Origin of the sequence: Streptomyces sp. PA03-6a, assembly GCF_033792765.1 — a bacterium.
Lineage (GTDB): Bacteria > Actinomycetota > Actinomycetes > Streptomycetales > Streptomycetaceae > Actinacidiphila.
Genome location: NZ_JARAVK010000023.1, coordinates 1 through 57,671 on the forward strand (window position 1 = coordinate 1; position 57,671 = coordinate 57,671).

Below are 57,671 nucleotides of genomic sequence, written 5' to 3' on the forward strand. Positions count from 1 at the left end.
GCCCGGCCCCACGTGAATGGAGTGGTCCGCCGTCAGAATGGACGGCCCGTGGGCGTCGATCAGATCCTGGGCCGCCCTCGAACGGGCGGTCAGGTGGAAGTCGCTCCCATTGATCGTGACCGACGACCCGCCCGCCACCCGCGTCTCATGACTCGAAGTCAGAACCACGTTCAGGTGGACGGCCACCTCCGCCCGCGTCCCACCATCGTGAACGGTGATGACGATCGGCCGCGAGATGAGGTTGTTACCCCCGTTGTTACGGGTCTTCACGCCGAACTCGAAGCCACCAAGCGTGCGACGCTCGTCCCCCAGCCTCCCGCCGCCCCTGCCGACGATGGCGTCCAGGACGCCGTCCCCCGTCAGCCGCGCGGAGCCGGAGGCAGCCGGCGCCGCCGCCGAGACGGCCTGCGGCAGGTTCTTGTTGATGCCGTCGACCACGGCGTTACGGGTGTCGACGGCCATGTCGATCAGCTGCTTGAACGTGACCTTGTCGTCCCCGGTGGCCTTGATCAGCGCCTTCCACTCCGCCTTCCGGGCAGTACCGAGTTCCTTGACCTCCAGCTTCGCGAGGGTGGTGGTGCCGTCCGCCTGGATCTCGTGGAAGGCGATGGCCGCCAGGCTCTTCCCGGCGTTCGCGTCCTTCACGAGCACGTCCGGGTGGTGCAGCTTGAGGTAGTGCTCGATCTGCTCGGTCCAGGTCTTGGAGTTCGCGTGGCTCTGGGTCAGCCCGTTGAGGATCGACCGCGGGTCGTTCCCCACTTCCTTGGCGATCCGGTCCCCGTCCGTGATGAGGGCGAGACCCGAGTCGAACACGACGGCCTGGTTCTCCCGCCCCTGCCACAGGTGGCGGCGGTTCTTGACGAGGCTGTCGAGGAGACGTTCCCCCTCCCTGGCCTCGTAACTGATGGTGTCCCCGGAGATCTCGCCGAACCTGATGTCCTTCTCGAGACCGAGGGAGTTGTCCGGGTCGACACGGATGAAGGTGTTGGGCTCGGGGAAGTAGATCGTCCGCGCATCGGTCTTCGCCATCGCGTCGCGCACGGCCAGGTCGAGGTCCGCGGCGTTCTTCGCGGCACCCTCGGGGAGGGTGTAACCGCCGCTCACCATCTCGGGAGCGAGCCCGTTCTCGGCACTCAGGGATTCGATCTTCGCGGCGGCACGCTCGAAGAGCGGCTTCCCTCCGACGACCAGGCTCTTCACGTCGGCGTCACCGACGTGCAGGTACACCTCTCCCCCGGCGTTGAGCCTGACCTTGTCGAGCATGCCACGGGTGAGGTCGTCCCGGATCACCGCCTCACGCAACGCGCCATAGGGGATCTCCTTCTGGGCGCCGGCCGCGACGAGCTTGGGATCGGGCTGGTGCCAGGTGTAACCGGTGACGGAAACCGCGAAGTCGCCCTCCTTCTCCCATGCCTGGGCGAACTTGCGCACCGAGTCGGCGATCGCGGTCTCCGTGCCGGCGCGGCCGTTGACACCGATGACCAGGCCCAGCCGCTCGCCGAGGGACTCCTTGCCGAACGCCTTGCCGTACGTCTTCGCCAGCTGCAGCAGATCGGTGTCCGCGGTCGCGATGACCGTGGCGACGAAGCGGGTGCCGTCACCGGCCTGGAGCGAGCCCTTGGCCATGCCGTCGTACTGGGCGAGGGGCTTCAACTCGTAGTGACCGGCGATCTTCTGGTAGCCCTCGGTGAATCGCGTGGCGTCCGTCTGCCGCGTGAAGGTGGGCGGGACGGCCGCCGGCTGCGAGGGATTCGGCTTGGCCTTCTTCGGTGCGTGGGGGGCGATGCCGTCGACCGCGTCGACAGCCACGTGCGGCACGTGCACGTGGTCGTGGCCGGCGACCTGGGCATGGATGAGGTCGAGGTACCGGGGGCGCAGCCCGCCCTGGGACAGACCCTCCGGGGCGGCGTTGTGGTAGTTGCCCATCAGGCTGCCGTCGACCTCCGGGCGGTGCCCGGCCGTGGTGTCCCGGTACTCGTCCCGCAGACCCAACTGGTGGCCCAGCTCGTGCGCGAGATCCTGCTCCGTGGCGTCGATCCGCCACTGATGCTGGTTCATCGCACCCCGCGCGCCACCCACGTTCACGTTCAGGTGGGCGTCAGAGGCGTTGCCCGTGACCCGCTCCAACGTGACGTGCAGAACGCTGCGGTCGCGCAACACCTCACCGGGACGGTTGAACACCCGCTCCACACCCGACACCGCACGGTCCCACAGCGCGTCCACCTGGTTCGGTGAAAGCCCGTCACCGGCCAGACGCACCTTCACCGTCAGATCCGTGACCGGACGCCCGCCGAGCTCGAACCTGCGCACGTCATAGCCCGCACGCACCTCATACCGAGGAGCATGCGCACCACCACCCCGCGGCGTCGACACCGGATCGACCCACGAGTGCTTCACCGTATTCGGCGCCGCCGCACCACGCGCCGCATCCCAGCCCGCGACCAGCCTCAGATCCACCCGGCCGGCGCCAGAACCCGCACCGTGCAGGACGTCACCCGCCCCGCCCGACAGGCCGGTAACGGCAGGCGCCGACACACCCCCGGAGTCACCCCGGACGGGGAACGACTTGTCGCCCTGGAAGTGAACCCGCACGTCCTCCGCGCCGGAGCCGTGGACGACGGCGCGCTCCACGTCGTCCTGGAACCGGTGGACCGTCTCGACGAGTCCGCTCGGCGGGAACCGGTTGTCGAGTGCCTCGATGAGCTTCTGTTCCGAGACGCCGAGAGCCTGCGCGAGGTTCCTGGTGTTGCCCGGCCTGCTGTTCCAGCCGGACGAGAGGGCGTTGCTCGGCCCCACGTGGATGGACTTCGACGCGGTGTCGCTGGAGGCTCCGTGCAGGTCGATCACGCCCTGGTCGGTGTGCGGCCGCGCGGTGAGGTGGAACTTGCTCCCCGTGATCGTGACTTCCGTCGTGTTCGCGACCTTCTTCCCCGCCAGCGTCACGTCGGCCTCGTTGCCCGAGCTGAGCATCACGTTCAGGTGGACGGCCACCTGCGCTTCCGTTTCTCCGTCCTTGACCGTGACCACGATCGGCCGTGAAACGAGATTCTTGCCGTTGTTGTTGCGGGTGCCCGCGCCGAACTCGAAACCGCCGAGCGTGCGGCGTTCCTCGCCGCCGTTGCGCCCACCCGTGCCGATGACGACGTCCAGAATCCCGTCCTCGGTCAGCTTCGTGGTGCCCCCCGAGGCGGACGGTGCCGCCGGGGAGACGAACGAGGCGTCGCCGGAGCCCTCGACGCGCGCGGCCGTACCCGTGAAGAGGCCGTCCCGGGGCACACCGTCGCGGTCGAGGAGCGAGGCGGTGAAGACGAGGTCGTCGTAGCTCGCGTGCACGCCGTCGACGGCCCCTCCGGCCGCGCCCTCGCCGGGTGCGGAAGCCGGTGCCGGTGCGTGTGACGGCGACGGGCCCGGACCCGGGAGGTGACCCCCGCCGGCACCGGAGGACGACGGGCCGGGGCCACCCGAGTGGGCTCCGCCGGTCCCGGGCGGCGCCGGGTGCACGCCGGGGGCGCGGCCCGCGCCCGGTCGCGCGTTGTGGATCTCGACAGTGAAAGAGAGCCCCTTGTCCTGGGCGAACTGCTCGAGTTGCAGCTTCTGTGCCTGCAGCGCCGGGTCGAACCCGTCGTCCACGAGCACGACGCGGTTGAGGTCGTCCCACTTCACGCCGCCGTGGATCTGGGCCTCGAAGTACCTGCCGAGGTTGCGCTCCAGCGTTCCGGCGTCCCGGAATCCGCGGAACGCGCTGTCGTACTGGAAGCCGGTCGCCTCGGCGAAGGCCAGCCGGACCAGGGGTTCGGGACCGTGGTTGAGCAGCGGCAGCATGTTGCCGCGGCCGGTGACGCTCCGGGCGCCCTCCAGTCCCTCGATGAAGCTGTCCGCCGGTGTGAACGTGGCGCGCTGCATCACGTCGGGATTCAGGTGGAAGACCGCCCGCCCGTACATCTTCACGCCGCCCGGCCGGTACTTGGACGTGAGGGCCGCGTAGTTGGGCAGGTCCACGAGGTCGTCGGCGGTCGGGGCGAACGGCCGTCCCTGCGCGCCCGGGTAGATCCCGGACGCCTCGGTCGTCCGCTTCACGGACGCCGGCAGGCCGAGAGCCTCCTCCGTCTTGCCGCGGGTGACGTAGTACCCCGCGTTGGCGTTGTTGGCCTCCCACGCGTTGCGGAGCAGCTGGGTGTCCGAGGTCAGTGCGTCCAGGAGCGTCCCTCCGGCCGGCGTGATGTCGCCGAGCTTGAGGTTGACCGTGAGCGAGAGGTCCTCCTGGAGGTGCCGGTGGACCTTGGCGATGAGCTCGTGGGCCTGCGCCCCGTCGAGCGGGTAGCCCTCCGCCCACTTCCAGTCGCCGCTGTTCAACTTCTGCGTCAGCAGGTCCGTGTCCGCCGTCAGCGTGCGCAGAGCCCGCCGCTCGGCCATGACGATCGCGGAGAGCTGCGGCATCCGCAGGTTCGCCAGCTCCGGGCGGCCTTCGAGGGCGTGGAACAGCTGCACGTTCTCCTCGAACGACTTCTGCTGCTGCACCAGCACCGACTTCAGCGCGTCGTCGTGCTCCGCGCCCGCCAGCCCCTTGGCCAGGATGTCCTGGTGCGCCGTGAGGTCGCCCTCGTACGCCTCCCTGCCGTTGCCCCCGGTCCATCCCTTGGCGGACTCCGGCTCGCTGATCCAGCGGGCCACCGTCAGGTCCTGGCCGCTGGGCACCAGTGCGTGGCTGGTCTTCCCGCCTTCCAGCGGGGTGACGACGTGCGTCGCGGAAGGGACGTGGTCCACGGACTGCACGACGCCTTCGGGGGCGGGCGGAACGACATCGGCCCGGCCCCTGCCGCGGAACAGCGACCGCAGCCCCTCGGGCAGGTGTGGAGCCGCGCCGCCGAGCCCGTACCCGCGGTACGCCTGCACCTCGGGGAACGGCGCGCCGCCGGTCACGTCGGACCAGTGGGCCTCCGCCTTGGCCAGCGCGGCGTCGGCCTGCCTGACTTGCTGCCACGACTCGAGGTAGCGGAAGCCGTCGGCCTCGGCCGAGGTGCCGAAGCCTTCGACGTAGCGTGTCTGCAGGTCGTCGCGGATCATCCGGGCGTTGATCAGCTCCCGGCGGGCGTCGGTGATGGCCGCCGACGCGTCGATGTCCGACAGGTCGTCCCCGAGGTCCCCGCGCAGGCCGTCGTGGTGCGACCCGGTGCCGGTGGAGTCCAGGGTGCCGGTGCCGGTGGGCGACTTGCCCTTCCCCTTGTCCCCCACCGCGGGGGGCGTGTCCGGGACGTCGTGGACCGCCGCGCCCACCGAACCCTCGGGCGCCGCGGGCCGCGCGTCGAGCACGGCGTCCATGAAACCGTCGGTGAACCGGCCCGCGTCGGTGTGCCACAGCGGCAGGTTCCGCGCCGCGTACAGGTAGGCGTTCTCCAGCTGCGCCGCCGTGATCCGGTGTTCCTCCAGGACGTGCGTCCCACCCCCCGGGGCCCCGTCGACGGTGCCGCGGACGGCACCGAACTCGCCCGGCGCACCCGGGCCCAGGGGCACCGGCGCGTCCCGCCCCGGCAGCCAGACCGTCAGCGAACGGGCGCCCGTCGAGCCGTCGGTCCCCAGGACCAGCCGGATGTCGGCGGCGGGGTCGGCGATCGCGTGCTCCAGGTGCTGCCGCACCGGCCGCGTGTCGTCCATGAACCGTACGACGTCGTCCCCGCCGGCCCCGTGGACGACCGGCGGCGAACCGGCCGGCAGGTCGTCCACCGAGTGGCGGAACACGCCCATGTCGTCGAGCATGTCGTCGATCTCGTCGAACATGTGCTGCACGTCGGACGGGTACTGCACGGAGGACGGCGGCAGGTGTCCGGTGGAGTCCCCCGCGGCCGACGTGCCGGGACTCGGGGCCGGTTCCGGGACGCTGTCCACGGAGCCCCTCCCGATCCCCGAGAGCGAGTCGCCGGCGGCGGGCGCCGTCACCGACGGTCCCGGCAGATCGGACAGCCCCGGACGGAGCGTGCCGTAGGTCTCGCCGAGCTGACGCGACAGCTGGCGTCCGGCGTCGTCACCCGAGGTGAGGATGGTGTGGGTGATCATCTTCTCGAACTGGTCGAGGATCAGGAGACGTTCCTTCTGCGGAGCCGTCGCGAGATTGCCGTCGATCAGGGGGCGCTGGTGGTCGAAGAGCACGAAGGTCTTCGCCTGGTCGGTGGCGGCCTGGAACCGGCCCTGGTCGTGGAGCCGCCAGTCCTCCACCTCGCCGAAGGCGTCCTGGTACCGGATCGTGTCGTCGGCGGTCAGCTTGGCCACGGGCGACGTGCCGTCCGCCCAGTGCCAGGCGCCGTCGCGGCGCAGCATCGTGTCGACGAGCCGGTACGGGGCCGCCACCCACAGGTCCGCCACGGACTTCCCGAGCGCGGCGGAGACGAAGCCCTCGGCGAACCTCACGCAGTTGTAGCGGAAAAGGTCGTACACGGCGCCGGAGTTGGCCATCGCGTACCGGTACCCGTCGAACAGCTGCGCCGCCGTGATCCGGTAGGTGCCCAGTACACGGACGTGCCCGGAGACGAGGTATTCGGCGTCGTTGACGATGGCACCCGGGTTGCCGAAGAGGTTTCCGTCCTCGGGGTAGAAGCCGATCGTGAGCGGCTTGCGCTCGCCCGGCAGCATCACGGCCACCATGGCGTGGCCCACGTCGTCGGAGAACTCGCGCCAGGTCCGGCCTCCGGGGCTCGCCACGAGGGCCACCTCGATGTCCGCCGCGGGGTTGTCGAAGGCCCGTTCCACGTGCTGCCGCAGCGGGCGGATCAGGTCCACGAACTCCGAGAAGCCGTCCAGGTCCTCGGTGCCGTGCTCGCCGACCGGGGAACCGGGCAGCGAGTCGTCGTCCATGTCGAAGTGCGAGCGCATCGGTGCGCCGGTGTCGTCCAGGACCAGGTCGTCGAGCCCGTCGAGCAGGCCGCTCTCCGGCCTCGGCGGGACGGGGGGTGCGTGGTGCCCGCCCGGCCCCGGGGTGACGGGCGCGTCGTCGGCGAAGTCCGTGTCCCTGACGCCGCCGGGGAGTTTCCCGCGTTCCGGGCCCGCGAGGTGCACGGCCAACTGGTCCGCCTGCGCCCGGACGTCGACCTTGGTGAAGGCGGCGCCGCGCAGGTCCTCCAGCACCTGGCGGGCGGCGGTCACGGTCTCCACCGTCACCGCGTCCGCGCCCATCTTGCCCAGCTTCAGGTTGACCTCGTGGAACAGTTCCGCCTGGTGCGAGTGCACGCGCCCGCCGCCCGACGTCGCGGGCGGCACCGGGGCGGGGTCCTGACGCAGCGGCACCGCCACGTGCCCGTCGCCGGTGACGGCCACCTTGTCGTGCGGGGCCGGGGTGACGACCGCGTCGTCGGTGTTCCGCGCGGGTGCGCCGGCGAACGCGTGGCCCGCGTCGACGTCCACGGTCTTCCCGGCCCCGGTCCCGGGCGCGCCGGCGAAGGCCGGGCCGTCGACGGGACGGACGCCCCGGCCGTCGTCGAGGAGGTCGAGCGCGGAGCGGGCCGCGTCCTTGGGCGGTGTGCCGTGCACGCCGCCCTTGGGCACGCCGGAGGCGGGTGCGCCGTGGGCGGCGGAACCGGGCGTGGTGTCGGTGACCACGGAGCCGGGGCGTCCGCTGCCGGCGGGCCGCACGATCTCGTCCAGGCTCAGATGGGCCTGGTTGGCGCGGGCGGCACCGGCGACGTTGTCCCCGAGGTCGGACCCGATGTGGGTGGGCACCGGGTTGTTCGGCGTCCCCTTGGCGCCGCCCGACAGCAGGTCGAACGCCGAGCCTCCGGCGGCACCGGTGCCGCTCTGGTGCCCGGGGACCCCGGTGAGCGGGCCGTGGGCCCCGGGCGTTCCACCCGGAGCCCCCAGGAGGTCGTGGACCCCGGCACCGCTCGGCGGCGCCTGGACGCCGGTCAGCGCGGTGTGCGCGGCACCGGTTCCCGCACCCGGGGCGCCGGGGGCGGCGAGCAGGTCGTGCAGGGCCGTGCCGCCCGGAGCGGGCGCGGGCACACCGGTGAAAGCGGTGTGCACCGCGCCGGTCCCGCCGGGCGGTGCGGTCAGGACGCCGGCCGGACCCTGCGCGAGCAGGTTCCCTCCGTTGCCCTTGGCGACGAGGGCGGCGACGTCCACGCCTTCGTGCACGGCCGGGGCGCCGGCGGAGCCGGGCACATACAGACCGGAGGAGTGCGTCACATGGCCACCCGGGGCCATCGAGCTCACCCCGAGTCCCCCGCTCATCTGGCCGGGCGCCCCGTCGAGGGCGTCGATCCTCATCCGGCTCATCTGCGTACCGGCGATGTCGACCACGTCGTCCATGTGCCGCACTGCCCGGAATCCCGCGGTCGAGTTGTCGAACACGGCGTTCGCCCCGTGCACTGAGACGGGGTTGACCGTGCCGACCCGCAGCCCTGTCAGGTCGACGGTGCCGACGGGCGCCACGGAGAAGGAGGACGGGCGGACGGAGGTGTGGGTGTCGGCGAAGTTGCCGAAGCGCACGTCCGCCAGGTCCATGCGGGCCATGTTGATGTTGGCGTGCCCCAGGTCCAGGTGCGGGGTCGCACCGTGCGGACCCATCGGCACGGCACTCACGGAGTGCGCGACCGTGCCGCCGACTGGCAGGTCCCACACGCCGCGGCCCATGACGCCGCGGTCCCAGAAGCCCATGCGCAGGGCGCCCTTCAGCCCGTACTCCGCGATGTCGGTGTGCGTCACCGGGAGGATCAGGCGCGTCCACTTGGCGCCGCCCATCTGGCTGCTCCAGGTCTCCTGTGCGAAGAGCCGGAAGTTCTGCCACGCCCCGGGGGCGCCGGCCCGTATGGCCGACCCCCAGCCGCGCACCACCACGGGGATGGAGCGGACGCCCTGCACGACGACGAGTCCGCCCTTGACGAACACCGAGCCGCCGAGCGCAGGCACGTTGTGGAAGTTCTGCATGACCCACAGTCCGCCCTGGCGCACCCAGGTCAGGCTGATCCGCGCGACGTCCCTCAGACCGGTGAAGACGGTGGCGAACCGGAACCCGCTGACCATGTCCTTTATGGACATGAAGCCGTTGCGTCCCCACTGGAGGGCGGCCTTGAAGCCGGACTTGAGGAGACCGCCGATGGCGAAGATCGGCAGCGCCTTCGTGGTGGGGGCGATGATGCCGAGCCCGGCGAGGAACAGGTCGAGGAAACCGATGTCGCCGCGGGCGAAGTCGATGGCCGCCTTCACGAACAACGTCATGTTGACGCCGAGCGCGAGCAGGGCGACCGGCCCGCCGAAGATCAGCGCCGGGACGATGAGGATGATCGCCAGGATCTGGAACATCTCCCAGAAGACCTGGCAGTCCGAGATCGGCAGCCGGATGTCGGAGGCGTTGTTGACCGCGTTCGCGATGGTGTTGCCCACCTCGTCGAGCTCCGTGCCCGCGCTCTGGGCGGTCTGCCGAAGGGCCTCCAGTTGCGGGTCGTCCTCCGGCAGGCCGCGTGCGGCCGACAGGGCGCCGTCCGCCCTCCGCTGGGCGTCCTCGATGTGGTTCGCCCAGGCGCCGAGGTTCTGGGAGACCTCCCAGAAGGAGTCGGCCACGTCGTTGATGTGGTTGCGCAGCCTGTCGTCGACCTTGCCCCGCAGCGCGTCGGCGGTCTTCCCAGCGAACACACTGCTGTCCGCCGTGTTCATCACCTGGTCGATGGCCTGCGCGATGGACCTCGCCTGCGTACCGATCTTGACCAGGTCGTCGACCAGCAGACGGATCTGGACCGGGTCTCCGGGGGTCGGGTCCCCGTGGAGGCCGAGAACGTTCCAGTCGCTCGGGCGAGGCATGTCAGGGATTCCTCCCGGTTCGGCGCAGAGGAGCACGGCGGAGCTCTCCACGTGGACCACGCGCGGGGCACGCGCGTGGTTCATGTGACGTGGGTCAAACCCGTGCGCGGCGGTGAACCGGCGGGGGGCGTGGTGCGTGGTCGTGGTGACCGGATTCTCCAAGGACCGTCCGGAGGTCCCCTGTGCCCGAGATCAAAATCGACTACGACGTCCTCAACGCGGCGAAGCGCGACCTGGAAGCCCTGGCGGGCGAGATCGACCCGCTCATCAACAAGGGCGTCTTCGGCCGCCTCGGCTCGGGCAGCGGTGAGGCGGAGGCGATCCTCGGGCACGAGGGCGTCGCCAGTGCGATGTCGCTCTTCCACACCAACGCCAGCAGCACCATGAAACGCGCGGACAAGGGCCTGAAGGAGCTGGCCTCCGCGTTCGGCGGCGTGGGCGAGGCGTTCCGCGAGTTCGACTCCGAGCTGGGCGCCGAGATCGGTGTGATGAGCGCCAATCTGCACGTTCAGAACTGGCGGCAGAAGAAGGACCTGTGGGACTACAAGCAGAACCACCTCAAGGAGTGCGAGGGGCCCGGCGAACTGCCGGACTTCTGCTCCGCCACGAACCCCGGTGACACGCCCCCCGACTTCCACGTCGACACACCCAACGGTGGTTCGATCGACTCGCACGTGGAGGTCGACAAGGACGGCAACGTCACCAAGGAAGTGACCACCGTCAAGTACGACGGCAACACGTACACATCCACCACCACCTACAACGGCCCGAGCTACACGACGGAGACCACCTATCCCGACGGCAGCACCGCGCACACGGTGGCCAACATCAACGGCGACGGCAGCGGCTCCATGACCGTCACCGGCAGCGACGGCAGCCACACCGAGTACACCCGCGGCCCGAAGGGCTCCGACGGCAAGACGCCGGAGTGGACGTGGTCCGGCGGCAACAAGCCGGGCGAGGATCCGCACGACCCGAAGAACCCCAACAACCCGGACACCCATCCGCAGAACCCGGGTACCCATGGCGGCACCAACCCGAAGATCGCCTGATCGGGGACACCACCCCCCAGGCAGTCATCAGAAGAGAAAGGCGATGCAATGCCCGCGATTCACATCGTTCCCGAGGACGTCCGCCAGCGGGCGGCGACTCACGCGGCCACTTGCCAGGAGTGGATGACCCGGCTCGGGAGCCTGAAGGGCCAGGTCGAGAGCATGCTCAACGACGAGCTGGTGCTGCCCCAGGCCAGCCCCGCCATCCGTGACGCCTACGAGCAGTTCACCGGCAGTCTCACCCAGGCCATCCACGGCCTGGAGAACTTCGGTGAGGCGTTCACCTCGATCGCCAAGGGCGCCGAGGACTTCGACACCCAGGTCGCGAACAACTTCAACAAGAAGTAGGGGACGCGCGCGAAGGGCCGGGCGGGAGTCGTCTCCCGCCCGGCCCTTCGCGGTCTCCGGGGCCCGTGCCGTGACCCGCACTCCGGTGCGGGCCACGGCACGGGGGTCACTCCGTGCGGAGCGAGGTCAGCGGCACCTGGAGCGCCATCACCTCGTTGCCCGGTCCCGCGGTCCAGCCGCGGCCCGCATGGGGTGCCACCCGGGTGACGGCGTGCGGCAGCCGTACGCCGATCAGGTCTCCCTCGGTGGTGCTCTTCGGCCCCAGCAGCAGGCCGCGGCGGGCCTTGCGGGCGCTGGACATCCAGCCGCTCATGCCGCCCTGGACACCGTCGGCGGTCGCGGCGTAGACGAGGCCGAGGCCCTGGTCGCGGCCGGACACCGTGATCTCCTTGAGGAGTTTGTCCGCGCCGGACATCGCCAGCAGGTCGGCGTCGTCGACCATCACCACCCGCGGGCCGGGCAGCGCGGCGAGCGCGGAGCGCACCGCCTCCTCGGTCGGTTCGGTGTCGGTGATGACGCGGACCGTGGTGTGCCGGCTGAGTCCGCGCAGCGGGGACTCGCGCGGGGTGAGGACGACCAGTGAGGTACCGCCGGCGAGCAGCGAGACCGCCAACGAGGCCAGCGTGTTGCTGCGCCCGGACCCCGTGGGGCCGATGACGCCGAACACCGCGGACGCGCCCGCGAGGTCGACGCCGACCGGCTCTCCCCCGTCGCCGCCGATGCCAAGCAGGCCCCACAGAGGCCGCCGCTGCCCCGCGGGCACCTTGTCGTAGACGTCGGCGAACTCCGCCGACCGCGGCAGCGAGGCCACCGTGAAGGGGCGCCGCTCCTGCGGCAACCGCGCGTCGCGCTTGAGCGCTGCGGCCCCGATCTTGCGCAGCGCCTCGACCTGCTCGGTGCCGCCGCCAGGGGCGAGCAGCGCGACCTGGGTCTCGGTACCGGTCAGGACGTGCCAGCCGCGGCCCGGCGGGATCTCCGCCGGCAGTTTGCCGGGCTTCATGCCGACGGCCTGAACGTCGGAGCGGTCGCCGGGCCGCAGGAGCAACCGGTGGTCGTTGTGCGCCGCCATGCGGCCGCTGAGCAGGGAGCGTTCGGAGGTGCCGATGAAGTGGATGCCCGCACCTGCGCCCTCGCGGACCAGGCGGACCATGTCCTGGTACATGTGGCTGTACTCGTGCTCGTCGAGCATGGCCGACAGGGCGTCCCAGCCGTCGACCAGCAGCAGGATGTGCGCCGGGCGTTCGGCCTTCGGAAGCACCTTCCGGAGCTCGTCGATACCCGTGGCGCTGTGCCGCTGCGCCAGCTCCTGGCGGCTGACGAGTTCCTGGTTGAGGCGGCGCAGCAGCCGTTCCAGCCGCTCGGTGTCGTGGCGGGGGACGACGGCGCCGCAGTGCGGGAGCGTGGTGAGTGCGGCCAGGCCGCCGCCGGCCGCGTCGATGCCGTAGAAGTGCACGTCGGCGGTGCTCTGGTGGCGGGCGGCGGAACCGGCCAGGGTGCGCAGCACCTGGGTGCGGCCGGAGCGGGGCGCACCGATGACGTACAGGTGGCCGAAGCTGCTGAGGTCGGCGGCGGCCACGTGGCGCCGCTGCAGCTGCGGCACGTCCTCCAGGGCGTAGGGGATCAGCAGGCGTCCCTCGCGGACGGGATTCATCGCGTCGAGGTCGTCGAGCAGGACCCGGCGCTCCAGCGCGGGCAGCCAGGGGCTGGGCTGCGGGGTGTAGTCCTCCAGCTGGTCCACGGCCGTGCGGATCTCCTCCACCAGGACCTGGAGGTCGGTGGGGGCGGGCGCCTGGGCGCTCTGGGTGAGGACGACCTCGGACGCCGGCGGGGCCGCGGCCCGCCCGAGTGCGTCCCAGGACAGCTCCGACGCCACGACGGGCTTGCGCGCGCCGCTCTCGGCCTCGGTCTCCGCCTCGCTCTTTGGCCGCGGCCGCTCGGCGCCAACCCAGGCCGTCTGGAACGGCTCGGCGGACTTCGGCCCGCGCCGCACCAGGGCACGGCCGGGGGTGGTGGCGGAGATGTCGACGGCGTCGTTGACGTCGATGACGTCCTGGCTCTCGGACTGGTCGGTGACGCGCAGCGCGATCCGGAGGTTGGTGTTGGCGCGGATGTCCGCGGTCACCACACCGGCGGGACGCTGGGTGGCCAGGACCAGGTGGATGCCGAGCGACCGTCCGCGCTGGGCGATGCTGATGAGTCCGGGCACGAAGTCGGGGACCTCGCGCACCAGTGTGGCGAACTCGTCGATCACCAGCAGGAGCCGCGGAAGCGGCGCGAGCGTGGGGTCGGCGGCGCGCTTGGCCTGGTACTCGGGGAGGTCCTTGGCGTTGGCGGCAGCGAGGACGTGCTCTCGCCGCATCAGCTCGGCGCCCAGCGACTCCAGGGCGCGTTCGACGAGGTGCGCGTCGAGGTCGGTGACCATGCCGAGGGTGTGCGGCAACTGCGCGCACTCCTTGAAGGCGCTGCCGCCCTTGTAGTCGACGAGGACGAAGGTCAGCTCGTCGGGCCGGTTGGCGGCGGCGAGGGAGGCGACGAAGGTCTGCAGCAGCTCGGACTTTCCGGAGCCGGTGGTGCCGGCGACCAGTCCGTGCGGGCCGTCCTGCACGAGGTCGAGGGAGAACGGGCCCTCGAAGCCGCTGCCGAGCACGAAGGAGGTGGCGGAGGGCCGGGAGCGCCAGCCCGCCAGGATCTTCTCGGCGCTGGGCGGTTCCTGGTTCAGCAGGTCCAGCAGCTTCACCCGCTGTGGGAGCCCCGCGTCGTGCTCGGGGCTGACGTCGCGGACCGGCGCCACGGCGCGGGCGACCTGCTCGCACCACTCGGGCGTGACGTGGTCGGCGCGGACCCCCGGGACGTCGGGCGTGCCGGGGCGCTTGACGGTGAGCCGGCCGGCCTCGGCGAGCACCACACCGGTGCTCTCCTCGGGCAGCAGCCGCTCCTGGTCGTCGAGGCACAGGCTGAATACGCGTACGGCCGGGCCCTCGGTGAGGACCTGGACCATGCCGGGCACGTCGCGCAGCCGCCGGGCACCGTCGGCGATCACCAGGACGTCGGGGCCGACGGGGGCGGCGTTGCGGTCGGAGCGCGTGGCCCGCTTGCGCACCTGGATCTGCGCGACCAGTTCCGACACGCGGGCCGCGGTCGACTCGGGGTCGTTGCCGATCAGGACGAGCGGGCCGCCTGGCGCGGCGGGCCGCACGTGCGGGAGCCAGCGCACCCAGGCCCAGTCGCCGGCGCGGCTGGAATCGGTGAGCAGCACGATCCGCAGGTCGCGGGGAGTGTGCAGCACCGCCGCCTGCACGGCCATCCAGCGGGCGAGCGGCTGCACCTCGGCGGCGGGGCCGGCCACGCCCACCACGCCGTGGCCACTGAGGTCCATGCCGATAGGGGCGTCGGGGATGTTCCAGCGGATGGTGCGGTGGTTCTCGTCCCGGGCGGGGTCCTCGAGTTCGCGCAGCGAGGGCTGGTCGGCGGTGCCCAGCCGCAGCACGAGGTGGTCGGGGTCGTGGCGGCGCCGCTCCCAGAGCCGACTGCCCGGCCCGGTGGCCATCAGGGCGACGGCGGCGGGGTCGGGGCCGGTGACATGGCGTACCCGGCGCTCGCGGGCGACGGCCTCGCGGACGCCGTCCTCGACCACGATCCGGCGCCGGTTGTACTGCCGGTCCGCCTCCTCGTACTCCTTGCGGGCGGTGCGCCGGCCGGTGACCCAGTTGGAGACCATCATCATCGGGCCGAGCAGGATGAAGGCGAGGAAGTAGTACGACTTGAAGATGGCGACCATGAAGAAGCCCATGATCACCGGGGCGATCATCATGGCCGCGGGGAAGGGCCGCTTGGCGGGGGCCGAGGGCGGCGAGGGCAGCCGCACCCGCTCGCCGTCCAGGTGCGGGGCGATGCGCGGCGGGCGGTTGTAGTCGATGCCGAAGCCGTCCGCGGACTCGGTGACGGCGGCGTCCGCCTCGACCGGCGCGCTCATCCTCAGCAGGACGGAGCCGACGGTCAGGTCCTCGCCGGGCGGCCACGGCACCGGCTGACCCTGGGCGGCGGTGCGCTCGGTGGTGACCTTGTGCGGACGGGTGCGGCGCAGGGCGGTGACCGCGTCGTCCGGCGGGGGCGCGGCAACCCGGCCGCGCACCTCGTCACCGGGCGCGGTGCTGGTGCGGTGCCAGTGGGCGGAGCCCTCGGCGCCGACCGTCACCCACAGGCCGCCCTCGGGGACGCCGTCGCCCTCGAGACGGATCGCGCAGAGCGGTCCGGAGCCGACCTCGTGGCTGCCGAACCCGAGCCGCCAGGTGCGCCCGGCCTGCGGTCCGGAGACCACGTGGACCTCGGCGAGCACCGGTCCGGCGTCGGTCCCGGCGCCGACGCGTACCCGGTCGGGGTCCTTGCCGGGGGCACCCAGGCCCAGGACGCCGCCTTCGCGCAGTCCCGCCGCATCGACGGGCGCGTCGGGGTCGAGCCGGCGGCCGTCGAGGTAGAGGTCGCGGCTTCGCGCCCCGTCCACGGCCTCCGAGAGGTCCGCGACGGTGGTGCGCGGTGGCAGCCCTACGAGGTGGTCGCGGCGCGCACCGTCCGCGCCGTCGACGGTGGTGATGGTGAGGTTCACGGTCTTCCCAGTTCGGGCGTCACGAGGACGAGGAGCGTGCGGTGGCGGCGGAGACGCCCGCCGGTCCGAATGCGGTCGGCTCGGCGAGGTCGCCGTCCTCGTCGCCGTGTTCGGTGGCGGCGGGGGCGGTCTGGGGGCGGGGGGCGGCCGGGGCGGGCTCGGGGCGAGGGGCGGTCGCGGAGACGGCCATGGCGGTGGGCGGGAGTCCGGTCTCGACGAGGTCGTCGTCGGCTGACACGGTGCCGAGCACCTTCGGCGGGTTCGGACCGGAGCCACCGTCGTCCCCGGGGACGGGCGGCAGGGTGCGTACCAGCCGGGCGACGGCGCGGGCCAGGGGCAGCGCGTCGACGGTGAGGGCGGGCGGGCCGCCGTGCAGGCGCAGGTGGCCGTCCCGGTCCGCTTCCAGGATCAGGGTGCTGTGGTGGGCCACGCCCAGGGTGAGCAGGCGCACGCGGGCCGGCCGGTTGCGCTCCGGTGCCTCGGCGCTCACGGCGTAGCCGGCGTCGAGCCGCTCGAAGACGTCGGTGGGGCCGTCGTGCCGGGGGTGCACCCCGGCGCCGACCACGACGCGACCGGCCGGGAGGCGGGCGTCGAGCTGGGCCGCGAGGGCCTGCAGGACCGCGCGGGCGGTGCGCCGCTCGCCGGTGACGGAGACCGCCGGGGGAACGGCCGTCAGGTCGAGGAGCACCGCGTCCGTACCGGCCCTGCCGAGGCAGACGAGCACGGGGGCCTCGCCGCCGTGCCCGGTCTCCGGCGCGGTGCCGAGGTCGGCGCGGCCGATCCACCACAGGCGCGGCTCGGCCGCGTCACGGGCCCAGGGTTCGGGCAGCGCGCCCTCACCGTGGCCGTGGGCGACGTACACGCCGACGACGTCGGTGCCCAGCAGCGTCGCGTACGGCCGGGCGCCGGGCCGTTCGGCGGCGGCGCGGCGCAGCGCGGTCGCGGCGTCCGTCCACCCGGCGTCGTCACGCAGCAGACGCGCGAGCACACGCAGGCCGCTGCGGTGCCGCAGCTGCGTGCGGACGGGCGTGGCGAAGGCGCGTGCGGCCGTCGTCAGTTCGCGCACGACGCGGCGGCGCAGTGCGCCCCAGCCCCCCTTGCGGCGGACGAGCCAGTGCGCCACCACGACGAGGAGGATCAGCAGACCGATGAGCGCGATGAGCCGGGTCCAGCCGGCGGGGACGTTCACGCGGCCACTCCGTCCACGCCGCGGCGGGCGAGTTCGGCCCTCAGGGCCCGCACTCCGTGGTGGGTCCGGGACTTGACCGTGCCCCGCGGTACGCCCATCTCGGCGGCGGCGTCGGCCCCGGTCTGGTCCATCACGTGCACCCGGACCACGGCCTCGCGGTGCGCGGGCGGCAGGGCGCTCAGCGCGGCCAGGAGCACGGAACGGTCCTCGACGAGACCGGCGTGGTCGCCGGCGTGGTCGAGCGCGGTGCCCGCGAAGTCCGCGGCGGTGATGCCGACGGGCACGGAGCGGTCGCGACGGCGGTGGTCGACGACGAGGTTGCGGGCGACCCGGAAGAGCCACATGCGGACCGGACGCTCGTGCACGTCCAACCGCCCGGCGCGCTGCAGGGCACGCAGCAGGGTCTCCTGCAGCACGTCCTCCGCGGCATGCACGTCGCGGCCCATAAGGCCGGTGACGAACCTCCGGAGACTGTCCCGCTCGGCGATGATCAGGCTGGCGACAGCACTGTGTTCGTCGGCGCCGCCGGTGTCGTGGTCCGCGAGGATGTCCGCCTCGCCCTCACGACAGTCGGACTCGTTCACACACATGGCGTAAAGATTAAGCTGCTGAACGAGATGCTCTGACCACAGTGTTGGCGCATATTCGATCATTCACTGTCACACTTGGTGAAATCTTAAACTATTGTTCACCTTGCCGAAATCGAAGGGCGGACGCGCGCCCTACGCTTCCGCGCAGATTCCCGAGCCGACAGGAGACCACGTGCCTCCCCATCCCGATCCACGGGACCCCGAGGTTCTCGACGGGGCCACGCCCCGTTTCGCGGACACCTTCGCCCGACGCCCCTCGCTGCCGCACCGGCGGCTGCTGCCGGACAGGCGGGCGTGGAGCGTACTGGCGACCACGTCGGCCGTCATCGGCTGCGCGGTACTGGTCGTGCCCTTGATGGCGCGAATTGACGTGCTGCCCGACGGGGGCGGCAAGGGCGACCCGGTGGCGGCCGTCGAGCCCAGCGCTTCGCAGAGCGGCATCCTGCCGGCGTCGCCCGGCACGAACGGAACCAAGGGCTCCCCCGCCGGGGGCGGCAACGTCCCGCCGGCCTCCGGGTCCCAGGGAGGCACGAACGGCGGCGGCGCGGCGGGCGGGACCGGCAGCACCGGCGGCGGCCTTCCGGCAGTGGGCGGTGAACCCGGCAGCACCGGAGGCGGCGGAAGCACCGGAAGCGGAAGCAGCGGCGGTTCGGCCACCGGCGGCGGTTCGGCCTCCAGCGGTTCCGGCGGTTCGTCGGGCTCCACATCGGGTTCGTCGGCCGGCCAGCCCACGCCCAGCAAGGCGCAGCAGCCCGCCACCGTGCCCGGCGTGCGGATCCGCAGTTCGCAGAGCGGCCGCTGCATCGCGGTCAGCGGCGCGAAGAACAGCACCGGCCGCGACGGCGCCCGGCTGCAGATCCAGGACTGCGACGGCGGCGCCTGGCAGAAGTGGGACTTCCGCTCCGACGGGACCATACGCGCCTTCGGCATGTGCATGGACCTGGCCGCCGCCTCGTTCACGGACGGTGCGGTCATCCAACTGGCCCGCTGCAACGGCGGCTGGGCCCAGCAGTTCAGGCTCAACACGTCGAACGACCTGACGAACAAGAACAAGTGCGTCGACGTGGTCGACAAGGGCACGGCCGCCGGCACCCCGCTCCAACTGTGGACGTGCTACGGGACGAAGAACCAGAAGTGGTACAAGTCCTGACAAACCGCACATGAAAAACCACACACGAATGCCGTCCCCGCCCCTCCTCGGGGCGGGGACGGCATTCGTGTCACGCCGGACGGCGGCGGGGGTCGTCGGTCGGCCCGGCCGTCAGCCCCGGCCGTCCGCCAGCACCACCGAGCGCGTCAGGTGGCGGGGCGCGTCCGGGTCGAGGCCGCGTGCCGCACCGAGCGCGGCGGCCAGCCGCTGGACGACGACCAGATCGGCCAGCGGGTCGCGCCCCGGGGCCACCAGGCGTCCGCCGGTGCGGGCGATCTCCCCCGCCAGCCCCGCCGGGAGGTCCGCGGGGTCGCCGAACCACCAGGCCACCCGGCCGGGCCCGGTGACGCTGATCGGGCCGTGCCGGTACTCCATGACCGGGTACGCCTCCGTCCAGGCGCCGGCCGCCTCCCGCATCTTGAGCGCCGCCTCCTGCGCGATGCCGTAGGCCCAGCCGCGGCCGAGGAAGGTGAACTGCTCGGTCTCCAGCAGCCCGTCGGGCAGCGGCGCGGCGAGCGCCGCCTCCGCCTGGGCGGGCAGTCCGGTCAGGTCCTCCCCCAGCAGGGCGCGCAGCAGGACGAGTTCGGTGGTGGCGAAGCGCGTCTGGACGACCGAGGTCTCGTCGGCGAAGTCCAGCACCACCGCCGCGTCGGCCAGTTCCATGACCGGGGTGGCGGGATCGGCGGTGACCGCCACCGTGGGGGTGGTGCCGCGCAGCCGGGTCAGCACCTCCAGCACCTCGGTCGTCGTGCCGGACCGGGTGAGGGCGACGACCCGGTCGTACGCCCGGCCGGCCGGCATCTCCGAAGCGGCGAAAGCGTCCGTCTCACCCTGCCCCGCGGTCTCGCGGAGCACGGCATAGGCGTGCGCCACGAACCACGAGGTGCCGCAGCCCACCACCGCCACCCGTTCACCGGCCCGGGGCATCGCAGCGCGCCACGCCGCCGTCTCCGCGTCGTCCGCGAGCGCGACGGCGCGGCGCCAGCACTCCGGCTGGGTCCGTATCTCGGTCTCGGTCCTGCTCTCGCTCATCGATGGACTCCGTCCCTGTCCGGCGGCCCTTGACACCGAGCACGCCCGGTCGAGCATCATGTGTGAAGTTGCTCGACTCTAGCAATTTTCCTGCAGAAAATTGCATGCTGCTTCATGCGGTGGCAGGACGGCGGAAGGGGGAGACGGCCGGTGCGACGGCAGGCCAGGTCAGGCGCGGACGACCTCCACGCCGGCCGCCGCGAAGGGCTCGGTGAGCGCGGGCGGAGCGGTCCCGTCCGTCACCAGGACGTCGACCTCCTCCACCGGGCAGATCCGCGCGAAGGCACGCTTGCCCAGCTTGGAGGCGTCGGCGACGACCACGACCCGCTCGGCGCGCCGGGCGAGCGCACGGTTGATGCTCGCCTCGCCCTCGTGCCGGGCCGCCGCGCCATGGGTGACGTCGATGGCGTCCACGCCGAGGAAGACCAGGTCGAGGGTGAGCTGCGCAAGGAGTTCCGCGGCCAGCGGCCCGATCAGCTCGTACGAGGCCGGCCGGGCGACACCGCCGGTCACCACCAGCTTCACGTGCCGCCGGACGGCCAGTTCACCGGCGATGTTCAGCGCGTTGGTGACGACGGTCAGAGCGGTCTCGGTGCCGCTGTCGGCGAGGTCGGCGCGCGCGGCGAGGGCGCGGGCGACCTCGGTGGTCGTGGTGCCGCCGTTGAGCCCGACCACCGTGCCCGGCTTCACCAGGGCCGCCGCCGCCCGGGCGATGCGCTCCTTCTCCGGGGCGTTGCGGGCGGCCTTGTAACGCAGCGGCAGGTCATAGGCGATCGCGTTGATCACCGCGCCGCCGTGGGTGCGGGTGACCATGTTCTGCCGGGCCAGTTCGTCCAGGTCGCGCCGGATCGTCGCGGCGGACACCGCCAGTTCGGCCGCTGCGGCCTCGACCTCGACGCTCCCGTCGCGGGTCAGCATCTCCAGCAGCGCGCTCCATCGGGCCTGTGGTCCCGCCATCTCCTCGCCCCCTGTCGGTGGGTGTGCCGGCCCGGTGCCGCGCCCACGCGCGGCAGCGCACATTTCTGCGCTTTTTCCGGACCGAACCATCATGTTCACTCAACATCATTCCATCGAGAGGTCGCCGCGTCATGCCGCTGGTCCCCACCGCCGAACTCGTCCGCGCGGCGCACGCCGACCGACGCGGGATCGGCGCCTTCAACGTCATCACCCTGGAGCACGCCGAGGCGGTCGTCGCCGGCGCGGAGGCCGCCGGACGCCCCGCGGTGTGCCAGATCAGCGAGAACGCGGTCCGTTTCCACGGTGGTTCCCTCGCCCCGATCGCCCGCGCGACCGCCTCGGTGGCCGAGTCGGCCGCGGTCCCCGTGGGCCTCCACCTCGACCACGTCACCGACGAGGCCCTGCTGCGCCGTGCCGCGGACTGCGGCTTCGGCTCCGTGATGTACGACGCGTCCGCCCTCCCCCACGACCGCAACGTCGCCGCCACGCGCGCCGCGGCGGACTGGGCGCACGACCACGGTCTGTGGCTGGAGGCCGAACTCGGCGAGATAGGCGGCAAGGACGGCGTGCACGCCCCGGGGGCCCGCACCGACCCCGACGAGGCCGCCGCCTTCGTGGCCGCCACCGGGATCGACGCCCTCGCGGTCGCCGTCGGCAGCTCGCACGCCATGACGACCCGCACGGCACGGCTCGACCACGACCTGATCTCCCGTCTCCGGGGTGCGGTGCCCGTCCCGCTGGTCCTGCACGGCTCCACCGGCGTCCCCGACGACGAACTGCGCCGTGCCGTCGCCGCGGGCATGGTCAAGATCAACATCGGTACGGCACTCAACATCGCCTTCACCGGCGCGGTGCGCGGCTTCCTTTCGGCCGACTCCGCCACCGTCGACCCGCGCCGCTACCTCTCCTCCGCGCGCACGCAGATGGCCGCGGCCGTCGAGAGCGCCCTGCGGGTCCTCGGCTGACGCCGGAGGCCGGACGCCGGACGGCGGACGGGTCAGCGCCGGCCCGCCGCCTGGAGTTGCCGGAGCGTCCAGCCGCGCCCCCGCACGTCCAGCGGGCGCGTGGCGGCGGTGAACAACTCCGCGGCGCGCCGGTAGGAGAGCCGCCCGCGGCCGGTGCGGAACAGCGGCCCGTCGACCCGCCCGAGGGCGAGCAGCGGCAGCAGCCGGGCCGATCCGTCCCCCCAGCGCAGCGGCATCCCGGTGCGCTCGCGGGTGCGGCGGCCCGGCAGGTCGAGGTCGTCGACGTCCAGCGCGAGCAGCCGTTCGATGGTGGCCCCGGTCTCGTGGAGCAGATGCCAGAACGCCTGCTCCCGCAGCGGTGCGGACAGCCCGAGCACCTCGCGCACCTGGTCGGCGCCGAGTCCGGCCCCGGCTCGGCGTGCCTTCGGCACGGGCAGCGCCCGCAGGTCCTCCGTGGGGTCGCCCGACAGCCAGCCCTGCGCACTCCACCACGTCACGGCGCTGCAGAGGACCGACAGTTCACGGTTGGCGGTGCGGGCACCGACGGCCGCGGACCGTGCTGCGAAGGCCTCGCGTAGCCGCCCCGCGGTGCCCGGTGCGTCGAGCAGGGCCAGCGGGACCGCCGGGGGCTCTGCGTTGCGGCGTCCTCCGCCGACGGGCAGGGGGCGGTCGACGAGCCCCCAGGCCCAGGTGGCCAGCGCGATCCGGTAGACCCGCCGCGAGCCTGCGCCCAGCCCGGAAGCGGCGAGGAAGCGGTCGACAGCAACGGCGTACTCCACCGGCTGGGTCATGCGACGCCCCTCCCCTGTCGATCCCGAGATCGACCGCAGTAAATCACTCTGTGGTGCGAACCGGAGCCATCCTAAGTTGATTCGACCCGACTCAATAATTTCTTTCACGGGCCTGGCGTGTCGTCGCGCGCCCCCTGCACGCTGCGCCCATGGCATTCGATCTCCGCCCCGCGGTCCTGCGCGAACGCGACTTCCGGCGCTTCTTCATCGGCTACACCACCTCGCTGTTCGGATCGTCGATGGCGTCGGTCGCGCTGGCCTTCGCGGTCCTGGAGACCGGCGGCGGGGGCACCGAGCTCGGCCTGGTCCTCGCGGCGCGGATCCTGCCGCTGGTGCTGGTCCTGCTCGCCGGCGGCGTCCTCACCGACCGGTGGGGCAGCCGGCAGGTGATGCTCGCCGCGGACGTCACCCGCTGCCTCACCCAGACCGGCCTCGCCCTGGCCCTCCTCGGCGGTGATCCGCACATGGCCACGCTGATCGCGCTGGTCGTCGTCTGGGGCGCGGCCGAGGCCCTGTTCACCCCGGCCCTCGACGCGCTCGTCCCCCGCATCGTGCCGGGTGACGCGCTCTCCGACGGCAACGCGCTGCTCGGCGTGGCCCGATCGGCGGCCTCGATCGCGGGCCCGGCGATCGCGGGCGTCCTGACGGCGGCCGCGGGCTCCTCCGCGGTCCTCGCCGTGGACGCCGTGAGCTACGGGGCGAGCGTCGTCGCCCTGCTCCTGCTGCCGCGGACCGTCCGGGCCGCGGGGCCGGCCTCGTCCTTCGTCGCGGAGCTGCGCGAGGGCTGGACGGAGTTCCGCTCCCGGACCTGGCTGTGGGTCACCTCGGTCCACGTCTGCCTGTTCAACCTCTTCGTGTGGGCGCCGTTCCTCGTCCTCGGGCCGCTGGTCGCCCAGCGGGACCTCGGCGGGCCGAGCTCCTGGGGCCTGGTCATGGCCCTTTACGGGGCGGGAGCGGTGGCGGGCGGCGTGGCGATGCTGGGGCGCCGGCCCCGCCGCCCGCTGTCCGTGGGCACGGCCGCCACCCTGGGCTGGGCCATGCCGTCGGCCGCCCTCGCCACCGGGCTGCCGCTGCCGTGGATCTGCGCCGCCGCGCTGGCGGCCGGAGTCGGCTCGGCCGTGTGCGGCACCCTCTACGCCACGGCCACGCAGTCCCAGGTGCCCCCCGGTGCGCTCGCCCGGGTCAGCGCCTACGGCACCTTCGGCGCCTTCGCGCTCGGGCCGGTGGGCCTCGCGGCGGCCGGTCCGGTGTCCGTCCTGTTCGGCGTCGCGGGGGTGCTGGGCTTCGGCGCGGTCTGGCAACTCGCGGCCGTGGCCCTGGTCCTGACGCTTCCCGCCGTACGGGCGGCCCTCCCGCGGCCCGGGTCGACGGCCCCGGCCCCCGGCGGGGAACAGGGCGTGGGCAGCCCCTCCGCCTCGTCCTGAGCCCTGCGGGGCCGTCAGGCGACGTCGTGGGTCATGTGCGTCACGGCCGAGGTCGGGGTCACGTTCTGCCGGTGAACAGCGGCGTCCCGGCGCCCGGCAGGACGGGAGCGAGGTCGTCACCGCGGAGCGACGCCGTCGCCTCCGCCCGCTCACGCGCGGCGGCGAGGCGGCGCCGTGACGAAGCCGTCGGGGGAGACCGCGAGCTCCCGGGCTGCCGGATCCGAAACGGGTTGCCGTCGACCTGCGGGAACCGTTAGCGTCCCCCGGCCGACCGGGTGTCACCGGCCGGCTTCGTCGACGAGGAGGTGTGCGGCACATGTGCAGGAGTGCCCGGCAGTCGATCCCGCGTTCCCTTTCCCACCTCCTGACGGCGGAGACACCTTGTCGATGCGCATCACCCCACTGACCGACCCCGCTCACGGCCCGTCCGGCTCCCGGCTGGCGTGGCTGGCGAGCGACGCGGACGCGATTCCTCTCGGATCGGCGTTCCTGCGCCTGTTCAGCGGTCCCGGGCAGGAACACCTCACCGAACTGAAGCTCCACGTCCATCCGGTGGAGCGGCGCCGCGGCGTCGGCTCGCGGCTGCTCGCCGCGGCCGTGGCGGCTGCCCGGGCGGACGGCCGGCGTTGCGTCATCGCCCAGGCCGAGGCCGGTTCGCCCGGCGACCGTTTCCTCCCGGCACGGGGTTTCCGCAAGGCCCTCACGCTGACGTTCGCCAGGCTCCCGATGGCCGACGTGGACATCAGTGCCCTCGGTGACATCGTCGAGCGTCCACACCCCGGATACCGGCTGGCGTCGTGGCACGGGACCGTGCCCGATGACCTCGCCACGACGTTCGCCGCGTCACGCCGGGCCATGGACGACATGCCGATGGACGACGTCGCCTACGGCACGGTGACCTGGGACGTGGACCGGGTCCGTGCTGCCGCCCAAGCCGTCGAGGCGCGAGGGGAGTTGCTGCACACCGTCGTGGCCGTCGACGATGCGGACGGCTCCATCGCCGGGTTCACCGAGCTGGTCGTCCCGGGCCACGGCAAGGGCGACGGCCAGCACTACGGCACCGCAGTCCTGCCCGGGCACCGGGGACACGGCCTGGGGCGGTGGATGAAGGCCGAGTCGATCCGGCAGGCGCGCCAGCGCCACCCCGGACTCGACGGTCTGCTGACCGATACCGCCGACGGCAACCGGCCCATGCGGAACATCAACGACGCGCTGGGCTACCGACCCACGCACCAGGCGATCGAGTACCAGCTCGACCTGTAGGACGCCGGGACGGGGCGCGGGCTCCTCCCCCGCCCCGTCTCAGACGAACTGCAGCAGGCAGCCCGCCGTGAAGACCGCGACGAGCAGGAGCGCGGCGAAAGCCGTCGTCAGCGCGACGCATGCCGCCTGGTCGCCGCCTTCGCCGTCCCGCCGGGGGCGGTCCAGGGGCAGGGCGGCCCAGCAGGCACCGGCGCCGGGGCGGACCGTCAGGCCGTGGTCCGACGCGAGGGCGGCGACGATCGGCAGCTCTGCGGGCGAGGTGCCGTGCGTGACGGCGTTGGTGACCAGCTCGGAGACGACCACGAGGGCGTCGTCCGCGGCCTCCTCCGGCACCTCCGGCAGGTCAAGGGAGCTGCGCACCTGACGCCGAAGAGTGCCGGGCTCGCGCTGGTCGTGCCGGACGGGGAGGCACAGGACGGCGTCGTGCACCCGCCCGTGGCGCAGCCGCCACGGGCAGGACGCCACGGGCAGGACGTCCAGGAGTCGTTCCAGGCCGTACCCGGCCCGACGGCCGGTCGGCACGCCACGACCGGCGTCCTCCGCGGCGGAAGGCCCTGCCTCCCACCACGGCGGAGGCCGCCGCACGTCAGCGGCCCGCGCTCTGGCCGCCGTCGACCGGCAGCACCACACCCGTCACGAAGGGCGCCCTCTCCAGGTACAGGACGGCCTCGACGATGTCGTCGATCTCGCCCATGCGCCCCACCGGGTGCAGGCCCGCCAGCATCTCGTGGGTCTCCACCGGGTGCATCGGGGTCTTGATCGTGCCCAGCGCCACCGCGTTCGCCCGGATGCCCTGCGCCGCGTACTCGGTCGCCAGTGCCTTCGTGGCCGACTGCAGGCCGCCCTTGGTCAGGGACGCCAGCACCGACGTCACCTTCGCGTCCGGCTGGTCCCCGAGGCTGCTGGAGATCTGGACGACGTGTCCCCCGCCCTGCTGCAGCATCCGCTCCACCGCCAGTTGCGTGACGCGGAAGAAGCCGTCCAGGTTCACCGCCATCACGGCCCGGTAGTCCTCTTCGGTGTACTCCGTGAACGGCTTCGCCACGAAGATCCCCGCGTTGTTGACCAGCGTGTCCACCCGGCCGAACCGCTCCACCGCCGTCGCGATCACCCGCTCCGCCGTGCCCCGGTCCGCGATGTCCCCGCGCACCGCCACCACCCCCGGGTCCGCCGACTCGCCGATGTTCCGCGACGTGGCCACCACCGCGTACCCCAGCTTGCGGTACGCCTCGACCAGACCGGCACCGATGCCCTGCGACGCACCGGTGACGACCGCGACCTTCTGACCCTCAACGCTCATGACCTGCTCCCGATGGATGGAGGGACCGCGCCGGCGAGATAGCCGACCGGTCACCTATAACCGTGAGAACCGAGCGACAATTCCGGCATATCGCCGAAAATCTATCGCTTGTAGGGATCTCCGTCGGGGAGCCAGACGTCGGGACCGTGGATGCCGAGGTCGCCCACACCCTCGGCCAGGGCGTCCACCACGGCCAGCACCGAGTCGCGGACCTCGTCGGCGCGCCACACCAGCGACCAGGTCCAGTAGACCTCGGGCGCGATCACCGGCCGCTTGACCAGGTCCGGAGGGAGCGGGGTGGTCTGACCCTTGGGCGAGTTGACGACCGGTCCGCGGCAGCGGCGGACGTGGTCGAAGAACCCGCTGCCGGTGATACCGCCGTCGGAGATACGGATCGTGCGGGCTCCCGTGTCGGCGGCGAAGCGCTCCGCGTAGACGTTCCACGACTGCCAGGTGGTGGTGTCGTCGTCGAGGAGGACGACGGTGTCCTCGGCCCGGACGGCACTGGTGTCGTCGCCGGTGGAGACCGCGTAGAGCAGGTCCGCACCCAGGAGCCGGGACCGCAGGCCGCACCGTTCCAGGTCCGCCGTCTGCACCCAGCAGACCGCGAGGTCCAGGCCGCCCTCGGCCACCCGGGCGGCCTGGGTGTGGGAGGGGCCGATCCACGCGTCCACGTGCAGCCGGGCCACCGCGGACGCACGGGCCGCCAGGTCGGCGGGGAGCCAGTTGGTGTAGCCGAGCCGCACCGCCTCCGAGCCGGCCAGCTGCTTGGCGCGGCGCCCCACGTCGTCCGCGCGCTCCAGCAGCGCCCGGACGTGCGGGAGCAGCGCCGAGCCCGCGGGGGTGATCGACACCGAACGGCGGTCGCGGTCGAAGAGCCTGACCCCCAGGTCGCGTTCGAGCGCCTTGATCTGCTGGGACAGTGAGGGCCCGGCGATCAGGAGCCGTTCGGCCGCCCTCCCGAAGTTCAGCTCCTCGGCGACCGCGACGAAATACCGAAGTTGACGCAGCTCCACGCCGCCATGCTAGGGCCTGGCCTGCCGGATCTCCGCCACGGGGGGCGTGTGGGAGTCGCAGCCTCGCAGCAGGGAGGAAACCGGTCCTGGCGCGCGCGCCGCCGGCGCGCCCACGATGGGGGCCGGTCGGGATTCCCGGCCGGGGAAGCAGCGGGACCGACCGGTCGACGACACAATAGTCGATCGGTCGTATACTGCTGTCATGGGACGCACGAGTGATGCCAGGGAGAAGATCATCACTGCCGCGCAGACGCTCATCGAGCAGCGCGGCTACTCCGCCCTGGGGGTGGCCGAGATCTGCAAGGCGGCCGGGGTGCCCAAGGGCAGCTTCTACTACTTCTTCGAGTCCAAGGAAGCCCTCGCCCTGACCGTCATCGACGAGCACTGGGCGGCGCAGAGGCGCGAGTGGACCCGCATCCTGGGCGCCGACGAGGCACCCCTGGAGCGGCTGCGCCGGCTGTTCGAGGCGACCGAGGAGAGCCAGCACGCGGGCCAGCAGTCCTGCGGCACGGTCTCCGGATGCATGTTCGGCAACCTGACGCTGGAGATGAGCAACCAGACGGAGTCCATCCGCGGACGGCTGCAGGAGATCTTCGAGACACAGGTCGACATGATCGACGAGGTCGTCACCGAGGCCCGCGAGCGCGGCGATGTCACCGTCGCCGACACCCACGCAGCCGCGGCGTCGATCGTCGCCCAGCTCGAGGGGCAGGTGCTCTTCGCCAAGCTGTACAACGACACCGGGCGCCTCAGCCCGCTGTGGACGAACTGCCTCGCCATCCTGGGCGTGACCGGGCCTCAGAAGGCCGTCGCCACCGTGTGAAGGTTGCGCACCGCGGGCGCGGCGGCGCCCGCGGTGCGCAACCGTACGGCACCAGGGGCGGAGGTCAGCGTCCCGGCAGCCGCTCCGTGATCTCCTGGAGCACCCATTCGTTGCCGTCGGGGTCGCTGAACGACGCGAAGGAGCAGTAACTGCGCCGCTCCGCGTCGGGGCCGGACACACGTCCTTCCGTCCCGGCACGGTGGAAGATCCCTCCGGCGTCGTGGAACGGTCCGGCCACCTCGACTCCGCGCCCCACGAGTTCCTCGCGGGCGGCGACCACGTCCTCCACGATCAGGTGGAGGCCCTGGACCGAGCCGGGCCCCGCCGAGCTGACCGCGGTGCCGAAGATGACCGAGCAGGGCGAGCCGGGCGGGGTCACCTGGACCACGCGGAAGTCCTCGCCGGTGGTGAGGTCCGCGTCCAGCCGCCAGCCGAGGCCCACGTAGAAGTCCTTGGCCCGGTCGACGTCGGCGACGGGCACCACCACGACCTCGAGTTTCATGTCCACAGGGGTTGCTCCTTTCCCTTGCCCCGTCCGGCGTGCGGGGGCGCGCCGGACGTCCACGGTCCCGCGGGGATGATCCGTACCCGCGCGCCCCCACGCGCCGACGGCGCGGACCGGACGGCCACCGCGTTGGCGGTGCGACAGCGCTAGGCCGTGTCGTCAAAGTCCCGCCTGCCCAGCGGCGCCTGGCACGGCACCTCGCTGCGTTGTCGAATCGTCCGAGTAGCCCACTACGAGGACGACTCTCCGCCTTGCGATGCACCGCACCAGACGCCGCTGGGCCCGCCCTCCGGGCGGCCGGCGCTCCTTTGACGACACGGCCTAACGGGCGAGGAAGGGAAGCAGGGCGGCCGTGACGTCGGCGGGGGCTTCGAGGGCGACGAGGTGGGCCGCGGCAGGGAACTCGGCCAGGGTGGCGCCGGGGATCGTGGCGGCGTAGCGGCGGGCGATGTCCTGGAAGTCCGGCACGTCGAGGAGGCCGATGCCGATCAGGGTGGGCACGGAGAGGGCAGCGACGTCGCCGTCCGCGCGGCCCTGCGAGTGCGCGTCGACCGTGCCCTGGTGGGTCAGCGCCGTCCGCAGCGGCCCGCGCAGCCGGTCGGCCGCCCCGGCGGGGACCTCGTCCCATCCGCGGGCCGGGCCGCGGAGCCACATGTCCAGGTTGACGCGGACCGCGGCCTCGTGGTCGCCCGCCGCGAGCGCCTCGGTCTCGGCCTCGTCGTAGGCGATCATCTGCGGCGACCAGTCGTACCCCGGCCACGGCGGGGAGAAGACGGCCAGGGAGTGGACGCGCCCGGGGTGGGCGAGCGTGAAGTCGAGCGCCACGCGGCCGCCGAAGGACGCGCCGACCACGCGGGCGCGGTCGAGGCCGAAGTGGTCCAGGACGCGGCGCAGGTCGTCGTGTTCGCTGAACGGGCCGGCCGGTGGCGGGGACTGGCCGAAGCCGCGCATGTCGTAGCGGATGACGGTGTGGTGCTGCGCGAGGCCGGGCACGACCCCGTCCCACATCCGGTGGTCGGCGACGCCCGCGTGCACGAGGACGACGGGCGGGCCTTCCCCCGTCACCGTGCAGGCGAGACGTCCGAGTTCGTCGGCGAGTATGAGCATCCGCAGATGCTCGCACGGAACCGGACCGCGCCGCGCATCGCAGGCACCGGTGCCGGTACCCGTACCGGCCTCAGCGTGTCGTGTACGTCAGGTAGGCGAACTGGCCGACCCGCTCGACGTCCGTCAGCCGCAGCCGGGCCGAGGTCAGCCGCCTCGGCAGCAGCGGTGCGCCGGCGCCGAGGGTGACCGGGGCGACGCCCAGGATCAGGTCGTCCAGCAGCCCGTGATCGGCGAAGGCGCCGACCAGTTCACCGCCGCCCACCAGCCAGATGTTCCGGCCCCCGGCGGCGGCGGTCATGGCCTCGTGGACGGGGCGGACGTCGTCGCGCACGAAGGTGACGTCCGCCCCGGGGACGGCGGGCAGGTCCCGGTGGGTGAAGACCCAGGCCGGGGTGGTGCCGTAGTACTCGGTCCACTTCCCGGGCCGCTCCAGGAGCCGGTCGTGGTCCAGGATCCACTCGTACGTGGTCGCGCCCATCGCGAAGGCCCCGACGCCGGCGAAGAAGGCCCTGAAGCGCTCGAAGCCCTCCCCCTCGACCTCGAAGAGCCAGTCGAGGGAGCCGTCCGGTTCGGCGATGAAGCCGTCGAGGCTGGTCGCGGTGAAGTACTGGGTCCTCGTCACCCCCTCAGCTTCGCATCGGGGGGTGACCGACCGTCGGCACTACAGCAGTCCCTCCGCCACCGGGCCGAGGGACAGGACGGGCAGGAAGTTCAGCAGGGCGAGGATCAGGGCGGCGCCGGTGGCCAGGACGACGAAGTTGACCCCGTGCGGGCGCAGCGTACCGACCGTGACCACACCGGCCCGCTGGCGCGCGAGGCGTCCCGCCAGCGCGAGGACGAACACCACGGGGACGTAGCGGCCGATCAGCATGGCGACGACCATCAGCAGGTTGTGCAGGTCGGTGGCTCCGTTGAAGCCGGCCATCGCGCTGCCGTTGCTGGCCGCGTTGCTGGTGTACGCGTAGACGAGTTCGGTCAGGCCGTGCGGGCCGGGGTTGCCCATCGAGGAGCGCCCGCCGGGCAGGGCGACGGCGATGGCCGAGCACACCAGGATCGCGGTGGGCGCGACGAGCGCGTAGAGCACGACGTACCGCATCTCCCCGGTGCCGATCCGCTTGCGCAGGTACTCGGGGGTGCGGCCGACCATCAGGCCGCCGACGAAGACCGCGACGAGGACGGCCACGAGCAGTCCGTACAGGCCGCTCCCGGTGCCGCCGGGCGCGATCTCGCCGAGCATCATGCCCGCCAGCAGGACGCCGCCGCCGAGGCTGGAGAAGCTGTCGTAAGAGGAGTTGGCGGCGCCGTCCGCCGAGGCGGTGGCCGACACGCCGAACAGGGTGCTCGCCGGGACGCCGAACCGGGTCTCGGTGCCCTCGGTCTGGCCGCCCACCGCGGCGCTGACGGTGCCGGTGTGGGCGCTCTGGGCGAGGTTGGCGGCGGCCAGCAGCAGTCCGAAGAGGATGCCGACCACCGCGAGGAGGGTCCAGCTCTGCTTCAAGCTGCCGACGAGCCGGCCGTAGGTGCGGATCAGGGCGGTCGGGATGAGGAGCATGAGCACGATCTCGAGCGTGTTGCTCCAGGCCGAGGGGTTCTCCAGGGGGTGGGCGCTGTTGGCGTTGAAGACACCGCCGCCGTCGCCGGACATCAGCTTGATGGACTCCCAGGAGCCGACGGGGGCGGCGAGCTGGTCGCTCCCCGACAGGTGCTGCGGCACTCCGAGCGCGATCAGCAGGAGTCCGGAGACGACCGCGAGGGGCAGGAAGACGCGGAAGACGCTGCGGACGAGGTCGACCCAGAAGTTGCCGAGCCGGTCGGTGTCACGCCGGACCAGCCCGCGGACGAGGGCCAGCGCGACGCAGATGCCGACCGCGCCGGAGGCGAACGCCTGGGTGCCCAGGCCGGCCATGACGGCGAGGTGGCCGGTGGTGGACTCACCCGCGTAGTTCTGCCAGCTGGTGTTGGTGGTGAAGCTGACGGCGGTGTGCAGGGCGAGCCGCCACGGCATGCCGTCGCGGCCGAGCGACCACGGCAGCCGGTCCTGCAGGGTGAACAGGGCGAACAGGGCGGCGATGCTCACGGCCGAGAAGGCCAGCAGCGCGAACAGGTAGTGCCGCCAGTCCTGTTCCTTGTCCGGGTCGACACCGCACAGGCGGTAGAGGGTGCGTTCGGGTCTCAGGTGGCGACCGCCCTCGAGGGCGCGTGCCATGTAGTCGCCGAGGGGGACGTGGAGGCCCACCACGACGGCGATGACGAGGGAGGCCTGGATCCAGCCGTACATGTCTGCTCTCACGCTCCGCGCGTCGGGTGGGTGCGGTCCAGGGCTGCGTTGAGCTCGACGACGTTGACGGCGGGCTCGCCGAGCACGCCGAGGGCGCGGCCGGTGGTGTACTTCGCGATCAGGGCGCGCACGGTGTCCTCGCCGACCGCCCGCTCGCGGGCGACACGGGGTGCCTGGAGGCCCGCGTACGCGGGGCTGATGTCGGGGTCGAGGCCGCTGCCGCCGGCGGTCACCGCGTCGGCGGGGACCGCGGGGCGGGCCGGCGCGTCGCCGCGTACGGGGGTGACGACGGCGCGGGTGTAGTCGGCGCCGGGTTCCGCGCAGCGGACGGCCACGTGCTCGTAGGCCGTGAGGAACGGCCGCGCGGGACAAGGCTGGTTGAGGCTGACGACGCGGGTCACGCGGCCCGTGGTGCCGCCCTGACGGAAGACGCCGAGCACGGCGCCGACGCCGTCGGGGGTGCAGTAGGGGCGGGCGCCGTCGACGTGCTCGAGCTCACCGACCGCCTTGCTGCGCGAGCACACCTGGGTGAGCAGGCTGGGCTTGTCGGGGGTGTCGACGACGCTCTCGGCGCCCTGGTTGCCGGCGCCGGAGGCCGCGGTGTCGTAGCCGTCGCCCGCGTTGGAGGGGCGCGACTGGAAGTAGCCGGGCAGCGCGTTGCCCTGGGAGTCGGTGTAGGCCTTGCCGATGAGCGTGTCGGCTGACGAGGCGTCACGCAGGCCCGGCACCTGGGCGAGCAGCGTCATGCCGAGGGGGTAGGCCAGTCCGACGAGGAGGGTGAGCGCGAGCACCATGCGGAGGGCCGCGAGGTGGTGCGCGGCCCAGCGGGGCAGCGTGGAGGTGTCAGCCATGGTCAGATCCCTGGGATGAACTGGACGAGGGCGACGTCGATGAGCTTGATCGCGAGGAACGGCACGACCACCCCGCCGAGGCCGTACACCCACAGGTTGCGGGTGAGGAGCGCCGAGGCACTGCTGGGCCGGTAGCGGACGCCCCGCAGGGCGAGCGGGATCAGCGCGACGATGACGACGGCGTTGAAGACGACGGCCGACAGGATCGCCGAGGCGGGCGAGTGCAGCCGCATGATGTTCACCGCGTCGAGGGCCGGGTAGACCCCGCCGAACATCGCGGGGAGGATCGCGAAGTACTTGGCGATGTCGTTCGCGATCGAGAAGGCCGTCAGCGCGCCGCGGGTGATGAGGAGTTGCTTGCCGATCTCGACGATCTCCACGATCTTCGTGGGGTCGGAGTCGAGGTCGACCATGTTGCCGGCCTCCTTGGCGGCCGAGGTGCCGGTGTTCATGGCGACACCCACGTCCGCCTGCGCCAGTGCCGGTGCGTCGTTGGTGCCGTCGCCGGTCATGGCGACGAGGTGGCCGCCGGCCTGCTCGTGCTTGATCAGGGCGAGCTTGTCCTCGGGGGTCGCCTCGGCGAGGAAGTCGTCCACGCCCGCCTCCTGGGCGATGGCGCGGGCGGTCACCGGGTTGTCGCCGGTGATCATCACGGTGCGGATGCCCATCCGCCGCATCTCCTCGAAGCGTTCGCGCAGGCCGGGCTTGACGACGTCCTTGAGGTGGATGACGCCCAGGACGCGCGCGGGGCCGTTGCCGGCCGGGAGTTCGGCGACGGCGAGCGGTGTCCCGCCCGCGGCGGACACCTGCTCGACGTACACGTCCATGCCCGCCGGGACCGTGCCGCCCTCGTCGCGGACCCAGGCGGCGACCGCGGCGGCGGCGCCCTTGCGCAGCTTCCTTCCTTCGGGGAGGTCCACCCCGGACATGCGGGTGGTGGCGCTGAAGGCCACCCACCGGGCGTCGGGCAGGTCGATCTCGTCGGCCTTGTGGTGGGACAGCGCGTGGTGCTCGCGGGCGTGGGCGACGATGGATCGCCCCTCCGGGGTCCGGTCGGCGAGGCTCGACAGCAGCGCGGCCTGGGCGAACTGTTCGGGCTCGACGGCCCCGACCGGCAGGAAGGCGCTCGCCTGCCGGTTGCCGTAGGTGATGGTGCCGGTCTTGTCGAGCAGGAGCGTGTTCACGTCGCCGGCGGCCTCGACGGCGCGGCCGGAGGAGGCCAGGACGTTGCGCTGCACCAGGCGGTCCATTCCGGCGATGCCGATGGCCGACAGCAGGGCGCCGATCGTCGTCGGGATGAGGCAGACGAGCAGCGAGACCAGGACGATGCCGGTGACGCCGTCGGCGGTCATGGCGGCGCTGTCGGGGGCGGCGCCCATGAAGCCCTTGGAGAAGATCGCCATGGGCTGCAGGGTGACGACGGCGACCAGGAAGACGAAGGTCAGCATGACGAGCAGCAGGTTGAGGGCGAGCTCGTTCGGCGTCTTCTGCCGGTTGGCGCCCTCGACCAGGCCGATCATCCGGTCCAGGAAGCTGCGTCCGGACTCCTGGGTGATGCGCACGACGATACGGTCGGACAGCACCTTGGTGCCGCCGGTGACGGCCGATCGGTCGCCGCCCGCCTCGCGGATGACGGGTGCGGACTCGCCGGTGATGGCGGACTCGTCGACGCTGGCGACGCCTTCGACGACATCGCCGTCACCAGGGATCGTCTCCCCGGCCTCGACGACGATGGTGTCACCGCGGCGCAGCGCGATGGCGTGCACCACCTTCTCGCCGTCCTCCGTCAGCCGGCGGGCGGTGGTCAGCTTGCGCATGCGGCGCAAGGAGTCGGCCTGGGCCTTGCCGCGGCTCTCGGCGACGGCCTCGGCGAGGTTGCCGAAGACGACGGTCAGCCAGAGCCACACCGTGATCAGCCAGCCGAACAGGGTCGGATGGACGAGGGCCAGCCCGGTGGTCAGGGCCGCGCCGACCTCGGTGACGAACATGATCGGGTTGCGGACCAGCGTCACCGGGTTGAGCTTGCGCAGGGCGTCGGGAAGGGCGAGCCACAGCTGTCCGGGGTCGAGCAGTCCTGCGCCGACACGGCGCTTCCCGCCGGCCTCGGGGGGAAGGACGGGGCTTTCACGGTCCGGTCTGACGGGTGCGGGTGCGATGGTCATCGGATTCCCTCCGCGACGATCAGGCGGACGGCGTACTCCACACTCACCGGACTCTCTCTTCTGGTGGATCGGGACCCGTGGACCGGGCCTCTTGGAACGGAAATGGGCATGGCGCACCTCCGGGCAGGGGGACGCGGGGACATCACCTGCCCGGAGGGCGTTCGGACGGCGTCGGGGACGCCTGGTCGTGGGGCCCCGGGGCCCCGGGGCTCAGAGCCCGATGTCGCGGTTGCGGAAGTCGGCGAGCGACTCGCGGCGGACCAGCAGCCGGGCCCGGCCCTCGTGGACCGCGACGACCGGCGGACGGCCGACGAGGTTGTACGTGGACGCCATCGACAGGTGGTAGGCGCCCGCGACCGGCACCGCCAGCAGGTCCCCGGGCCGGACGTCGGCCGGCAGGGGCACCGCCGAGGCGAGGATGTCACCGGCCTCGCAGTGCCGGCCGACCACGGTCATCAGGGCCGGCTCCTCCGTGGAGTGACGGCCGATCAGCCGGGGGCTGTAGCGCACCCCGTACAGGGCGGGCCGGGGGTTGTCGCTCATGCCGCCGTCGACGGCCACGAAGGTCTGTCCGCCGGTGCGCTTGACCGACAGCACGTGGTACAGCGCGACACCGGCGGGACCCACGATCGCGCGGCCCGGCTCCACCGTCAGCCGCGGAACCGGCAGCCCGGCGGCCGCGCAGCCCTCGGCGAGCTCGGCGCGTATCCGCGCGGACAGCGTCGTCAGGTCCATCGCCGCCTCGCCCGGCCGGTAGGCGACCGCGTGCCCGCCGCCCAGGTCCAGCTCCGGCAGCGTGACGCCGTGCTGCCTGCGTACGGCGGCCAGCAGCCCGACCAGCCGGCGCACGGCCGCGAGGTACGGCTTGACGCTGCTGATCTGCGAGCCCAGGTGGCAGTGGAGGCCGACCAGTTCCAGCCGTGGCTGCTCCAGCACGCGCGCGATGGCGTGCTGCGCCGATCCGTCGGTCAGGGACAGCCCGAACTTCTGGTCGTCGGTGCCGGTGCGCACCGCGTTGTGGTGACCGGCGGCGATGCCCGGCACGATGCGGAGCAGCACCTTCTGCCGGTCCCCCGGCGGGACGTGGGCCGCCAGCCGGGCGATCTCGCCGGTGCTGTCGATCACGATCCGGCCCACGCCGAGGCGCAGCGCCGTGGCCAGGTCCTCCGGGCTCTTGGCGTTGCCATGGAGCAGGATGCGCTCCGGCGGGAAGCCGGTGACGACCGCGAGCTCGAGCTCCCCGGCCGAGCAGACGTCGAGGCCGAGGCCTTCCTCGTCCACCCAGTGGGCCATGGCACGGCACATGAAGGCCTTGGCGGCGTACAGCACGTCGCCGTCGGGGAAGGCCGCGCGGTAGGCGCGGCAGCGGTCGCGTACCTCGCCCTCGTCCAGGACGTAGGCAGGGGTGCCGAAGCGTTCGGCGATCTCCGTGAGGGCGACCCCGCCCACGGTGACCTCACCGTGGGGGGCGGAGGAGGCGGACGCGGGCCACACCGACAGGTCGGCGTCCGGGTACGCGGTCTCCAGGTGCTCGGTGACGAGAGTCATGACGGCGCTCCTTTCAGCCGATCCACAGGGCCAGGGCGTCGACCAGCGCGACCGCGCCGGTGACCCTGAGGACCCCGAGGGTCTGGGGGTCGAGCCGGCGACCGGTTTCCTCCGGTACGTCCGACACGGCGGGTGCGGCGAACTGCGGGTCCACGGTCAGTGCCGTGACGCCCAGCGGCCGGGCGAGCGACCGCAGCGCGGATTCCGACAGGGTGATCCACTGCTGGTCGGCGCCGAGCGTCTCGGTGAGGCGCTCGGTGGTGGTGAAGCCGACGGCCGTGCGGCCGCCCAGGGGCGTGCGGAACATGCGCGCGACGCATCCCACGGGTCCCGGCCGGACGGGGACGTACAACGTCTCCCGGTGTCGTCCGGCCGGGGACGGATCCGAAGGCTCGGGGTCGTCCCCGTACATGAGCTCTGTCATGGCTTCCTCCTGCTGCGGCACCTGCTGCGGTTCCTGGGGCGCCCCGGCCGGGGCCGGCGTTCCGGGACGCACCAGGGACGCTATGCCCGCCGTCCGGGGGGTGGGTGCGATCCCTGACGCGACGTTTACGGCGAGCGCGCGAACGTTAACGGCGCGGCTCTCGCGGGTGGCGCGGACGGCGTCAGGATCGCGACAAGGACCCCTGGTCCGCGCGTTTCCGGGCGTTTCATGGGAGGCATGAGTGAGGTCCGCGAAGAGTGCGTCGTCGTCGGCGTCAGCGGCTCCCCCGTGAGCGTGGTGGCGCTGCGCCGGGCCGCCGAGGAGGCCCGGCGGCGGGATTGCGTGCTGACCGTGGTCACCGCATGGGAGACGGCCTGGGACGGTGCCGGTGCGACGCAGAGCCGGTGGCCGCCACCCCCGCCGGACCCCGACCGGTGGCGACGGCTGGCCCGGCGCCGGCTCCTCATGGCCCTGGACGCCGCCTTCGACGGCGACCTGCCGCTGGACCCCCCGCTGCGTCCGGTCCTCGCGCTGGGCCGCCCGGGACCGGCGCTGGTGGAGGTGGCCGGCGAGGGCGCGGGGTTGCTGGTGGTCGGTGCCGGTCCCCACGGCCCGTGGCAGCGGCTCTTCGCGCCGTCCGTCGCCGCCCACTGCTTCACGTACGCCCGCTGCCCGGTCCTGGCCGTGCCGTCCGCGCCCGGAGTGCCGTCGGCCCGGGGTGGCGGAAGCGGGCGGCGGTTCGGCGCCAGGTGGCGGCGGCACGGTTTCGTCACTCCCTGAGCCCGGCCTCCTCCAGGTCCAGGGCCCGCTGGACATTGCGCCATGTGCCGTCGCCCACCAGGTTGGCTTCGTAAAGTCTGCGCAGTTCGCGGCTCTGCACGCCTATCAGGGCTCGCCGCAGCTCCCGGTGGGCTGCGGCGAGGCCGGACGGATCGGCGTACCGGTCCGAACCGGCAACGCCGTCCCTGGGCTCGAGTTCGGCCTCCAACTGCCGACGCAACGGCACGATCACGGACTCGGGTACGGCCTCGAGGTCGTCGAGCTGGTCCAGGTAGCTCAGACCGGCACGGGAGAGCGCATCCCGGGCCTGCGCCTCCTCGCGCGCGGTGTGTTCCGGTTCCAGCGCGATGCCGGAGCGGCGGACCACGGGGGCCAAGGTGAATCCCTGCACCACCAGGGTCAGCACCACCACACCCGTGGTGAGGCTCAGCAGCAGGGAGCGGTGCGGGAGCGGTGCGCCGCTCTGCGTGGCCAACGGGATGGAGAGTGCCGCGGCCAGCGGCATGACCCCACGGGTCCCCGCCCAGGACGTCACCAGGGGCACCCGCCACGAGACGGGACCGTCCTTGCGGCGGAACTGCATCACTGCGGAGAGCGGGAAGACCCACAGCAGCCGTACGACGATGAGCGTCGCCGCCACCGCCACCACGCCGGCCGCCAGCGGCCATCCACGCTCGACGGGGTCGAGTTCGCGTACGAGGGTGGGCAGTTGCAGGCCGATGAGCGCGAACACGACGCTCTCCAAGAGGAACACGACGGTCCGGTGGACGGCGTGCACCTGCAGCCTGATCGGCGCGTTGGTGAACCGGTGACCGGTACTGCCCATCACCACTCCGGCCACGACCACGGCCGTGACGCCGGAGGTGTGCAGGTCCTCGGCGAGCACAAAGGCGGCGTACGGGGTGACCAGGGAAACGACCGTCTCGAGGACCGGGTCCTCCGTTCTCCTGCGGATGAGCGCGACGGCTCCGGCAACCGCGGCGCCGACTAGCGCACCGCCGCCGCCGAGCCCGGCGAAACGGCCTGCGGCAGCGGGCAGGGCGAACGCTCCGGCGGCGACCGCGGTCCCGACGGCGACCTTGAACAGCACCAGGCTCGTCGCGTCGTTGAAGAGGCTCTCCGCCTGCACCAGGGTGCGCACTCGGGGCGGCAGCGCAAGCCTGCGCCCCAGGGCCGTCACCGCAACGGGGTCCGTACTGGCCAGGACGGCTCCGAGCACCAGGGCCATCGGCGCGCCCAGTGGTGTCAGCCGGGCCGCGACGGCCGCGACGGCGGCGGCCGAGGCCACGACGAGACCGAAGGCGAGGACGGTCACCGGTCGCCACACCGGCCGGAGTTCGCGCCAGGAGATCTCCTCGGCCGAGGCGTACAGCAGCGGCGGGAGGACCACGACGCTGATCACCTCCGGCGCCACGTGCACCGCCGGGACCCACGGCAGCAGTCCGGCGACGAGCCCGGCGACGACCAGCAGCGAGGGGGCGGGGATCCGCCAGTGCCTGGCGCCCGTGGCCACCATGGTGGCCAGTGCCACGAGGAGAAGGACGGCGGTCAGGACGGTCATGTGAGGGTCCCCACGGGAGGAGCCGCGTACGGCTGACGGTGAACACTTGCCGCCGACCAGACTTCCCGGCACTCCACTGGGGAAATTACACGATCCTGACGGCGCCCTGGCAGGCCGGACCGGGATACGGCTCGGATGGCCGGGGTGCGGGCTTGGCTCGCGACCAGGACGCGATATAGCGTTAGTTCGCGACCTGTGTATCGCGTCTCACCGAAGCCGCCGACCAGAACGGGGTGGGGACATGCCGGAGGAGATCCCGCCCGCGGATGGGCCGTCCGCTACGGGCGCGCCGCTCGCGCCGCCCCCACTGCGGGCCTCGCACGCGGACCGGGACCGGGTGGTGGACGTCCTGACCGTGGCCGCGGGCGACGGGCTGCTGTCCGCCGACGAGCTGGACGAGCGCCTGGAGGCCGCCCTGTCGGCCCGTACGCTCGACGAACTGGCACCGCTCACCGCCGACCTTCCGGCGGCCGCGGGGGCGCCGGGCGTGGCCGTCGGGGACGTCAAGGACCTGGTCCGGGTCGACCACCGAGGGGGCTCGTTCCGCCGCGTCGACCGGTGGGTCGTGCCGCGGCGCATGGAGGTCCAGTCGGAGTGGGGCGAGGTGCTGCTCGACTTCACCGGCGCCGTGATCACGCAGGACACCCTCCGCATCGACGTGGACGTCCGCGGTGGCTCCCTGGTGCTGGTGACGCGGCCCGGGATCGTGGTGGACGCCGACGAGCTGGCCGTCAGCTTCGGCAAGGTGGACATCCGGCCGGCCGCCGGCCCGGCGACACCGGTGGCCCTGCGCGTGGAGCTGGTGGGTGAGGTGGAGTTCGGGCAGGTGCGGGCGCGTCCGCCGCGGCGGACGTTCCTGCGGTGGCTCTTCCGCCGTCCCGCCGCGCTCCCGGCGCTCACCGGCTGACCCGGCGCGCGGCCACGGTGCGGGCGCCCCCGGTCCGGGCGTCCCGTCCCGCGGCGGGCCGGAGCCCGCAATACTGACCGGCGATGAGCCTCCGCATGGTGCCCCTGCGCTTCGGCATGCCCTCCGGCGCGCCCTCCACCGGTCCGTCACGGGAGGTCTACGTCCCTCCCGTCGAGGCGGGGGACGACGGGTTCGGCGAACTGATCTTCGCGGCCGAGACCATGGCGATCTGCGTCGTCGCGGCGCTGTTGGTCGTCTTCCTGGTGACGGACCGCCGCTCCCCCAAGCGGCGGGCCCGCCACCGCCGTTGACGCCGGGTGTCAGGCCGGGCCGCCCGGGCCCTGGGGCTCCTCGGCGGGGAACAGGATCGGGCTGACGAGGTGCCGCGTCCGCCCGGGGGCCGGGCCGTTGGCCAGCCGGGGCAGCAGGACCCGCCGCAGGTCGGCGATGAGCGTGGCGCGTTCCTCGTCGCTCAGCCAGAGAGCGTGCTGGCGGTAGCCGACGAGATCGGCGGCCGGGTCGGCGCCGTCCCGGTCGAGGTAGGCGTTGAACTCGGCCATCAGCGCCGCCATGGCGACCGCGAAGACCCTGCGGTGGTCCTCCCGTGACACCGACGCCGCCGTCTCCGCGTCGACCACGGCCCGTTCGCGGCGGAGCCGGTAGTGGCGCTCGACGGCGCCGCGTACGCGCTGCTCGTCCTCGACCTCGAGCACTCCCCCGTCCGCGAGGAGACCGACGTGGCGGTAGACGGTTGCCTTGGAGACGTCCGGCAGCAGGTCGCACAACTGCGACGTGGTGAGCGTGCGGTTCCCCGACATGGCGTGCACGATGCGCAGCCGCACGGGGTGCAGCAGCAGGTCGACCGTGTCCATGGACGTACGATCTCATGTCGGATACCTTTCTCAAAGTTGAGAACGTAGAACGTACGGGAGGAGACCGCAGATGACCCGCCAGCCGCACACCGAGGACCGACCCGGCACCACCGTCCTCGGGGCGCCGCCACTCGGACGGCTTCACGACGTCGACGGCGGGCAGTTGCTGCTGCACCGCTCCGGCACCGGCGGCCCCACCGTGGTGCTCGTGCCCGGCGCGGGCATGGTCGGCCTGGACTACGTGAACCTCCACGACCGCGTCGCCGCCCTCACCACGTCCGTCCTCTACGACCGCGGCGGCACCGGCTGGAGCACCCCCGTGCCGCTCCCCCGCACGGCGGCCGACGTCACCGGTGAACTGCACGCCCTGCTCCACACGGCCGAAGTCCCCGGTCCGTACCTCTTGGTCGGCCACTCACTGGGCGCCGCCTACGCCCGCCGCTTCGCGCAGCGGTACCCCGGCGAGGTGGCGGGGCTCCTCCTGCTGGACCCCTTCCACGAGGACATGTACGCACGGGCGTCGCAGGAGATCCGCGACAAGGTGGAACGGATGCGGAGCGCCGAACTCCCCGAGGCGACGCCGGAGCAGATCGAGCAGTCACGGGCAGCCCTCGCGCGGCACTTCGCGCGCTGGCCGGACGGCGTCCGCGAACCGCTCGCCGAGTACCACCTCACCCGGTGGCGGACCGGCTGGGACGAGGACAGGAACGTCCACGACGTCGTCGCGGGCGAACTGCGCGACGCCCCCGCCCTCCCCGACGTACCGCTGATCGTGCTGTCCGCGATGGGCGTCGACCCCACCCAGGCCCACCTGTGGTCGGAGGACACCGTCCGCGAGATGAACGCCGCCAAACTCGACCTCCACGCACGCCTCGCCGCCTCCGTCCCCCGCGGCGGGCATCGCGTCATCGGCGACGCCGGACACGGCTGGCTCCACGAGGAACGACCCGAAGTGGTCCTGGAGGCACTGCGCGACCTCCTGCGCTCCGCCAGGACGGCCTCGACCCCGGCCGGCTGAAGGGCCGTGGCCGGGGGGTTCGTGGCGCGCTGCTGGTAGAACAGTGACCGGTGGGCACCCAGGAGCGTGAACGCAAGGTGTACCGGCCGCTGCGGCGGGCCGGCCTCGAAGTGATCCCGAACGCCGTGCCGGAGGGCGTGATGCCGTTCGTCGCGGGGTACGGTTCCGAGGACTTCGCCGGCGGCTTCACCCACCCGTACGACACTCCACGGCTCGTCGAGCGTCTCAACGAGGACTGGTACGGCCTCGCGGTCTCATCGGGTCTTTTCGACCACCGGCGCGAGTTCCTCGTCCAGCTTCCCCACGGCACTCACACGCACCCGGCCGCCCTGCGGAACCAGGGCTGGGGCCGCCACGTACGGATGGCCTGGACCCGGGTCCGGCTCCTGGACGGATGGGACATCATGGGCCGGGGCTCGTCATCGGCGTTCCTCGGCATCCACGCAGGCCGCCCCGCTTGGCCATGATGGCTCTCGACAGCAGCCTGTTCATCGGTGCCTCAACGGGAGAGGTCGGTGTCGATGTGATCGCCGTGGCTCGCCCGGACCGCTCGGAGAACATACTGCGGTATCTGGAACGGCTCGCGCACTGGGAGTCCTCCTCCGCCGACCGCAACGTGCAGAAGCAGATCGCCGTCCGGCTCGCGGGTCGGGCATCGGGGGGCTGACGGCCGTGCTGTCTGACCTGACTGCCGACGCCCGCTGCCGCCCGTTGCCCCCGATCGTCACACCGGGACAGCGGACGGACTGTGCCCGGTTCAACCGTCACATGACCGGCGGGACAACTCCTCACGCGGGGCGCCGAACTCGATGCGCCAGTCGTTGCTGCGCATCAAGGTCCCGCTGCCCCTGGGGTACTCGAAGTCGCAGGCGCCGCGCAGGGTGAACCCCAGGCGGCGGCACAGGGCGTTCGACGGGGCGTTCCGCACGGACGGGAAGGCGTGGAGCGCGTGGGGAGCCTCCGGGGTGCGGGCGGCCTCGTGCACGAGGGCGATCAGCGCGGCACCGGCCGCGGTGGCGATGCCCCTGCCCTGGTACGGCGGCAGGACGTTCCACCCGGTCTCGTAGACCGGTTCGCCCTGCCAGTCCCGGCGGTGGTACGCGATGCTGCCCACCGGCTCGTCGCCGAGGAGCACGGCGTACATGCGGCCCAGCCTGGCTTCCGGCAGGGCCAGGTAGCGCTCGTGCCGGGCGAGCAGCAGTTCCTCGGGCTCGGGGCCCCCGACGTGCCGCCGCATCTCGGGAATGTTGATCCGCCGCAGGAGCGGAAGGGCCGCCTCCGACCAGGGCTCCAGGTGAACGTCCATGCGGAGCAGCCTGGCAGGGCCCCACGGCGCCTTGCACCCCGGTTTCCCCCGGGGCGCACCCGGCGCGGGTACGGCGCGTGGCGGCGGGTACGATCTGCCGCGATGCGCAGTGACGGAGGAGCCGGCCGAGGCGGTGCGATACCCGCCCGCCTGAGCGGTGTTGTCCTCGTCCTGTGCGGGCTGCTCGCCGCCCTCGCGGTCTGCGGCCACTCCGGGGCGCCGGACGACCCGTACGGCCCCGCGCGGACCCTCGTCTCCTCGCACGTCGCGTACGTCGCCGACGAGGTGTGCACGGACGGCCATGACCCCGGCAGGCGCGACAACGGCTGCTCCCCCGCGGAGCACACGCCGGTGACCCTGGGCTCCGCGCCCCTGCCGCACCTCGCCGGCGCGGAACCGCCGTCGGTGTGGCCGCCCGCGGTCGCCGCCGCGGGGATGCGTGCGCCGTCCCCCGGCACCGTGCGCTCACTCGACCTGTACATGCTCCAGATCCAGCGGACGTAGAAGGGCCGACCGCGCCGGCGGCGACCGCCCGTGCGCGCCGTACGTCATCCGCCCCTTCACCAGCACCGCCGTGTCACCGACGCGGCGGGGAATCAGGACATGCCATGGGTTCCCCCCATTCCAAGGCCAGGGCCACCGACCGCCGTGCGCGCGTCGAGGAGATACGCCGCCAGGAGCAGGCCCGCGAGCGTCGCAACCGGATCATCACCGTCACCGCCTGCACCGCCATCCTCGTCGGGCTGGTCGGTGGCGGCGTCTACCTGGTCAACGCCGCCGGCGACGACAGCGGCGGCAGCAGCAGCGGGAAGAGCGCGGCCGCCGGCTCCATCAGCGGGGAGAAGACGTGGTCCGGCCTCACGCAGAACCACGTCGACAAGACCGTCGACTACCCCATGAGCCCGCCCGCCGGCGGCGACCACAACCCCGTCTGGCAGAACTGCAACGGCGACGTCTACGACAAGCCCGTCACCAATGAGAACGCCGTGCACGCCCTGGAGCACGGCGCGGTGTGGGTCACGTACACCGACAAGGCATCGGACGCCGACGTCAAGACGCTCGGCGCCCGCGTCTCGAAGACCCCGTACTCCCTGATGAGCCCCTACGCGGACCAGGCCTCACCGATCACTCTCACCGCGTGGGGCCACCAGTTGGGCGTCACCAAGGCCGACGATCCGCGCGTGGCGAAGTTCTTCGACACCTATGTGCAGGGCGACCAGACCCCCGAGCCCGGCGCGCCCTGCACCGGAGGCAAGGCCTCGTGACCGCCGTCCGGGGCGCGGGCAAGCCGCTGCTCGCGCTCGCCGGCGCCATGGCGCTGGTCGTCGTCGCGGCCCTGGCCTTCACCCTGCTCACGGCACGGCCCAGCAGCGGGGGCACCCCGGCCACGGACTCACCCGACGCCGGCTTCGCGCGCGACATGGCGATCCACCACCAGCAGGCGGTGGAGATGTCCCTGATCGTCCGCGACCGCACGGACGACGAGGACGTCCGCAGGCTCGCCTACGACGTGATCAACACGCAGGCCAACCAGCGCGGCATGCTGCTCGGCTGGCTGGACGTCTGGGGGCTGCCCAAGTCGTCGTCGAAGCCGCCCATGACGTGGATGGGCCACGACATGGCCTACGCGCCCCACGACGGGTCGCTGATGCCGGGCATGGCCACGGACACCGAACTGCGACGGCTCGACGCGGCCCGGGGCAAGGCCGCCGCGGTCCTCTACCTCCAACTGCTCACCGCCCACCACAAGGGCGGCGTGGAGATGGCCACCGCGGCCGCCGACCTCGCCCGGACCGACCAGGTACGGCGCTTGGCGGCGGGCATGGTCCAGGGCCAGGAGGCGGAGATACGCCTGATGGCCGACATGCTCGCGGCCCGCGGCGCGAGTCCGAACGCCTGACCCCGCCGGGGGTTCTCCCGGAGGCCGCCCGCCTCCGGGGGTCCCGGCGGTCCCGCGGGCGGAGCCGGGCGCGTCGTGATCGGCCGGACGTCGGTGCAGGTCACCGCCGTCTTATCGAAGTTGACAACGGTCACCGGTGCAGTCTTTGCCGATCGGTGTGCCGATGTGTTTCCCTGCGGGTGTCGTACCTGGAACGGGGAGGTCGCCGCACCATGAACGCGCACGATCACGAGCACGAGCACGGGCACGGGCACGGGCACGGGCACGGGCACGGTGTGGCCGAGAACGCCGACCGGCGCTGGCTGGGGCTCGCGCTGGGGCTGATCGCCGGCTTCATGGCCGTCGAGGTCGTCGTCGGTGTGCTGGTGGGGTCCCTCGCGCTGCTCTCCGACGCCGCCCACATGCTCACCGACGCCGCCTCGATCGTGCTGGCGCTCGTCGCGATGCGGCTGGCGGCGCGCCCGGCGCGGGGCGGTTTCACCTACGGGCTCAAGCGTGCCGAGATCCTCTCGGCGCAGGCGAACGGCATCACCCTGCTGCTGCTCGCCGCGTGGCTGGCGTACGAGGCGGTGCGGCGGCTCGTCTCGCCGCCCGACGTGGCGGGCGGCCCGGTGCTGGTGACCGCACTGGCCGGAGTGGTCGTCAACATCGGCGCGGCATGGTGCCTGTCGCGGGCCAACCGCACGTCCCTCAACGTCGAAGGCGCGTTCCAGCACGTGCTGAACGACCTGTACGCCTTCATCGGCACCGCCGTGGCGGGCCTGGTCGTCCTGCTGACCGGGTTCGTCCGCGCCGACGCCATCGCGACGCTCGTGGTGGTCGGCCTGATGCTCAAGGCGGGGTGCGGGCTGGTGCGCGACTCCGGGCGGATCTTCCTGGAGGCGGCCCCGGCAGGGCTGCACCCGGACGAGGTGGGCGACCGGCTCGCCGCCCACGACGCCGTCACCGAGGTCCACGACCTGCACATCTGGACCATCACCTCAGGCCAGGCCGCCCTGTCGGCGCACGTCCTGGTCGAGCCGGGCGGTGACTGCCATGCCGTCCGGCGCGACCTGGAGCACCTGCTCGGCTCGGACTACGGGCTCACCCACACCACCTTGCAGGTCGACCACGCGCCCGCCGAGCTCCTCACCGTGGGCGGTGCCCCGGACGCCGGGGCCGGCAGGGCGGACGGCCACTGCGGCGAGGCGCACGGCCCGGTGCACCGCGCCGCGCCGCACGGGCACTGACCCAGCCGCTCAGCCGAGGCCCGGCACGAACTGCACCACGGCCATGTCGATGAGCTTGATGCCCAGGAACGGCAGGACCAGTCCGCCGAGCCCGTACACCAGCAGGTTGCGCCGCAGCAGGTCGCCCGCCGAGGAGGGCGTGTAGCGGACGCCGCGCAGCGCCAGCGGGATCAGCGCCACGATGATGAGGGCGTTGAAGATGATCGCCGAGGTGATCGCGGACGCCGGGCTGTGCAGCCGCATGATGTTGAGGGCGGACAGCCCGGGATAGGTCGCCGTGAACATCGCGGGGATGATCGCGAAGTACTTCGCCACGTCGTTGACGATGGAGAAGGTCGTCAGGGCACCCCGGGTGATGAGGAGTTGCTTGCCGACCTCGACGATCTCGATCAGCTTGGTGGGGTCGGAGTCCAGGTCCACCATGTTCCCGGCCTCCTTGGCGGCCGAGGTGCCGGTGTTCATGGCCACGCCCACGTCGGCCTGGGCCAGCGCCGGGGCGTCGTTGGTGCCGTCACCGGTCATCGCGACCAGGTTGCCGCCGGCCTGCTCCCGCTTGATGAGGGCGAGCTTGTCCTCCGGGGTCGCCTCGGCCAGCACGTCGTCGACGCCGGCCTCGTCGGCGATGGCGCGCGCGGTGAGCGGGTTGTCCCCGGTGACCATCACCGTGCGGATGCCCATCCGCCGCAGTTCCGCGAAGCGTTCGCGGATGCCGTCCTTGACGACGTCCTTGAGGTGGACGACGCCGAGCACCCGCGCGCCGTTCCAGTCGTCGAGGGCCACCAGCAGGGGGGTGCCGCCCGAGGCGCCGATGGCGTCCACCAGGTGGCCGGCCTCCTCGGGGACCTGGCCCCCGCGACCGGTGACCCAGCCGGCCACCGTGCCGGCCGCGCCCTTGCGCACGGAGGCGCCCGCGCCGTCCTCCCAGCGCAGGTCGACCCCGCTCATGCGGGTGCGTGCGGTGAAGGGCACGAAGCGGGTCTGTCCGAGCTCGCCTTCCGACGGGGCGCGCAGCCCGTACCGTTCCTTGGCCAGGACGACGATGGAGCGGCCCTCGGGGGTCTCGTCGGCGAGGCTGGAGACCTGCGCGGCCTGCGCGAGCTGCATGGCGTCGACACCGGTGAGCGGGATGAACGCGGCGGCCCGGCGGTTGCCGAACGTGATGGTGCCGGTCTTGTCCAGCAGCAGGGTGGAGACGTCGCCGGCCGCCTCGACGGCGCGCCCGGACATCGCCAGCACGTTGCGCTGCACCAGGCGGTCCATGCCGGCGATCCCGATCGCCGAGAGCAGCGCGCCGATGGTCGTCGGGATCAGGGTGACCAGCAGGGCCACGAGGACGACGGTGCTCTGCGCCGCGTCCGCGTAGGCGGCCATCGGCTGGAGGGTGACGACGACCAGGATGAAGACGATCGTGAGCGAGGCCAGCAGGATGTTGAGGGCGATCTCGTTGGGCGTCTTCTGCCGGGTGGCGCCCTCGACCAGGGCGATCATGCGGTCGAGGAAGGTCCGGCCCGGGCGGGAGGTGACGCGCACGACGATGCGGTCGGAGAGCACCTTAGTGCCGCCGGTGACCCCCGAACGGTCGCCGCCCGCCTCCCGGATCACCGGGGCGGACTCGCCCGTGATGGCCGACTCGTCGACGGCGGCAATCCCGTCGACGACCTCGCCGTCGCCCGGCACGGTCTCCCCGGCCTCGACGAGGACGACGTCGAACGGCTTCAGTTCGGCGGCGGGGATCGTCTGCTCGGTGTGGTCACGGCCGTAGGGGCGCCAGCCGGTCAGCCGTCGGGCGACGGTGTCGGTCCTGGTGCGGCGCAGCGACTCCGCCTGGGCCTTGCCGCGGCCCTCGGCCACGGCCTCCGCCAGGTTGGCGAAGACGACGGTGAGCCAGAGCCAGGCGCTGATCACCCAGGCGAAGACGCTCGGGTGCACGACCGCCGAGGCGGTGGTCAGCGCGGCGCCGGTCTCGACGACGAACAGGACCGGGTTGCGCACCATGCGGCGGGGGTCGAGTTTGCGCAGCGCCTCGGGCAAGGCCTCCAGGAGCAGGCGGGGATCCAGCAGGCCGGCGGACACCTTGCGCCTGCCACGGGGGCGTACGGGCGGCTGCGCGGGTGGGGCCGGGGTGCGGTCGGTCGAGGGAGCCAGGGGCTGCATGCTCGGGGGTGCCTTCTGCTGGTCTGTTCACCGGTGGACGGTCACCAGCACACCGTCGCCGGGAGGTCCGCGGCACGCTCCTGACAGGTCCTTTGCGGTACGGGAGGGCGATTCTGACGCGGCGTTGACGTGCCCGTACGCCCGCCGGTGACGCCGCCACGGCGAGCGGGCGGGGCGCGCGTCAGGGCGTCGTCAGGAATCGCCGCCGGTCCTTGTCCGCGGATCCGCCGCGGCATTGGATGGGGAGCGTGAACAGCGGTCCGCGCCATGACGACCGGCCACCCCATCGGGTGCCTCCGGTACCGCGCGCTGTCCTCCCGCCGGTGTCCTGAGGGCACCGGTGTCCCGTGGCCGCCCCGGGCGGCCGCCCCTGTTCCCCGTACGCGAGCGCCGTCACCCCCGTGTCCGGCGCGATGTGGCGTACCGATCCACGGAGTGGTCCATGTCTGCGTCCTTCGTCCCCGTCGTCCCCCCGCGCACCGCCCTGGTCACCGGGGCGACGTCCGGCATCGGGTGGGAGACCGCCCGGCTGCTCGCCGAGCGGGGCTGCACGGTCATCGTCCACGGTCGCGACACGGAGTCGGCGCACCACGCGGTGGAGCGGCTGGTGGCGGCCGGCACCGAACGCGTCCGGCTGCGCCTGGCGGTGGCCGACTTCACCCGGCTCTCCGAGGTCCGCCACCTGGCGGCCACCGTGCGGGGCCTGCATCCCGCGCTGGACGTCCTCGTCAACAACGCCGCGGTCGTCGCGCCGGAGCGCCACACCCTCACGGCCGACGGCCACGAGATCTCCTTCCAGGTGAACTTCCTGGCGGCCTACCTGCTCACCCGTGAGCTGGCGGGTCCGCTGACGGCGCGCCCCGGCGCCCGGGTGGTCAACGTGTCGTCCGCGACGCACCGGTCGGCCTCCCTGGCGTGGAGCGACCTGAACCGTTCCCGCCGCTACTCGCGGCACGCCGCGTACGCCCAGTCGCAGCTGGCCCTCACCGTCTTCGCCCGGGCGGCCGCGCCCGCCGGCGTCACGGCCGTCAGCGTGCACCCCGGGGTGTGCGAGACGCGCCTGCTGCCGCTGTACGCGCACGAGGGCGAGCCCGCCGCCGAGGGCGCCGCGCGGGTGGCCCGGCTGTGCGACCCGGAGACCGAACTCGTCCCGGGCGCCTATTACGACCGGGCCGCGCTCGCCCCGGCCGCCCGGACCGCGGTCGAGGACCGCACGGTACGCCGTCTGTGCAAGGTCGCCGACCTGCTCGTCACCGCCTGAAGGGAGGACCACCATGTCGAAGCGTGCCCGCAAGAAGAGGGCCAGGCGCAAGAAGGGCGCCGGTCACGGCAACAAGCCCGGCCAGGGCTGATGTCCTCACGGCGGTGCGGACCGCAGGGTCGACGACCCCGGTCCGCACCGCCGTCCGTTTCGCAGCACGTACCACGGCGTACGCGGAAGGTGTGGTCACCGGTGATCGAAGTCCCCTCCCTGGACGGGTGGTTCCCCTCCGGGGTGCCCGGGCCCGTGGCTCTCGCGGAGCACGTGAGGGCGACCGGCAACGGGCAGTGGTGGGCGGACCGCGCGGTCGGCCCCCGCGCGGTCGCGGTGGCGTGCGCGGACCACGTGCTGCTGGAGGGCGATCCCCGGTACGTCGACCCGGACGCGCTCGCCGCCCTGGGACACGACGGCTACGTCCTGGCGCGTACGCGCTTCCTGCCGGTCCTGGGGGCGGCGTTCGACCGGATCGTGCCCTGGGAGCGGATGATCTGGGTGCAGTCGCGGCCGGTGCCGCGGAGGCTGCCGCCGCGGGACGTGGTGGTGCGCAGGCTGGCGCCGGGTGACGGAGCGGCCGTGGCCGGCGCGGGCGACGACGCCGGCTGGATCACCCGCAGTTGGGGCGATGCGCACGGGCTCGCCGCGTCGGGCCACGCGTGGGGGGCGTTCCGCTCGGGCCGCCTGGTCTCGCTGGCGTGCACGTACTTCCTCGGCGGCGTGTACGAGGACCTCGCGGTCGTCACGCTGCGCGGCCACCGCCGCGAGGGGCTGGCGCTCGCCTGCCTCTCGGGCCTGTGCGGCGACGTCGCGGCCCGCGGTCACACACCCAGCTGGACGTGCTCGCGCGGGAACCGGCCCAGCCGGCGGCTGGCCTGGACGGCGGGTTTCCGGCTGTTCGGCGAGTACGTCCACTACGGCGTCGGGCGGCCCGCGGGAGCGGGTCGCCCGGGCGGGATCACGCCCGTCGTCAAGGCACGTTGACCGCCGGCCCGGCCCGCTCCGACGCGGGCGTCGCGGGCGGACGACGAACGCACCCCGCCCGGTGGGCCCCCACCGGGCGGGGTGCGGTGCGTCCGCTCAGGGCTCGAAGCGGTAGCCCATGCCCGGCACGGTGATCAGGTGGCGCGGGTGGGCGGGGTCCGGCTCCAGCTTGTGCCGGAGGGTGGCCAGGTAGACCCGCAGGTAGTTGGTGCGCTTCTCGTTGCCGGGGCCCCATACGTCGCGCAGCAGCTGGCGCCCGGTGATCAGGCGCCCGGGATTGCGCAGCAGCGGGGCGAGCAGCCGCCACTCGGTGGGCGTGAGCCGCGGGGCCACGCCCTTGCCGGAGCGGCGCTCGACGGTGAACGCGCCCAGGTCGACGCGGTAGTCCGCGATGGTGACCGTCTCCGGCTCCTCCAGGACGGGCGGGCGGCGCAGCACGGCGCGCAGCCGGGCCGCCAGCTCGTCCATGGAGAACGGCTTGGTGACGAAGTCGTCGGCCCCCGCGTCCAGCGCCTCGACCTTGTCGGCCGGCCCGGTCCGCCCGGACAGCACGATGATGGGCAGCGGGCTCCAGGCGCGCACGCCATGGATGATGTCGGTGCCGGACATGTCGGGCAGGCCGAGGTCGAGGATGAGGGCGTCGGGTGGCTGCCGGGACACCAGCAGCAGTGCCGTGGTGCCGTCGGGGGCGGTGGCGACGGCGTAGTGACGTGCCGTCAGGTTGATGTCCAGCGCCTTCAGGATCTGCGGTTCGTCGTCGACGATCAGGACGCGCCTCATGTCAGCGCCTCCTCCCCGCCGACGGGGGCGGCGGGCACGTCGGCCGGACCGCCGGCGGTGGGCAGGGACAGGACCATGGTGAGACCTCCGCCAGGGGTGTCCTCGGGGGTGAGGGTGCCGCCCATGGCCTCGGTCAGGCCGCGCGAGAGGGCGAGCCCGAGGCCGAGGCCGGTGGTGTTGTCGGTGTCGCCGAGCCGCTGGAAGGGTTCGAAGACTCTTTCCCGGTCGGCGGGCCGGAGGCCGGGTCCGCGGTCCGCGACGCGCAGCTCGATGCGCGGGCCGAGGGCGCTGGCGCTGACCAGGACCGCGGTGCCTTCCGGGGCGTACCGCTGGGCGTTGGTCACCAGGTTGGCGATGACACGTTCCAGGAGCGGCGGGTCGGCCAGCGCGAACGGTACGTCCGCCAGGCCCCGGGTGGTGACGGGGACCGCGCTCTCGGCCAGGCTGTCGAGGGCGAGCGAGGCCGCTTCGGCCACGGAGGCGGGCTCGAGGGCGAGGCTGAGCGCGCCGGCCTGCAGCCGGCTCATGTCGAGGAGGTTGTCCACCAGCCGGTTGAGCCGGTCCAGGGACACCTCCGCGGTGGCCAGCAGTTCCTCCTGGTCCTCGGCGGAGAACTCGACCTCCCGGCTGCGCAGCGAGCTGACGGCCGCCCAGGCGCCGGCCAGCGGGGTGCGCAGGTCGTGGCTGACCGCCGCGAGCAGCGCCGTCCGCATGCGGTCGGCCGCCCTGACGGGCTCCACCTCCGCGGCGGCCTCGGCCAGCCGGGCCCGTTCCAGCGCGGAGGCCACGTGCCCGGCGAAGGCGATGAGCACACGCCGCTCCGAGGCCGCCAGGCGGCGGCCGCGCAGGACGAGGACGTCGTCCGGTCCGACGGGCACGGCCACCACGCCGTCCGCGGGATCGTCCACCGGCGCCGCCCCGCCGTCGGAGCCGTGCACGAGCTCGGCCGACTCCATGCCGAAGGCTTCCCGCGTACGGTGCAGCAGGGCCTCGACGGCCTGGTCGCCGCGCAGGATGCTCCCGGCGAGGGAGGACAGCGTCTCGGCCTCGGCGGTGGCGTTGGCCGCGCGTCTGGACAGCCGCAGCGAGCGGTCCACGATCGTCGCGACGGTCACGGCGACGAGCGCGAACACGGCCAGCGCCAGCATGTTGTTGGTCTCGCCGATGGTGAACCGGCCGATGGGCGGTATGAAGTAGTAGTTCAGCAGCAGGGACGCGGTCAGGGACGCGAGCAGCGCGGAGACGACGCCGCCGATGCAGGCGACGCCGACCACGGTCAGCAGGAAGAGCAGCGCCTCGCTGGTGAGGTTCAGGTGGCCCCGGCTGTTGGCGAGCACCGCGGTGAGCAGGGCGGGCAGGACGAATCCCGCGACGGGGCCCGCCACCTTCCGCGCCGTGGGCAGCGAGCTGCCGGTGGCAGGCAGGAGGCGGCCACGTCCCGCGCGCTCGTGGGTGACCATGTGGACGTCGATGTCGCCGGAGCGTTCCACGATGGTCTCGCCGACCCCGCGCCCGGTGAGGAACTGCGAGAGTCGCCCGCGCCGGCTGGTGCCCATCACCAGCTGGGTGGCGCTCTCGGCCCGCGCGAAGTCCAGCAGGGCATCGGGGACGTGGTCGCCGACGACGGAATGGAAGGTGCCGCCGAGGCTCTCCACCAGGGCCCGCTGTTTGGCCAGCGCGGCGGGCGAGGCGTCGGCCAGTCCGTCGCTGCGCACGATGTGTACGGCGAGCAGGTCGCCACCGGCGGACCGGGCGGCGATCCGGGCGGCGCGGCGGATGAGGGTCCCGCCCTCCGGGCCGCCGGTCACGGCGACCACCACGCGCTCCCGGATCTCCCAGACGCGTCCGATGCCGTGCTCGGAGCGGTACTTCTGCAGCGCCTCGTCCACGCGTCCGGCGACCCAGAGCAGGGCGAGTTCGCGCAGCGCGGTCAGGTTGCCGACGCGGAAGTAGTTCGACAGGGCCGCGTCGACCTTCTCCGGGGCGTAGACGTTGCCGTGGGCCATCCGGCGGCGCAGTGCCTCGGCGGGCATGTCGACGAGCTCGATCTGGTCGGCGCGGCGGACGACCTCGTCCGGGACGGTCTCCCGCTGCGGCACGCCGGTGATCTTCTCGACGACGTCGTTGAGCGACTCCAGGTGCTGGATGTTGACGGCGGTGATCACGTCGATGCCCGCCCTGAGGAGCACCTCGATGTCCTGCCAGCGCTTGGCGTGGCGGCCGCCGGGGATGTTGGTGTGGGCCATCTCGTCGACGAGTGCCACCTGCGGTGCGCGGGCGAGGACGGCGTCGAGGTCCATCTCGGTGAAGACGGTGCCCCGGTACTCGCGTTCCGCGCGGGGCACGATCTCCAGACCGTCGAGCATCTCCTCCGTGAGCGGCCGCTTGTGGCACTCGACGTACCCCACGACGACGTCGGTGCCCCGGGCGCCCCGGCGGCGCGCCTCGTCCAGCATGCGGTAGGTCTTCCCGACTCCGGGGGCCGCCCCGAGGAAGACCTTGAGTCTGCCGGGCCGTCCGTGGGGAGTGCCGGCCGGGGCCGGGACGACTGGCTGCGTCACCGGGAGTCCTTCCTTGTGCGGGTGTCACGCCGCCCGGCGGCGCAGGTGATCCCTGCGCCGCCGGGCGGCGTGGTACGGGCGGTTCGACGGTGACAGGACGTCACTTCAGCTCGGTGAGCGCCTGGTTGAGTTCCACCACGTTGACGCGCTCCGCGCCGAGGAAGCCGAGGGTCCGGCCCTGGACGTGGTCCTCCACCAGCTTGCGCACGGCGGCGGCGTCCAGGCCGCGGGCCTGGGCGACCCGCTCGACCTGCTCGCGGGCGTACTCGGGCGAGATGTGCGGGTCGAGGCCGGAGCCGGAGGCCGTGACGGCGTCGACCGGCACGTCCTCGGGGGCGACGCCGTCGAACTCGGCGACCGCGGCCCGGCGTTCCTTGATGGTCTTCACCAGGTCCTCGTCGTTCGGGCCGAGGTTGGAGGCGCCGGTGACCAGCGGGTCGTAGCCACCGGGTCGCGGCTGGAACCACTTCGGGTCCGGCTGGGCGACCTCGTCGGCGTCGTCCGGGTCCTTCTTCGGGAGGGTGAAGTTCTGGCCGATGAGGCTGGAACCGACGGTCTTGCCGTCCTGGGTGATCCTGGAGCCGTTGGCCTGGTCGGAGAACGCCGCCTGGGCGACGCCGGTGACGGCCAGCGGGTACGCGATGCCGAGGAGCACCGTGAACACCAGCAGCATCCGCAGGGCGGCCACGTGGTTGCGGACCACGGTGGGCAGGGAGCCGAACATGATGGGTTGCCTTCTTCTGTCAGCTGAGGCCGGGGATGAACTGGATGATCAGGTCGATCGCCTTGATGCCGACGAACGGCAGCACGAGACCGCCCAGGCCGTAGACCCAGATGTTGCGGGTCAGCAGCGCGGAGGCCGACGACGGCCGGTAGCGCACGCCGCGCAGGGCGAGCGGGATCAGCACGACGATGATCAGGGCGTTGAAGATGATCGCCGAGGCGATCGCCGACTGCGGGCTGTGCAGCTGCATGATGTTGAGCTTGTCCAGGCCCGGGTAGGCGATCGCGAACATCGCGGGGATGATCGCGAAGTACTTCGCCACGTCGTTGGCGATGGAGAAGGTGGTCAGCGCGCCGCGGGTGATGAGCAGCTGCTTGCCGATCTCCACGATCTCGATCAGCTTGGTGGGGTTGGAGTCCAGGTCCACCATGTTCCCGGCCTCCTTGGCGGCCGAGGTGCCGGTGTTCATGGCCACGCCCACGTCGGCCTGGGCCAGCGCCGGGGCGTCGTTGGTGCCGTCACCGGTCATCGCGACGAGCTTGCCGCCCGCCTGCTCCCGCTTGATCAGCGCCATCTTGTCCTCGGGCGTCGCCTCCGCCAGGAAGTCGTCGACCCCCGCCTCGTCCGCGATCGCCTTGGCCGTCAGCGGGTTGTCACCGGTGATCATCACCGTGCGGATGCCCATCCGCCGCAGCTCGTCGAACCGCTCCCGCATGCCCTCCTTGACCACGTCCTTCAGGTGGATGACACCCAGCACACGGGCCGCACCGTCCTCCTTGACCGCCACGACGAGCGGCGTACCGCCCGACTGCGATATGCGGTCGACCAGGGACTGCACCTCCTCGCCGGCCCGGCCGCCGTTCTCGGCGACCCACGCGGTCACCGCGGACGCGGCGCCCTTGCGGACCTGGCGGCCGTCGACGTTCACGCCGGACATCCGGGTCTGCGCGGTGAAGGGCACGAACTCGGCGTGCCCGAGCTCGCCCTCGTGCCGCTCGCGCAGGCCGTACTTCTCCTTCGCCAGGACGACGACGGAACGGCCCTCGGGCGTCTCGTCGGCCAGCGACGACAGCTGCGCCGCGTCGGCCAGTTCGGCGGCCGTGTTGCCCTTGACCGGCAGGAACTCCGACGCCTGGCGGTTGCCGAGCGTGATGGTGCCGGTCTTGTCGAGCAACAGGGTGTTCACGTCGCCGGCGGCCTCGACGGCCCGGCCGGACATGGCGAGCACGTTGCGCTGCACCAGGCGGTCCATGCCGGCGATGCCGATCGCCGACAGAAGGCCGCCGATCGTCGTCGGGATGAGCGCGACGACGAGCGCCGCGAGGATGACGATGCTCTGCTCGGCGCCCGCGTAGATCGCGAACGGCTGCAGGGTGACGACCGCGAGCAGGAAGACGATGGTCAGCGAGGCCAGCAGGATGTTCAGCGCGATCTCGTTGGGCGTCTTCTGCCGGGCCGCGCCCTCCACCAGGGCGATCATCCGGTCGATGAAGGTCTCACCCGGCTTGGAGGTGATGCGGACGACGATCCGGTCCGACAGCACCTTCGTGCCGCCCGTGACCGCGCTGCGGTCACCACCGGACTCCCGGATGACCGGGGCCGACTCACCGGTGATCGCCGACTCGTCGACCGACGCGACGCCTTCGACGACATCGCCGTCACCGGGGATGATCTGCCCGGCCTCGACGACGACGTGGTCGCCCAGCTTCAGGCCGGAGGCCGGGGCCTCCTCCTCACGGAGCGAGGTGGCCCCAGGACGCCAGTCGATCAGCCGACGGGCGACGGTGTGGGTCTTCGTCCGCCGCAGGGTCTCGGCCTGCGCCTTGCCGCGGCCCTCTGCGACGGCCTCGGAGAGGTTGGCGAAGATCACGGTCAGCCAGAGCCACACGGTGATGACCCAGGCGAAGACGCTGGGGTCCTTGATCGCCGAGAGGGTGGTCAGGACCGCGCCGACCTCGACCACGAACATGACGGGGTTCTTGATCATGACCCGGGGGTCGAGCTTCTTGACCGCGTCCGGCAGCGAGGTGAGGAGCTGCTTCGGGTCCATCATGCCGCCGGAGACCCGGTGCGGCTGCTGCGGCCCGGTCGGGGCGCCCCCCGGCGACGCGGGGGGTTCGAGGGTGGTCAGGGACATCAGGACAGACCTTCCGCGAGCGGACCCAGCGCCAGGGCCGGGAAGTAGGTGAGGCCGACGACGATCAGGATCACGGCCGTCAGCAGGCCGACGAACTGCGGCCGGTGGGTGGGCAGCGTGCCCGCCGTGGCCGGCACCGGCTGCTGCCGGGCCAGGGAGCCGGCCAGCGCCAGGACGAACACGATCGGCAGGAAGCGGCCGAACAGCATGGCCAGGCCGAGCGCGGTGTTGTACCAGTCGGTGTTGACGGTCAGGCCCGCGAAGGCTGAGCCGTTGTTGTTGGCGGCCGAGGTGAAGGCGTACAGCACCTCGGAGAAACCGTGCGCACCGGAGTTGAGCATGCCC

General features: G+C 72.7%; 45 protein-coding genes and 1 pseudogene (1 of these 46 running past the window's edge). 19 read left to right on the plus strand and 27 right to left on the minus strand.

Annotation, left to right across the window (positions count from 1 at the left end; translation table 11 throughout):
• Positions 1-9,780: pseudogene (locus PV350_RS08470) on the minus strand (hypothetical protein); the annotation flags it as partial.
• A gap of 182 nt (positions 9,781-9,962) precedes the next feature.
• Here PV350_RS08470 and PV350_RS08475 point away from each other — a divergent pair.
• Together PV350_RS08475 and PV350_RS08480 are read left to right on the plus strand one after the other, a co-directional pair.
• Positions 9,963-10,832: a hypothetical protein gene (locus PV350_RS08475; protein WP_499509413.1), complete on the plus strand. Its 870-nt coding sequence runs from the start codon at positions 9,963-9,965 to the stop codon at positions 10,830-10,832.
• A 123-nt stretch (positions 10,833-10,955) separates the two neighbouring features.
• Complete coding sequence (locus PV350_RS08480; RefSeq protein WP_018562799.1) at positions 10,956-11,180, plus strand: hypothetical protein; 225 nt, start codon at positions 10,956-10,958, stop codon at positions 11,178-11,180.
• Positions 11,181-11,286: 106 nt separating this feature from the next.
• Here PV350_RS08480 and PV350_RS08485 read toward each other — a convergent pair whose 3' ends face one another.
• The 3 genes from PV350_RS08485 to PV350_RS08495 are packed head-to-tail and all read right to left on the minus strand — an operon-like array spanning position 11,287 to position 17,562.
• Positions 11,287-15,783 (minus strand): FtsK/SpoIIIE domain-containing protein, encoded by a 4,497-nt coding sequence (locus tag PV350_RS08485; RefSeq protein WP_500333273.1) that lies wholly within the window; start codon positions 15,781-15,783, stop codon positions 11,287-11,289.
• Positions 15,784-15,802: 19 nt separating this feature from the next.
• Complete coding sequence (locus PV350_RS08490) at positions 15,803-16,972, minus strand: hypothetical protein (RefSeq protein ID WP_500333274.1); 1,170 nt, start codon at positions 16,970-16,972, stop codon at positions 15,803-15,805.
• A complete protein-coding gene (locus tag PV350_RS08495; protein ID WP_499509416.1) occupies positions 16,969-17,562 on the minus strand; it encodes a sigma-70 family RNA polymerase sigma factor in 594 nt (197 codons plus the stop codon). The genes PV350_RS08490 and PV350_RS08495 overlap by 4 nt, the downstream gene beginning before the upstream one ends.
• A gap of 172 nt (positions 17,563-17,734) precedes the next feature.
• Here PV350_RS08495 and PV350_RS08500 point away from each other — a divergent pair, with 172 nt between their 5' ends.
• Positions 17,735-18,712, plus strand: a complete 978-nt coding sequence (locus PV350_RS08500) for a ricin-type beta-trefoil lectin domain protein (protein WP_500333275.1) — start codon at positions 17,735-17,737, stop codon at positions 18,710-18,712.
• A 111-nt stretch (positions 18,713-18,823) separates the two neighbouring features.
• On the opposite strand, the gene PV350_RS08505 is transcribed toward PV350_RS08500, so the two are convergent.
• A complete protein-coding gene (locus tag PV350_RS08505; RefSeq protein ID WP_500333276.1) occupies positions 18,824-19,744 on the minus strand; it encodes an SIS domain-containing protein in 921 nt (306 codons plus the stop codon).
• A 168-nt stretch (positions 19,745-19,912) separates the two neighbouring features.
• The gene (locus PV350_RS08510) at positions 19,913-20,701 is read right to left on the minus strand and encodes a DeoR family transcriptional regulator (protein ID WP_500333277.1); all 789 of its coding nucleotides are present in this window, start codon (positions 20,699-20,701) and stop codon (positions 19,913-19,915) included.
• Positions 20,702-20,832: 131 nt separating this feature from the next.
• Between PV350_RS08510 and PV350_RS08515 the strand changes: the two genes are divergently transcribed.
• Positions 20,833-21,666 carry a class II fructose-bisphosphate aldolase gene (locus PV350_RS08515; RefSeq protein WP_499509420.1) on the plus strand — a complete coding sequence of 278 codons (834 nt, stop codon included), beginning with the start codon at positions 20,833-20,835 and terminating at the stop codon, positions 21,664-21,666.
• 32 nt (positions 21,667-21,698) lie between these two features.
• Here PV350_RS08515 and PV350_RS08520 read toward each other — a convergent pair whose 3' ends face one another.
• Positions 21,699-22,457 carry a hypothetical protein gene (locus PV350_RS08520; protein WP_500333278.1) on the minus strand — a complete coding sequence of 253 codons (759 nt, stop codon included), beginning with the start codon at positions 22,455-22,457 and terminating at the stop codon, positions 21,699-21,701.
• Positions 22,458-22,606: 149 nt separating this feature from the next.
• On the opposite strand from PV350_RS08520, the gene PV350_RS08525 reads away from it, so the two are divergent.
• On the plus strand, positions 22,607-23,881 hold the full coding sequence (locus tag PV350_RS08525) for an MFS transporter (protein ID WP_500333279.1): 1,275 nt from the start codon (positions 22,607-22,609) through the stop codon (positions 23,879-23,881).
• Positions 23,882-24,262: 381 nt separating this feature from the next.
• Entirely contained in the window at positions 24,263-25,144 is an 882-nt protein-coding gene (locus PV350_RS08530) for a GNAT family N-acetyltransferase (protein ID WP_500333280.1), read from the plus strand.
• Between the two features lie 39 nt (positions 25,145-25,183).
• On the opposite strand, the gene PV350_RS08535 is transcribed toward PV350_RS08530, so the two are convergent.
• From PV350_RS08535 to PV350_RS08545, 3 genes are all read right to left on the minus strand, one after another.
• A complete protein-coding gene (locus PV350_RS08535) occupies positions 25,184-25,666 on the minus strand; it encodes a hypothetical protein (RefSeq protein WP_500333281.1) in 483 nt (160 codons plus the stop codon).
• Between the two features lie 64 nt (positions 25,667-25,730).
• Entirely contained in the window at positions 25,731-26,444 is a 714-nt protein-coding gene (locus tag PV350_RS08540) for an SDR family NAD(P)-dependent oxidoreductase (protein ID WP_499509425.1), read from the minus strand.
• A gap of 101 nt (positions 26,445-26,545) precedes the next feature.
• Complete coding sequence (locus PV350_RS08545) at positions 26,546-27,460, minus strand: LysR family transcriptional regulator (RefSeq protein ID WP_499509426.1); 915 nt, start codon at positions 27,458-27,460, stop codon at positions 26,546-26,548.
• A 202-nt stretch (positions 27,461-27,662) separates the two neighbouring features.
• Between PV350_RS08545 and PV350_RS08550 the strand changes: the two genes are divergently transcribed.
• Positions 27,663-28,283: a TetR/AcrR family transcriptional regulator gene (locus tag PV350_RS08550; protein ID WP_500333282.1), complete on the plus strand. Its 621-nt coding sequence runs from the start codon at positions 27,663-27,665 to the stop codon at positions 28,281-28,283.
• A 64-nt stretch (positions 28,284-28,347) separates the two neighbouring features.
• On the opposite strand, the gene PV350_RS08555 is transcribed toward PV350_RS08550, so the two are convergent.
• From PV350_RS08555 to PV350_RS08590, 8 genes are all read right to left on the minus strand, one after another.
• On the minus strand, positions 28,348-28,791 hold the full coding sequence (locus PV350_RS08555; RefSeq protein ID WP_500333283.1) for a VOC family protein: 444 nt from the start codon (positions 28,789-28,791) through the stop codon (positions 28,348-28,350).
• Between the two features lie 318 nt (positions 28,792-29,109).
• Positions 29,110-29,895 (minus strand): alpha/beta fold hydrolase, encoded by a 786-nt coding sequence (locus PV350_RS08560; RefSeq protein WP_499509429.1) that lies wholly within the window; start codon positions 29,893-29,895, stop codon positions 29,110-29,112.
• Between the two features lie 70 nt (positions 29,896-29,965).
• Positions 29,966-30,517 (minus strand): dihydrofolate reductase family protein, encoded by a 552-nt coding sequence (locus PV350_RS08565; RefSeq protein WP_500333284.1) that lies wholly within the window; start codon positions 30,515-30,517, stop codon positions 29,966-29,968.
• A gap of 39 nt (positions 30,518-30,556) precedes the next feature.
• Positions 30,557-32,185, minus strand: coding sequence for a potassium-transporting ATPase subunit KdpA (gene kdpA / locus PV350_RS08570; RefSeq protein ID WP_500333285.1), 1,629 nt, complete (start codon positions 32,183-32,185; stop codon positions 30,557-30,559).
• Positions 32,182-33,024: a potassium-transporting ATPase subunit C gene (locus PV350_RS08575; protein WP_500333286.1), complete on the minus strand. Its 843-nt coding sequence runs from the start codon at positions 33,022-33,024 to the stop codon at positions 32,182-32,184. The genes kdpA (PV350_RS08570) and PV350_RS08575 overlap by 4 nt, the downstream gene beginning before the upstream one ends.
• Before the next feature lie 2 nt (positions 33,025-33,026).
• Entirely contained in the window at positions 33,027-35,186 is a 2,160-nt protein-coding gene (kdpB, locus tag PV350_RS08580) for a potassium-transporting ATPase subunit KdpB (protein WP_500333287.1), read from the minus strand.
• Between the two features lie 210 nt (positions 35,187-35,396).
• Positions 35,397-36,734, minus strand: a complete 1,338-nt coding sequence (gene lysA / locus PV350_RS08585; protein ID WP_499509434.1) for a diaminopimelate decarboxylase — start codon at positions 36,732-36,734, stop codon at positions 35,397-35,399.
• 13 nt (positions 36,735-36,747) lie between these two features.
• The gene (locus PV350_RS08590) at positions 36,748-37,158 is read right to left on the minus strand and encodes an SAV_915 family protein (protein ID WP_499509435.1); all 411 of its coding nucleotides are present in this window, start codon (positions 37,156-37,158) and stop codon (positions 36,748-36,750) included.
• Positions 37,159-37,395: 237 nt separating this feature from the next.
• Here PV350_RS08590 and PV350_RS08595 point away from each other — a divergent pair, with 237 nt between their 5' ends.
• Positions 37,396-37,938 (plus strand): universal stress protein, encoded by a 543-nt coding sequence (locus PV350_RS08595; RefSeq protein ID WP_500333288.1) that lies wholly within the window; start codon positions 37,396-37,398, stop codon positions 37,936-37,938.
• Here the strand turns inward: PV350_RS08595 and PV350_RS08600 are convergent.
• A complete protein-coding gene (locus PV350_RS08600; RefSeq protein WP_500333289.1) occupies positions 37,928-39,499 on the minus strand; it encodes a Na+/H+ antiporter in 1,572 nt (523 codons plus the stop codon). The two genes, PV350_RS08595 and PV350_RS08600, sit on opposite strands and share 11 nt — an antisense overlap.
• 241 nt (positions 39,500-39,740) lie before the next feature.
• On the opposite strand from PV350_RS08600, the gene PV350_RS08605 reads away from it, so the two are divergent.
• Both PV350_RS08605 and PV350_RS08610 read left to right on the plus strand, forming a co-directional pair.
• On the plus strand, positions 39,741-40,406 hold the full coding sequence (locus PV350_RS08605) for a DUF1707 SHOCT-like domain-containing protein (protein ID WP_500333290.1): 666 nt from the start codon (positions 39,741-39,743) through the stop codon (positions 40,404-40,406).
• Positions 40,407-40,489: 83 nt separating this feature from the next.
• Positions 40,490-40,717, plus strand: a complete 228-nt coding sequence (locus PV350_RS08610) for a hypothetical protein (protein WP_500333291.1) — start codon at positions 40,490-40,492, stop codon at positions 40,715-40,717.
• 9 nt (positions 40,718-40,726) lie between these two features.
• Here the strand turns inward: PV350_RS08610 and PV350_RS08615 are convergent, their stop codons facing one another.
• On the minus strand, positions 40,727-41,278 hold the full coding sequence (locus tag PV350_RS08615) for a helix-turn-helix domain-containing protein (RefSeq protein ID WP_500333292.1): 552 nt from the start codon (positions 41,276-41,278) through the stop codon (positions 40,727-40,729).
• Between the two features lie 70 nt (positions 41,279-41,348).
• Between PV350_RS08615 and PV350_RS08620 the strand changes: the two genes are divergently transcribed.
• From PV350_RS08620 to PV350_RS08630, 3 genes are read left to right on the plus strand one after another with little or no spacing between them, the layout of a single operon-like run.
• A complete protein-coding gene (locus tag PV350_RS08620) occupies positions 41,349-42,296 on the plus strand; it encodes an alpha/beta fold hydrolase (RefSeq protein WP_500333293.1) in 948 nt (315 codons plus the stop codon).
• A 50-nt stretch (positions 42,297-42,346) separates the two neighbouring features.
• Positions 42,347-42,763: a hypothetical protein gene (locus PV350_RS08625; RefSeq protein WP_500333294.1), complete on the plus strand. Its 417-nt coding sequence runs from the start codon at positions 42,347-42,349 to the stop codon at positions 42,761-42,763.
• Positions 42,760-42,963 carry a hypothetical protein gene (locus PV350_RS08630; protein ID WP_500333295.1) on the plus strand — a complete coding sequence of 68 codons (204 nt, stop codon included), beginning with the start codon at positions 42,760-42,762 and terminating at the stop codon, positions 42,961-42,963. Before PV350_RS08625 ends, PV350_RS08630 begins: the two co-directional genes overlap by 4 nt.
• Before the next feature lie 90 nt (positions 42,964-43,053).
• On the opposite strand, the gene PV350_RS08635 is transcribed toward PV350_RS08630, so the two are convergent.
• The gene (locus tag PV350_RS08635) at positions 43,054-43,602 is read right to left on the minus strand and encodes a GNAT family N-acetyltransferase (protein ID WP_500333296.1); all 549 of its coding nucleotides are present in this window, start codon (positions 43,600-43,602) and stop codon (positions 43,054-43,056) included.
• A 102-nt stretch (positions 43,603-43,704) separates the two neighbouring features.
• On the opposite strand from PV350_RS08635, the gene PV350_RS08640 reads away from it, so the two are divergent.
• From PV350_RS08640 to PV350_RS08655, 4 genes are all read left to right on the plus strand, one after another.
• On the plus strand, positions 43,705-44,106 hold the full coding sequence (locus tag PV350_RS08640) for a hypothetical protein (RefSeq protein WP_499509442.1): 402 nt from the start codon (positions 43,705-43,707) through the stop codon (positions 44,104-44,106).
• 104 nt (positions 44,107-44,210) lie between these two features.
• Positions 44,211-44,867 (plus strand): thioredoxin-like domain-containing protein, encoded by a 657-nt coding sequence (locus PV350_RS08645; protein ID WP_500333297.1) that lies wholly within the window; start codon positions 44,211-44,213, stop codon positions 44,865-44,867.
• 47 nt (positions 44,868-44,914) lie between these two features.
• On the plus strand, positions 44,915-45,502 hold the full coding sequence (locus tag PV350_RS08650) for a DUF305 domain-containing protein (RefSeq protein WP_500333303.1): 588 nt from the start codon (positions 44,915-44,917) through the stop codon (positions 45,500-45,502).
• A gap of 212 nt (positions 45,503-45,714) precedes the next feature.
• The gene (locus PV350_RS08655) at positions 45,715-46,731 is read left to right on the plus strand and encodes a cation diffusion facilitator family transporter (RefSeq protein WP_500333298.1); all 1,017 of its coding nucleotides are present in this window, start codon (positions 45,715-45,717) and stop codon (positions 46,729-46,731) included.
• Between the two features lie 9 nt (positions 46,732-46,740).
• On the opposite strand, the gene kdpB (PV350_RS08660) is transcribed toward PV350_RS08655, so the two are convergent.
• Positions 46,741-48,885, minus strand: coding sequence for a potassium-transporting ATPase subunit KdpB (kdpB, locus tag PV350_RS08660; protein WP_500333299.1), 2,145 nt, complete (start codon positions 48,883-48,885; stop codon positions 46,741-46,743).
• A 442-nt stretch (positions 48,886-49,327) separates the two neighbouring features.
• Between kdpB (PV350_RS08660) and PV350_RS08665 the strand changes: the two genes are divergently transcribed.
• Positions 49,328-50,146, plus strand: coding sequence for an SDR family NAD(P)-dependent oxidoreductase (locus tag PV350_RS08665; protein ID WP_500333300.1), 819 nt, complete (start codon positions 49,328-49,330; stop codon positions 50,144-50,146).
• 192 nt (positions 50,147-50,338) lie between these two features.
• On the plus strand, positions 50,339-51,124 hold the full coding sequence (locus PV350_RS08670; RefSeq protein ID WP_500333301.1) for a GNAT family N-acetyltransferase: 786 nt from the start codon (positions 50,339-50,341) through the stop codon (positions 51,122-51,124).
• A 96-nt stretch (positions 51,125-51,220) separates the two neighbouring features.
• Here PV350_RS08670 and PV350_RS08675 read toward each other — a convergent pair whose 3' ends face one another.
• The 5 genes from PV350_RS08675 to kdpA (PV350_RS08695) all read right to left on the minus strand — a co-directional run.
• On the minus strand, positions 51,221-51,904 hold the full coding sequence (locus PV350_RS08675) for a response regulator (protein WP_499509447.1): 684 nt from the start codon (positions 51,902-51,904) through the stop codon (positions 51,221-51,223).
• On the minus strand, positions 51,901-54,465 hold the full coding sequence (locus PV350_RS08680) for a sensor histidine kinase (RefSeq protein ID WP_499509448.1): 2,565 nt from the start codon (positions 54,463-54,465) through the stop codon (positions 51,901-51,903). Before PV350_RS08680 ends, PV350_RS08675 begins: the two co-directional genes overlap by 4 nt.
• A 100-nt stretch (positions 54,466-54,565) precedes the next feature.
• Positions 54,566-55,189, minus strand: coding sequence for a potassium-transporting ATPase subunit KdpC (kdpC, locus tag PV350_RS08685; protein ID WP_500329333.1), 624 nt, complete (start codon positions 55,187-55,189; stop codon positions 54,566-54,568).
• 19 nt (positions 55,190-55,208) lie between these two features.
• Complete coding sequence (gene kdpB, locus PV350_RS08690; RefSeq protein ID WP_499516709.1) at positions 55,209-57,242, minus strand: potassium-transporting ATPase subunit KdpB; 2,034 nt, start codon at positions 57,240-57,242, stop codon at positions 55,209-55,211.
• Positions 57,243-57,325: 83 nt separating this feature from the next.
• Positions 57,326-57,671: part of a potassium-transporting ATPase subunit KdpA coding region (kdpA, locus tag PV350_RS08695; RefSeq protein WP_500333302.1), annotated on the minus strand (this coding region is incomplete at its 5' end). 619 nt of the annotated region lie beyond the right edge of the window; the window shows 346 of its 965 annotated nt.

Coding starts and splice junctions, on each gene's coding strand:
- PV350_RS08495 (WP_499509416.1), bottom strand. CDS start 17,562: ATGTGTGTGAACGAGTCCGACTGTCGTGAGGGCGAGGCGGACATCCTC.
- PV350_RS08505 (WP_500333276.1), bottom strand. CDS start 19,744: ATGAGCGAGAGCAGGACCGAGACCGAGATACGGACCCAGCCGGAGTGC.
- kdpB (WP_500333299.1), bottom strand. CDS start 48,885: ATGCAGCCCCTGGCTCCCTCGACCGACCGCACCCCGGCCCCACCCGCG.
- kdpB (WP_500333287.1), bottom strand. CDS start 35,186: ATGACCATCGCACCCGCACCCGTCAGACCGGACCGTGAAAGCCCCGTC.
- PV350_RS08610 (WP_500333291.1), top strand. CDS start 40,490: ATGAGCCTCCGCATGGTGCCCCTGCGCTTCGGCATGCCCTCCGGCGCG.
- PV350_RS08620 (WP_500333293.1), top strand. CDS start 41,349: ATGACCCGCCAGCCGCACACCGAGGACCGACCCGGCACCACCGTCCTC.
- PV350_RS08630 (WP_500333295.1), top strand. CDS start 42,760: ATGATGGCTCTCGACAGCAGCCTGTTCATCGGTGCCTCAACGGGAGAG.
- PV350_RS08510 (WP_500333277.1), bottom strand. CDS start 20,701: ATGGCGGGACCACAGGCCCGATGGAGCGCGCTGCTGGAGATGCTGACC.
- PV350_RS08590 (WP_499509435.1), bottom strand. CDS start 37,158: ATGACAGAGCTCATGTACGGGGACGACCCCGAGCCTTCGGATCCGTCC.
- PV350_RS08600 (WP_500333289.1), bottom strand. CDS start 39,499: ATGACCGTCCTGACCGCCGTCCTTCTCCTCGTGGCACTGGCCACCATG.
- PV350_RS08575 (WP_500333286.1), bottom strand. CDS start 33,024: ATGGCTGACACCTCCACGCTGCCCCGCTGGGCCGCGCACCACCTCGCG.
- PV350_RS08480 (WP_018562799.1), top strand. CDS start 10,956: ATGACCCGGCTCGGGAGCCTGAAGGGCCAGGTCGAGAGCATGCTCAAC.
- PV350_RS08615 (WP_500333292.1), bottom strand. CDS start 41,278: ATGGACACGGTCGACCTGCTGCTGCACCCCGTGCGGCTGCGCATCGTG.
- kdpB (WP_499516709.1), bottom strand. CDS start 57,242: ATGATGGACCCGAAGCAGCTCCTCACCTCGCTGCCGGACGCGGTCAAG.
- PV350_RS08595 (WP_500333288.1), top strand. CDS start 37,396: ATGAGTGAGGTCCGCGAAGAGTGCGTCGTCGTCGGCGTCAGCGGCTCC.
- PV350_RS08650 (WP_500333303.1), top strand. CDS start 44,915: ATGGCGCTGGTCGTCGTCGCGGCCCTGGCCTTCACCCTGCTCACGGCA.
- PV350_RS08520 (WP_500333278.1), bottom strand. CDS start 22,457: ATGACCCAGCCGGTGGAGTACGCCGTTGCTGTCGACCGCTTCCTCGCC.
- PV350_RS08515 (WP_499509420.1), top strand. CDS start 20,833: ATGCCGCTGGTCCCCACCGCCGAACTCGTCCGCGCGGCGCACGCCGAC.
- PV350_RS08560 (WP_499509429.1), bottom strand. CDS start 29,895: ATGCTCATACTCGCCGACGAACTCGGACGTCTCGCCTGCACGGTGACG.
- PV350_RS08655 (WP_500333298.1), top strand. CDS start 45,715: ATGAACGCGCACGATCACGAGCACGAGCACGGGCACGGGCACGGGCAC.
- PV350_RS08605 (WP_500333290.1), top strand. CDS start 39,741: ATGCCGGAGGAGATCCCGCCCGCGGATGGGCCGTCCGCTACGGGCGCG.
- PV350_RS08675 (WP_499509447.1), bottom strand. CDS start 51,904: ATGAGGCGCGTCCTGATCGTCGACGACGAACCGCAGATCCTGAAGGCG.
- PV350_RS08645 (WP_500333297.1), top strand. CDS start 44,211: ATGGGTTCCCCCCATTCCAAGGCCAGGGCCACCGACCGCCGTGCGCGC.
- lysA (WP_499509434.1), bottom strand. CDS start 36,734: ATGACTCTCGTCACCGAGCACCTGGAGACCGCGTACCCGGACGCCGAC.
- kdpC (WP_500329333.1), bottom strand. CDS start 55,189: ATGTTCGGCTCCCTGCCCACCGTGGTCCGCAACCACGTGGCCGCCCTG.
- PV350_RS08640 (WP_499509442.1), top strand. CDS start 43,705: ATGCGCAGTGACGGAGGAGCCGGCCGAGGCGGTGCGATACCCGCCCGC.
- PV350_RS08550 (WP_500333282.1), top strand. CDS start 27,663: ATGGGACGCACGAGTGATGCCAGGGAGAAGATCATCACTGCCGCGCAG.
- PV350_RS08525 (WP_500333279.1), top strand. CDS start 22,607: ATGGCATTCGATCTCCGCCCCGCGGTCCTGCGCGAACGCGACTTCCGG.
- PV350_RS08635 (WP_500333296.1), bottom strand. CDS start 43,602: ATGGACGTTCACCTGGAGCCCTGGTCGGAGGCGGCCCTTCCGCTCCTG.
- PV350_RS08665 (WP_500333300.1), top strand. CDS start 49,328: ATGTCTGCGTCCTTCGTCCCCGTCGTCCCCCCGCGCACCGCCCTGGTC.
- PV350_RS08540 (WP_499509425.1), bottom strand. CDS start 26,444: ATGAGCGTTGAGGGTCAGAAGGTCGCGGTCGTCACCGGTGCGTCGCAG.